This window comes from Bombella pollinis, assembly GCF_026385485.1.
Taxonomy (GTDB): domain Bacteria; phylum Pseudomonadota; class Alphaproteobacteria; order Acetobacterales; family Acetobacteraceae; genus Bombella; species Bombella pollinis.
In genome coordinates, this window is the sequence record NZ_JANIDX010000004.1 from 172,228 (window position 1) to 229,701 (window position 57,474).

At 52.4% G+C, this 57,474-nt stretch carries 53 protein-coding genes and 3 tRNA genes (1 of these 56 only partly in view); 40 read left to right on the forward strand and 16 right to left on the reverse strand.

Features of this window, described 5'->3' with window-relative positions; all coding sequences use genetic code 11:
* Positions 1–410: the 5' portion of an RlmE family RNA methyltransferase gene (locus NQF89_RS05375; protein WP_155573044.1), read on the reverse strand. 382 nt of this gene lie to the left of the window's left edge; the window shows 410 of its 792 coding nt (coding positions 1–410); it begins with the start codon at positions 408–410; the stop codon falls past the left edge of the window.
* Between the two features lie 137 nt (positions 411–547).
* Here NQF89_RS05375 and NQF89_RS05380 point away from each other — a divergent pair, with 137 nt between their 5' ends.
* The 8 genes from NQF89_RS05380 to NQF89_RS05415 all read left to right on the forward strand — a co-directional run bounded on the left by NQF89_RS05380 (position 548) and on the right by NQF89_RS05415 (position 9,153).
* A complete protein-coding gene (locus NQF89_RS05380; RefSeq protein ID WP_155573045.1) occupies positions 548–1,570 on the forward strand; it encodes a DUF475 domain-containing protein in 1,023 nt (340 codons plus the stop codon).
* Positions 1,571–1,654: 84 nt separating this feature from the next.
* Positions 1,655–1,728 (forward strand) — tRNA-Gln (locus NQF89_RS05385).
* Between the two features lie 54 nt (positions 1,729–1,782).
* Positions 1,783–1,856, forward strand: a tRNA-Gln gene (locus NQF89_RS05390).
* 115 nt (positions 1,857–1,971) lie between these two features.
* Positions 1,972–3,360, forward strand: a complete 1,389-nt coding sequence (hemN, locus tag NQF89_RS05395; RefSeq protein ID WP_266137698.1) for an oxygen-independent coproporphyrinogen III oxidase — start codon at positions 1,972–1,974, stop codon at positions 3,358–3,360.
* 145 nt (positions 3,361–3,505) lie between these two features.
* Positions 3,506–4,990, forward strand: coding sequence for an IMP dehydrogenase (guaB, locus tag NQF89_RS05400; RefSeq protein ID WP_099026001.1), 1,485 nt, complete (start codon positions 3,506–3,508; stop codon positions 4,988–4,990).
* 48 nt (positions 4,991–5,038) lie between these two features.
* Positions 5,039–6,352, forward strand: coding sequence for an RsmB/NOP family class I SAM-dependent RNA methyltransferase (locus NQF89_RS05405; RefSeq protein WP_155573048.1), 1,314 nt, complete (start codon positions 5,039–5,041; stop codon positions 6,350–6,352).
* A gap of 115 nt (positions 6,353–6,467) precedes the next feature.
* Positions 6,468–8,318 (forward strand): cation:proton antiporter, encoded by a 1,851-nt coding sequence (locus NQF89_RS05410; RefSeq protein WP_155579233.1) that lies wholly within the window; start codon positions 6,468–6,470, stop codon positions 8,316–8,318.
* A 133-nt stretch (positions 8,319–8,451) separates the two neighbouring features.
* Positions 8,452–9,153: a response regulator transcription factor gene (locus tag NQF89_RS05415; RefSeq protein ID WP_155573050.1), complete on the forward strand. Its 702-nt coding sequence runs from the start codon at positions 8,452–8,454 to the stop codon at positions 9,151–9,153.
* A gap of 67 nt (positions 9,154–9,220) precedes the next feature.
* Here NQF89_RS05415 and NQF89_RS05420 read toward each other — a convergent pair whose 3' ends face one another.
* Entirely contained in the window at positions 9,221–10,018 is a 798-nt protein-coding gene (locus NQF89_RS05420; RefSeq protein WP_155573051.1) for an exodeoxyribonuclease III, read from the reverse strand.
* Positions 10,019–10,119: 101 nt separating this feature from the next.
* Between NQF89_RS05420 and NQF89_RS05425 the strand changes: the two genes are divergently transcribed.
* From NQF89_RS05425 to rpmG, 5 genes are all read left to right on the forward strand, one after another.
* Positions 10,120–11,148 (forward strand): dipeptidase, encoded by a 1,029-nt coding sequence (locus NQF89_RS05425; RefSeq protein ID WP_266137699.1) that lies wholly within the window; start codon positions 10,120–10,122, stop codon positions 11,146–11,148.
* 293 nt (positions 11,149–11,441) lie between these two features.
* Complete coding sequence (gene uvrC, locus NQF89_RS05430) at positions 11,442–13,328, forward strand: excinuclease ABC subunit UvrC (protein WP_407652353.1); 1,887 nt, start codon at positions 11,442–11,444, stop codon at positions 13,326–13,328.
* A gap of 41 nt (positions 13,329–13,369) precedes the next feature.
* Positions 13,370–13,936 (forward strand): CDP-diacylglycerol--glycerol-3-phosphate 3-phosphatidyltransferase, encoded by a 567-nt coding sequence (pgsA, locus tag NQF89_RS05435; RefSeq protein ID WP_266137731.1) that lies wholly within the window; start codon positions 13,370–13,372, stop codon positions 13,934–13,936.
* 120 nt (positions 13,937–14,056) lie between these two features.
* Complete coding sequence (locus tag NQF89_RS05440; RefSeq protein WP_266137701.1) at positions 14,057–15,592, forward strand: hypothetical protein; 1,536 nt, start codon at positions 14,057–14,059, stop codon at positions 15,590–15,592.
* A 148-nt stretch (positions 15,593–15,740) separates the two neighbouring features.
* The gene (rpmG, locus tag NQF89_RS05445) at positions 15,741–15,908 is read left to right on the forward strand and encodes a 50S ribosomal protein L33 (RefSeq protein ID WP_043561310.1); all 168 of its coding nucleotides are present in this window, start codon (positions 15,741–15,743) and stop codon (positions 15,906–15,908) included.
* 81 nt (positions 15,909–15,989) lie between these two features.
* Here the strand turns inward: rpmG and NQF89_RS05450 are convergent, their stop codons facing one another.
* Both NQF89_RS05450 and eno read right to left on the reverse strand, forming a co-directional pair.
* Positions 15,990–16,316: an FtsB family cell division protein gene (locus NQF89_RS05450; RefSeq protein ID WP_266137702.1), complete on the reverse strand. Its 327-nt coding sequence runs from the start codon at positions 16,314–16,316 to the stop codon at positions 15,990–15,992.
* Between the two features lie 140 nt (positions 16,317–16,456).
* Positions 16,457–17,740 carry a phosphopyruvate hydratase gene (gene eno / locus NQF89_RS05455; RefSeq protein WP_155579237.1) on the reverse strand — a complete coding sequence of 428 codons (1,284 nt, stop codon included), beginning with the start codon at positions 17,738–17,740 and terminating at the stop codon, positions 16,457–16,459.
* A 113-nt stretch (positions 17,741–17,853) separates the two neighbouring features.
* Here eno and NQF89_RS05460 point away from each other — a divergent pair, with 113 nt between their 5' ends.
* Complete coding sequence (locus NQF89_RS05460; RefSeq protein ID WP_155579238.1) at positions 17,854–18,336, forward strand: DUF3429 domain-containing protein; 483 nt, start codon at positions 17,854–17,856, stop codon at positions 18,334–18,336.
* Here the strand turns inward: NQF89_RS05460 and kdsA are convergent.
* The 4 genes from kdsA to tpiA form a co-directional block, all read right to left on the reverse strand.
* Entirely contained in the window at positions 18,327–19,154 is an 828-nt protein-coding gene (kdsA, locus tag NQF89_RS05465; protein WP_266137703.1) for a 3-deoxy-8-phosphooctulonate synthase, read from the reverse strand. The two genes, NQF89_RS05460 and kdsA, sit on opposite strands and share 10 nt — an antisense overlap.
* A complete protein-coding gene (locus NQF89_RS05470; RefSeq protein WP_155573058.1) occupies positions 19,151–20,794 on the reverse strand; it encodes a CTP synthase in 1,644 nt (547 codons plus the stop codon). Before NQF89_RS05470 ends, kdsA begins: the two co-directional genes overlap by 4 nt.
* Before the next feature lie 80 nt (positions 20,795–20,874).
* The gene (gene secG / locus NQF89_RS05475; RefSeq protein WP_266137704.1) at positions 20,875–21,258 is read right to left on the reverse strand and encodes a preprotein translocase subunit SecG; all 384 of its coding nucleotides are present in this window, start codon (positions 21,256–21,258) and stop codon (positions 20,875–20,877) included.
* An 18-nt stretch (positions 21,259–21,276) separates the two neighbouring features.
* On the reverse strand, positions 21,277–22,071 hold the full coding sequence (gene tpiA / locus NQF89_RS05480; RefSeq protein ID WP_155579240.1) for a triose-phosphate isomerase: 795 nt from the start codon (positions 22,069–22,071) through the stop codon (positions 21,277–21,279).
* A gap of 164 nt (positions 22,072–22,235) precedes the next feature.
* Between tpiA and NQF89_RS05485 the strand changes: the two genes are divergently transcribed.
* The 12 genes from NQF89_RS05485 (at position 22,236) to NQF89_RS05540 (ending at position 35,444) form a co-directional block, all read left to right on the forward strand.
* Positions 22,236–24,200: a peptidylprolyl isomerase gene (locus tag NQF89_RS05485; protein ID WP_266137705.1), complete on the forward strand. Its 1,965-nt coding sequence runs from the start codon at positions 22,236–22,238 to the stop codon at positions 24,198–24,200.
* Positions 24,200–25,648, forward strand: a complete 1,449-nt coding sequence (locus tag NQF89_RS05490) for an anthranilate synthase component I family protein (RefSeq protein WP_266137706.1) — start codon at positions 24,200–24,202, stop codon at positions 25,646–25,648. Before NQF89_RS05485 ends, NQF89_RS05490 begins: the two co-directional genes overlap by 1 nt.
* Before the next feature lie 63 nt (positions 25,649–25,711).
* Positions 25,712–26,311, forward strand: coding sequence for an anthranilate synthase component II (locus NQF89_RS05495; protein WP_155579242.1), 600 nt, complete (start codon positions 25,712–25,714; stop codon positions 26,309–26,311).
* Positions 26,311–27,384, forward strand: a complete 1,074-nt coding sequence (gene trpD, locus NQF89_RS05500) for an anthranilate phosphoribosyltransferase (protein WP_155579243.1) — start codon at positions 26,311–26,313, stop codon at positions 27,382–27,384. The genes NQF89_RS05495 and trpD overlap by 1 nt, the downstream gene beginning before the upstream one ends.
* 50 nt (positions 27,385–27,434) lie before the next feature.
* Positions 27,435–28,397 (forward strand): indole-3-glycerol phosphate synthase TrpC, encoded by a 963-nt coding sequence (gene trpC / locus NQF89_RS05505; RefSeq protein WP_196424590.1) that lies wholly within the window; start codon positions 27,435–27,437, stop codon positions 28,395–28,397.
* 112 nt (positions 28,398–28,509) lie between these two features.
* A complete protein-coding gene (gene pdhA, locus NQF89_RS05510; protein WP_099025980.1) occupies positions 28,510–29,514 on the forward strand; it encodes a pyruvate dehydrogenase (acetyl-transferring) E1 component subunit alpha in 1,005 nt (334 codons plus the stop codon).
* Between the two features lie 3 nt (positions 29,515–29,517).
* The gene (locus tag NQF89_RS05515; RefSeq protein WP_099025979.1) at positions 29,518–30,894 is read left to right on the forward strand and encodes a pyruvate dehydrogenase complex E1 component subunit beta; all 1,377 of its coding nucleotides are present in this window, start codon (positions 29,518–29,520) and stop codon (positions 30,892–30,894) included.
* Between the two features lie 5 nt (positions 30,895–30,899).
* A complete protein-coding gene (locus NQF89_RS05520) occupies positions 30,900–32,147 on the forward strand; it encodes a pyruvate dehydrogenase complex dihydrolipoamide acetyltransferase (RefSeq protein ID WP_266137707.1) in 1,248 nt (415 codons plus the stop codon).
* 2 nt (positions 32,148–32,149) lie between these two features.
* Entirely contained in the window at positions 32,150–33,556 is a 1,407-nt protein-coding gene (gene lpdA, locus NQF89_RS05525; RefSeq protein WP_155573066.1) for a dihydrolipoyl dehydrogenase, read from the forward strand.
* A gap of 2 nt (positions 33,557–33,558) precedes the next feature.
* Positions 33,559–34,536, forward strand: coding sequence for a lipoyl synthase (gene lipA, locus NQF89_RS05530; RefSeq protein ID WP_266137708.1), 978 nt, complete (start codon positions 33,559–33,561; stop codon positions 34,534–34,536).
* Positions 34,536–35,000, forward strand: a complete 465-nt coding sequence (locus NQF89_RS05535; RefSeq protein WP_155573068.1) for a type II toxin-antitoxin system RatA family toxin — start codon at positions 34,536–34,538, stop codon at positions 34,998–35,000. Before lipA ends, NQF89_RS05535 begins: the two co-directional genes overlap by 1 nt.
* A 126-nt stretch (positions 35,001–35,126) precedes the next feature.
* Positions 35,127–35,444: a hypothetical protein gene (locus tag NQF89_RS05540; protein WP_155573069.1), complete on the forward strand. Its 318-nt coding sequence runs from the start codon at positions 35,127–35,129 to the stop codon at positions 35,442–35,444.
* A 66-nt stretch (positions 35,445–35,510) separates the two neighbouring features.
* Here the strand turns inward: NQF89_RS05540 and NQF89_RS05545 are convergent, their stop codons facing one another.
* The gene (locus NQF89_RS05545; protein ID WP_266137709.1) at positions 35,511–37,412 is read right to left on the reverse strand and encodes a lytic transglycosylase domain-containing protein; all 1,902 of its coding nucleotides are present in this window, start codon (positions 37,410–37,412) and stop codon (positions 35,511–35,513) included.
* Positions 37,375–38,022: a TerC family protein gene (locus tag NQF89_RS05550; protein WP_266137710.1), complete on the reverse strand. Its 648-nt coding sequence runs from the start codon at positions 38,020–38,022 to the stop codon at positions 37,375–37,377. Before NQF89_RS05550 ends, NQF89_RS05545 begins: the two co-directional genes overlap by 38 nt.
* Before the next feature lie 230 nt (positions 38,023–38,252).
* Between NQF89_RS05550 and purB the strand changes: the two genes are divergently transcribed.
* The 9 genes from purB to NQF89_RS05595 all read left to right on the forward strand — a co-directional run bounded on the left by purB (position 38,253) and on the right by NQF89_RS05595 (position 45,438).
* The gene (gene purB, locus NQF89_RS05555; protein ID WP_266137711.1) at positions 38,253–39,584 is read left to right on the forward strand and encodes an adenylosuccinate lyase; all 1,332 of its coding nucleotides are present in this window, start codon (positions 38,253–38,255) and stop codon (positions 39,582–39,584) included.
* A 114-nt stretch (positions 39,585–39,698) separates the two neighbouring features.
* Positions 39,699–40,463, forward strand: coding sequence for a phosphoribosylaminoimidazolesuccinocarboxamide synthase (gene purC, locus NQF89_RS05560; RefSeq protein WP_155573073.1), 765 nt, complete (start codon positions 39,699–39,701; stop codon positions 40,461–40,463).
* The gene (gene purS, locus NQF89_RS05565) at positions 40,460–40,702 is read left to right on the forward strand and encodes a phosphoribosylformylglycinamidine synthase subunit PurS (RefSeq protein ID WP_266137712.1); all 243 of its coding nucleotides are present in this window, start codon (positions 40,460–40,462) and stop codon (positions 40,700–40,702) included. Before purC ends, purS begins: the two co-directional genes overlap by 4 nt.
* Positions 40,699–41,436 carry a Rap1a/Tai family immunity protein gene (locus tag NQF89_RS05570; protein WP_155573074.1) on the forward strand — a complete coding sequence of 246 codons (738 nt, stop codon included), beginning with the start codon at positions 40,699–40,701 and terminating at the stop codon, positions 41,434–41,436. The genes purS and NQF89_RS05570 overlap by 4 nt, the downstream gene beginning before the upstream one ends.
* Complete coding sequence (gene purQ, locus NQF89_RS05575; RefSeq protein WP_266137713.1) at positions 41,433–42,131, forward strand: phosphoribosylformylglycinamidine synthase subunit PurQ; 699 nt, start codon at positions 41,433–41,435, stop codon at positions 42,129–42,131. The genes NQF89_RS05570 and purQ overlap by 4 nt, the downstream gene beginning before the upstream one ends.
* Complete coding sequence (gene purL, locus NQF89_RS05580) at positions 42,131–44,371, forward strand: phosphoribosylformylglycinamidine synthase subunit PurL (RefSeq protein ID WP_266137714.1); 2,241 nt, start codon at positions 42,131–42,133, stop codon at positions 44,369–44,371. Before purQ ends, purL begins: the two co-directional genes overlap by 1 nt.
* 31 nt (positions 44,372–44,402) lie before the next feature.
* Positions 44,403–44,630 (forward strand): BolA family protein, encoded by a 228-nt coding sequence (locus NQF89_RS05585; protein WP_266137732.1) that lies wholly within the window; start codon positions 44,403–44,405, stop codon positions 44,628–44,630.
* 18 nt (positions 44,631–44,648) lie between these two features.
* Positions 44,649–44,984, forward strand: coding sequence for a Grx4 family monothiol glutaredoxin (gene grxD, locus NQF89_RS05590; protein ID WP_155573077.1), 336 nt, complete (start codon positions 44,649–44,651; stop codon positions 44,982–44,984).
* A 151-nt stretch (positions 44,985–45,135) separates the two neighbouring features.
* A complete protein-coding gene (locus tag NQF89_RS05595) occupies positions 45,136–45,438 on the forward strand; it encodes a hypothetical protein (protein ID WP_155573078.1) in 303 nt (100 codons plus the stop codon).
* A gap of 68 nt (positions 45,439–45,506) precedes the next feature.
* Here NQF89_RS05595 and NQF89_RS05600 read toward each other — a convergent pair whose 3' ends face one another.
* From NQF89_RS05600 to NQF89_RS05620, 5 genes are all read right to left on the reverse strand, one after another.
* Positions 45,507–45,905: a YraN family protein gene (locus tag NQF89_RS05600; protein WP_266137715.1), complete on the reverse strand. Its 399-nt coding sequence runs from the start codon at positions 45,903–45,905 to the stop codon at positions 45,507–45,509.
* A complete protein-coding gene (hemB, locus tag NQF89_RS05605; protein ID WP_266137716.1) occupies positions 45,895–46,890 on the reverse strand; it encodes a porphobilinogen synthase in 996 nt (331 codons plus the stop codon). The genes NQF89_RS05600 and hemB overlap by 11 nt, the downstream gene beginning before the upstream one ends.
* Before the next feature lie 23 nt (positions 46,891–46,913).
* Complete coding sequence (locus NQF89_RS05610) at positions 46,914–48,359, reverse strand: amino acid permease (protein ID WP_155579252.1); 1,446 nt, start codon at positions 48,357–48,359, stop codon at positions 46,914–46,916.
* Positions 48,360–48,383: 24 nt separating this feature from the next.
* A complete protein-coding gene (locus NQF89_RS05615) occupies positions 48,384–49,847 on the reverse strand; it encodes an APC family permease (protein WP_155579253.1) in 1,464 nt (487 codons plus the stop codon).
* A 73-nt stretch (positions 49,848–49,920) separates the two neighbouring features.
* Positions 49,921–51,369, reverse strand: coding sequence for an APC family permease (locus tag NQF89_RS05620; RefSeq protein ID WP_266137717.1), 1,449 nt, complete (start codon positions 51,367–51,369; stop codon positions 49,921–49,923).
* A gap of 107 nt (positions 51,370–51,476) precedes the next feature.
* On the opposite strand from NQF89_RS05620, the gene glyA reads away from it, so the two are divergent.
* A complete protein-coding gene (glyA, locus tag NQF89_RS05625) occupies positions 51,477–52,772 on the forward strand; it encodes a serine hydroxymethyltransferase (protein WP_155579255.1) in 1,296 nt (431 codons plus the stop codon).
* A 63-nt stretch (positions 52,773–52,835) separates the two neighbouring features.
* On the opposite strand, the gene NQF89_RS05630 is transcribed toward glyA, so the two are convergent.
* Positions 52,836–53,993, reverse strand: coding sequence for a DEAD/DEAH box helicase (locus tag NQF89_RS05630; protein ID WP_266137718.1), 1,158 nt, complete (start codon positions 53,991–53,993; stop codon positions 52,836–52,838).
* Positions 53,994–54,057: 64 nt separating this feature from the next.
* Here NQF89_RS05630 and NQF89_RS05635 point away from each other — a divergent pair, with 64 nt between their 5' ends.
* From NQF89_RS05635 to NQF89_RS05650, 4 genes are all read left to right on the forward strand, one after another.
* Positions 54,058–55,008, forward strand: a complete 951-nt coding sequence (locus tag NQF89_RS05635; RefSeq protein WP_266137719.1) for a mitochondrial fission ELM1 family protein — start codon at positions 54,058–54,060, stop codon at positions 55,006–55,008.
* Positions 55,009–55,012: 4 nt separating this feature from the next.
* Positions 55,013–56,902 carry a hypothetical protein gene (locus NQF89_RS05640; RefSeq protein WP_155579258.1) on the forward strand — a complete coding sequence of 630 codons (1,890 nt, stop codon included), beginning with the start codon at positions 55,013–55,015 and terminating at the stop codon, positions 56,900–56,902.
* Positions 56,903–56,957: 55 nt separating this feature from the next.
* A tRNA-Val gene (locus NQF89_RS05645) sits at positions 56,958–57,032 on the forward strand.
* Between the two features lie 137 nt (positions 57,033–57,169).
* Positions 57,170–57,379, forward strand: a complete 210-nt coding sequence (locus tag NQF89_RS05650; protein ID WP_266137720.1) for a hypothetical protein — start codon at positions 57,170–57,172, stop codon at positions 57,377–57,379.
* Positions 57,380–57,474: the final 95 nt, after the last annotated feature.

Below are 57,474 nucleotides of genomic sequence, written 5' to 3' on the forward strand. Positions count from 1 at the left end.
AAGTCCACCCCAATGACCTTAGCCGCCCCGCGCTTAACGGCAATCTGCGCCCAGCCCCCCGGTGCGGCACCCAGGTCCACCACGCGGCTACCGGGTTTGATGAAGTGGAAGCGGTCATCCATCTCTAGCAATTTGAAGGCCGCGCGGGACCGCCAGCCTTGTTGGCGTGCCGCACTGACGTAGGGGTCATTTAATTGGCGATTGAGCCAGCGTTGCTGGGCAGGGGTGCGCCCACGGGCTTTGCGTAGTTTGACGGTCTGCGTCCGTAAGGTTTGGGAGGCAGAGGCATCATCGGCGGGGTCGCGTGTGCCGGGTGTGCGTGAGTGACGCAAGGGCTTGCCGGGAACACGTTTTGCGGCTCGCTCTTTAGCAGGGCGGCGGGATGAGGGAGGCGTATCTTTTGGGCTCATAATGCGAGAAGATAAGCCCTTCCATCCTATCTGCAAAGGCCGCTTCGTCTTTTTGTTGCTGCAAGAGGCTTTTTGCCTGTAAGGGGCTGGCAGAGACATTGTGTTAGCCGTTGCACTAGAGAAGATAAGGGCCTTTTGTGAGACAATTTTACGCCGCCTTTATGGTTGCAGCCTTCGCCTTATGTATAGGGGCAGGCTTAGGATATTGGCAGACAGCGAGCCTTACCGGGGTGCTTATGGGGGTAGAGGCTGTAGCGATTCTAGCCCTGATGGAAACTGCTGAATCCATGGATAATGCGATTGTCGATTACGGTATTCTCAAAACCATGTCTCCACAATGGCAACGCCGTTATATGAGCTGGGGGATGCCGATTTCAGTTTTAGGGATGCGGTTTCTTTTCCCCATTCTGCTTGTGGCTATTGTCGCAGGGCTTTCCCCGTGGCAAGCGGCGCGTTTGGCGATGATGGAGCCGCAGCGTTATGCCCATATCATGCTCGGTGCGCGGGATATGATCGCCTCTTTTGGTGGGGCATTCCTCCTCCTTATCGCGCTGAATTACTTTTTAGATGATGATAAAACCCATCATTGGGTCACATGGGTGGAAAAGCCAGTAGCACGGCTTGGTGGGGTCCCCGCCTTGCCTGTGGGGGTGACATTAGCGGTGCTGATGGGGGTAAGCCGTTTGATGGCCCCCGGGCATGACCCGTTAGCCTTTCTCTTTTGGGGCTGTGGGGGGATTGTTGCCTATATATTGGGCAAAGAAGTTCTCGTCTGGTTGATTGGTGAGCCCGGTGCAGCCCCCCTTATGATGAAGGGCGGTTTGCTCAGCTTCCTCTATCTAGAGTTTATTGATGCGAGCTTCTCTTTTGATGGTGTCATTTCGGCGTTTGCTATTACGACAGACCCTATCATAATCGCCCTTGGCCTTGGTGTGGGGGCCATGTTTGTACGGTCTATGACCCTCTCCATGCTGAAAACGAACGCTTTGGCAGAGTATGTTTATGTAGAGCATGGGGCGTTTTATACCATCCTTATTCTGTCTCTTTTGATGCTATGTGGCGTGTTGGTCTCTGTACCAGAATGGATAACGGGGCTGGTTGGGCTATTATTGATAGGCGGGGCCTTTTTGGCGAGTCTGGCGCATAAGCGTCAGGGGTGAGGGGGTAGAAACAAGGGAAAAACGCGCCTGCCCTCTTGCGCCGGAAAATGAATGACGTTAGAAACCCGACTGCATGCACCGCCTTGGGAGATAGTTTAGCGGTAGAACTACCGGCTCTGACCCGGTCAGCCCTGGTTCGAATCCAGGTCTCCCAGCCATTATGAGGGTGTTATGTTTAGCAGGCCGTCTTAGAGCGGTCTCACAGTGCCGCTTGGGAGATAGTTTAGCGGTAGAACTACCGGCTCTGACCCGGTCAGCCCTGGTTCGAATCCAGGTCTCCCAGCCAGTTATCTTAGCTTAAATGATGCACAAGTTCGCTTAACATACGCTTCAGATTTGCGTATCAGCGTATGCCGCTGTAAGGGAAGGCTCCCTTCTTTAAGGTTGGAGCATGGTACGATATGGCTGCAAAAATCTCATCTGATTTAATAGCGCGTTATGCGGGCAATCTGCCGCGTTATACCAGCTACCCAACTGCTGTTAGTTTTACTGATGCTATTGGTCCGCAAGATGTGGCAAGCTGGCTAAAGGCTTTGCCGGCTGAGCAATCGGTCTCGCTTTATTTTCATGTCCCTTTTTGTGATGAGCTATGCCGCTTTTGTGCCTGCAATACGGCTGTGATGCGGCAGGAGGAGGGACGTAAGGCATATGGGGCGTTATTGCTAGAGGAGATGCGCCGCGTTATCGCCCTGATAGGGCAAGGCCGCCTTGTACGGCATCTTCATTTTGGGGGAGGGACGCCGACAACCTTACCGCAGGATGTTTTGCGGGAGGTCATGGCCGCTGTGCGTAGGGCGTTCCAGATAGCTCCAGATGCAGAGTTGGCTATGGAGATGGACCCGCGTCATGTTCCAGAGGGGATGTTGCCACTCTTGGCGGAGTTGGGGTTTAATCGCATCAGCTTTGGGGTGCAGGACCTTAACCCACGCGTACAAGAGACATGCGGGCGCGTACAATCTTATGAGCAAACTCTCGCCTGTGTGCAGCAAGCCCATGCTGCCGGGGTGCATGGGGTGAATATCGACCTCATCTATGGTCTGCCTTATCAAACGGTGGAGAGTGTGAAGGACACCGCCCAACGCATTGTGGCCATGCGACCAGATAGATTAGCTGTTTTTGGTTATGCTCATGTCCCGTGGAAGCAGAAACGCCAGCAACTTATCCCTCAGGAGGCCTTACCCGGTACGGAGGAGAGGGTTGAGCAAGCGGCGATGATTGATCACGTCTTGGTAGAGGCGGGCTATAAGCCCATTGGGCTAGACCATTACGCCCATCCAGATGATGCAATGGCGCGCGCTTATGAGGCCGGGACACTGCATCGGAACTTCCAAGGCTATACGATTGATTCCTCACCTGTTTTGCTGGGGATGGGGGCCTCGTCTATCTCCATGACGCCAGAGGGATATTATCAGAATATCCCCTCCACAGCCGCTTATGGCCGTGCTTTGAAGGAGCAAGACGGCTTGCCCATCGCCCGTGGTGTCTTTCGCACACAAGATGATCGTTGGCGGGGGAAGGTGATTGAGACCATTATGTGCCTCTCTGCTGTGGACCTTACCCCTTATATTCCAGAAGGGCAGGCTCTAAGTCAGGCTTTTGCTGCGGAGCTAGAGGCTTTACGCTCTTTTGAGGAAGATGGGCTGATTCACTGGCAAGGGAATCACCTTAGCCTGACAGAAAAGGGCAAGCCCTTCCTCCGGCATGTGGCAGCGGTGTTTGATGCACGGCAGAAAGAGCTTGCCGCAAAGCAAACAGGCCAAGCGACGCCGCGTTTTTCGGCTTCATTGTGAGATAGAAGGGTCATAGTGGCGGATTTTCTTTGCCTCCCTTTGCAGAGTGCGTTATGAGACCCTGCCAACGGCTTAAAATCTATCAATAGGGTTAAGCTGACCGAGTTGTATCGACACAGGACGCACGAGCGAGGGCGTAGGCAGCATGACAAACTTCCCACAAGAGAGACTTTATAACCGAGTGCGTGATGCCTTGGCCTTTGATGATGTCCTTATTGAACCTGTTGAATCCTCTGTTCTGCCGGGGCAGGTTAGCACAAAGACACGTCTTACCCGTAAGCTTAGCCTGAATATTCCACTTCTTTCCTCCGCTATGGATACAGTGACGGAAGAAGAAATGGCTATTTGCATGGCCCAGCAAGGCGGTATGGGGGTTATCCATAAAAACCTAACGCTGGAGGAGCAGGCCGAGCAGGTCCGCCGTGTGAAGCGTTTTGAGGCCGGGATGGTGGTTAATCCCGTAACAGTTGGGCCGGACCAAACCCTGCGGGAAGTCCATGAGATTATGGCCCGCAATGGGATTTCTGGCCTCCCAGTTGTGGAGAAAAGCGGCAAGCTGGTTGGGATTTTGACCAATCGTGACATGCGCTTTACCGCTGATGAGACAACACTTGTCCGCGATATGATGACCCATGAAGGGTTGGTGACGGTTAAGCATGGGGCATCGCCTGAGCAAGCCCGCCAACTCCTGCATGACCATCGGATTGAGAAGCTCCTTGTTGTGGATGATGCAGAGCATTGCGTGGGGCTGATTACCGTTAAGGATATGGATAAAGCAACGACCCATCCTTTGGCGGTAAAGGATGCTGAGGGCCGGTTGCTCTGTGCGGCGGCTATCGGCGTAGGGGAAGATGGTCTCCGCCGTGGGGCTGCCCTTGTGGATGCGGGGGTGGATGTGCTGGTGGTTGATACCGCCCATGGCCATTCCCGCGGTGTGTTAGAGACTGTTGCGCAATTACGGGACCGTTATGCGGATGTGCAGCTCATTGCGGGGAATGTCGCGACACCAGAGGCTGCACAAGCTTTGATTCGCTCCGGTGCAGATTGTGTAAAGATTGGCATTGGCCCAGGGTCCATCTGCACAACGCGTGTGGTGGCGGGTGTGGGTGTGCCGCAATTCTCTGCGGTGTTGGAGACAGCGGCCGCCTGTCATGAGCTTGATGTCCCCGCTATTGCCGATGGGGGGATTCGGACCTCTGGCGATATCGTCAAAGCCATTGGGGCGGGTGCGGATGTTGTGATGGTTGGTTCCATGCTCGCAGGATGTGAGGAAAGCCCTGGTGAGAGCTTCCTTTATCAGGGGCGGACCTATAAAGCGTATCGTGGTATGGGCTCCATGGGGGCGATGGCCCGTGGCTCGGCGGATCGTTACTTCCAAGGGGAGGTACGCGATACGCTCAAGCTGGTTCCAGAGGGGATTGAGGGGCAAGTGCCTTATAAAGGCCCGATGGCAGCGGTGGTGCATCAGCTTGTTGGGGGGCTGCGGGCTGGTATGGGTTATACAGGCTCCGCTACCGTGGCAGATTTGCAAGTTCGGGCGAAGTTCCGCAAAATTACGAATGCTGGCCTGCGCGAAAGCCATGTGCATGATGTGACCATCACGCGGGAAGCACCGAACTATCGCCTGTAAGGTGATTTTTCCCTTTCCTGAAGGACGGAAACAGGGTAGGCGGGGGCCATGACCCCCGCTGCTCGTCTCTCTGGTGCGATTGATCTGCTTTGTGCGATTCAAAATGCGCCTCATCGTCCGGCTGATGCCGTGGCTAATAACTTCTTCCGCGAACGCCGCTATATTGGTGGCGGGGATCGCAGGGCTATCTCGACCTTAGCGTGGGATGTGCTGCGGGCGTGGCGGCGGCTGCATTGGCATTTACGGGCAGAGTTACGGTACCGGCATGAGGATATTTCCCCACGGCTTTTATGCGCGGCGATGCTGCATTTTGTGGGGCAGCCTTTATCCTCCATTCAGGCGTTATTTAGTGGGGAGCGTTACGCGCCAGCCCCATTGAGTGAGCGTGAATATGCGATGCTGGCGGCATTAGAGGGCCAATCCATCACAGATGAGAAACAATCCCTCCCTGTCAGGTTGGAATATCCTGATTGGTTGCATCCTTATTTAGAGCGTGATTTCGGTGAGCGATTGGAGGAGGAAATGCGTGCCCTCATGGGGGCTCCAACGCTCGACCTCCGCGTGAATCTGCTGAAAGGAACGCGTGAGGAAGCCTTGCGCCGCCTTAAGCGGGAAGGGTTTGATGGGCAGCCAACGCCTCTTTCCCCTTGGGGGATTCGTCTTGAGGGCCGCCAGCCCGTTACCGCTGCGGCACTTTTTCGGGATGGTCTGGTAGAGATTCAGGATGAAGGGAGCCAGCTCATCGCTGCGGCGGTGGATGCCCGCCCCGGCGAGCGGTTGCTTGATTATTGCGCTGGTGCGGCGGGAAAGACCTTAGCTATTGCCATGACGATGGAAAATAAGGGTCAAATTGTCGCATGTGATGTCTCCTCTATACGGTTGGAGGGGGCTGTAAAGCGGTTGCGCCGGGCGGGTGTGCATAATGTGACGCGCCATCTCCTCAAAGAGGGAGATAAATGGGCCAAACGGCGGGAAGGGCAGTTTGAGACGGTATTGGTCGATGCGCCTTGCTCTGGTACGGGAACATGGCGGCGTAACCCTGATGCACGGCTGCGGCTAAGTGAGACGGATGTACAAGAGCTTTGCGTAAAGCAAGCCGCTATTTTGGATATTGCCGCACGGCTTGTTCGCCCCGGTGGTAAATTGGTTTATGCCACATGCTCTCTCTTAGGGGTGGAGAATACCCAGCAGATAGAGGCCTTCCTTAAAAGAAGGGCTGATTATCAGCGCCTTCCTTCAGCGCGGCGGTCTTTATTCTTGCCAGAGAGCTTGCGCCAAGATTCTGCCTTTGCCCTTACCCCCTATAGCTATGGGACAGATGGCTTTTTTGTTGCGGTGATGGAGCGTAGCGCACAAAATTAAGCCTCTTACAGCCTTATTAGCGTGATGGCGGAGCTTTTCTGCCATGGAGCGTTTGTGTATTTATTGTGAGAATGGCTGATATTCGGCTACGCGCAATGGAGGAAATACGCTCCCTATGGCCTATGATGTTCTCTTTGGTGTGGTGCTAACATTTGGGGCTGGTATGCTGGCGCAATGGGTGGCGTGGCGTCTGCACTTGCCAGCAATTGTGTTGCTGTTTGCTATGGGGCTGCTTTTTGGCCCTGTGCTAGGCTGGTTAAACCCCTCCGAAACATTAGGCCATGCCTTCCGTCCGCTTGTCTCTATGCTGGTCGCCTTGATCGTTTTTGAAGGCGGCCTTGCGCTGGATCTTCGTCAGTTACGCGAGGCTGGGCAAGGGGTTGCACGTTTGACGATGGTGGCCTTGCCTATCAACTGGCTCTTAGGCTCCATAGCGGCGCATTATGTTGCACGGCTGGAGTGGGGGCCGTCTTTTCTCTTTGGGGCGATTATCGTGGTGACGGGGCCTACGGTCATTCTGCCTTTGCTACGCAGTGCCAAGTTACAACCGCGTGTTGCTGCCTTTTTACGGTGGGAAGCGATTGTGAATGACCCGCTAGGGGCTATTCTTGCTGCGGTGGTGATGCAGGTTATGTTGCTGCATCTCGACCTGCATAAACAGATGCTCTTTGTCCACACCTTGCCTGATATGGTTGTGGCGGGGGCTTTGTCTGTTGCTGCGGGGATATTGCCTGCTTATTTGCTCAGCTATCTCTTTACGCGGGACTTAATGCCGGAGCTGCTAAAGGTCCCTGTCATTCTAACACTAGCCCTGGTTATTTTTGAGGCCTGCACATTGGCGATGGAAGGTGCGGGGCTAATCGCCGTAACCGTTTTTGGCATGATGCTGACCAACTTACACCCGCCGGGGATGAATGATCTAAAACGCACAAAGGAATCCCTTGTTGTGCTGATGGTCTCGGTATTGTTCATCCTCCTCGCGGCGGATTTGCATCGTGGGGTTCTGGCACGGCTCTCGGTCCCGATTTTATTGCTGACCTTAGTGGTGTTGTTTGTGGTGCGGCCACTGGGGATTTTCCTCTCCACATTAGGCACAACGATGAGCTGGCAAGAGCGGCTTTTTGTTGGCTGGATTGCCCCGCGCGGTATTGTTGCAGCGGCTGTGGCTGGGGCTGCGGGGATTAAATTGGCAGAGGCGGGGTATCCTTCGGCAGAGTTGGTGATGCCTGCAGTGTTTGCAGTCATTGCTGTGACGATGATTTGCCATGGCTTTTCCCTCGGTCCCCTCGCACGGCGGCTGCATCTGACACTCTCTAACGAGCCAGCTTTGGTCATTCTAGGCGGTAATGCGTGGTCAACGGACCTCGCCGCATGTTTGAATGAGGAGAAAGTACCCGTCTTGCTTGTTGATACAACAGCGCAAGAGCTTATGCCTGCTGCACGGCTCGGGGTGCCTGTTTTAAAGACGGAACTCCTCTCCGCAGCCGGGCAAGAAGCTTTGGAGGAGCGGCCCGCCGATTATCTGATCGCGACAACAGGGGATGCGATTTATAATGGTATGGTTTGCGGGCATTTAGCCCCTCATATGGGGCGGGAGCGCGTTTATCAGGTTAGCCCCGGTGTGGCACGGCTGGACCTCTATCGTGGTCTTTCGCGTGATGCGCGTGGGAAAGTACTGGGAGAGCCGGGATGGAACTATACGTTTTTTGATACGTTATTTAGTCGTGGTTGGCGTTTTAAGAGCTATACCGTTACGGAAGTAATGGCTGATTTGTTGGAAAAAGAAGAAAACCGGATCGATCTGCTCATCGTACGCCGTGGGACGGGTATCTTTATACGCTCGGCAGAAGATAGGACTAAGACGAGTCCAGCTGCGGGGGATTTGGCTATTTCCATGTTCTCGCCAGAAGGGCAAGAGGCCTTTACCGGGGTAAAAGAGGAGGCAGAGCTACGTGAAGAGGCATAGCCTTCTGTTTTTAAACGGATTAGGGTAGTGTTGGTTGGTTAGTAGCAGTGCTATGCTTTTCAGGCTCTTTTTTGGGGGGATGTTGAGGGCAAGGCTGTAACTGAACTGTATTTATGAACAGGATTTTTGAGACATGAATACGCGGCACTCAATATTGATTGTTGACGATGATGATGGTTTAGGTTCCGTCTTAGCGGCTCAGTTGTCAGAAGGAGCGGCTTATCGGGTAGAGCGGGCAACCACGCTTGCTCTTGCAGAGGAAGTGTTGGGTCGTTCTGAGGGGCGGATTAATATTGTCTTGTTGGATGTGAATCTTCCTGATGGTGATGGCCGGGAATTTTGTGCGGCATTACGTAAAAAGGGGTTAGCAATCCCTATTATCATCATGACAGGATCTCATGATGAAGATGATGTCATTCGTGGTCTTGATGCAGGGGCGAATGATTATGTGGCTAAGCCTTTTCGCATTGGTGAGTTAAAGGCGCGTGTGAGAGCGCAGCTGCGTTTGTTTGAAAATAGCGAGGACGTTGTTTTTGATATTGGTCCTTATGTCTTTCGCCCCGCAAACAAGCAGCTTTTTGAGCCTAAAACAGGTCAGCGGATTCATTTAACAGAGAAAGAGACAGCTATCCTTAAATATCTCTATCGCGCAGGAGGGCAGCCGGTAGAGCGTGATGTGCTGTTGCATGAGGTCTGGGGGTATCACGCCTCTGTAACGACCCATACATTAGAGACCCATATTTATCGCCTTCGCCAAAAGATAGAGCCGGGGCAAGGCCGAGCTGGGATTTTGCTGACAGAGGGTGGGGGCTATTGCCTTAACCCTAATGTGTAAGACGTTCTCCAAAGCAGGCTGGTCCTATCATGTTAGGTCAGCCTGCACTCTTTATAGGGTGGTATTGTTAGAGGGTAATGTCCATCATGACCGGTGCATGGTCGGAGGGGGATTCCCAGTCGCGTAGCGCGCTGAGAACGGTGATTTTTTGCATATTGGGGAGAATATCTGGCGTGGCCCAAATATGGTCCAACCGGCGGCCACGGTTAGATTTCTTCCAATCTCGGTTGCGATATGACCACCATGTATAGAGTTTTTCTGGCTCTGGGATGGCAGTACGCATGGCATCTTCAAAGCCTGTGTGCATCCAGTCTAACAGGCCGGATGTCTCAATGGGTGTGTGGCTAACAATTTTGAGGAGCTGTTTATGGCTCCATACGTCATGCTCTAGCGGGGCGATGTTTAAATCCCCCACAAGGATGCTTCTTTTAGGAGGATGGGCTGTAAACCACTCTTTGGCTTCTTCTAAAAAAGCGAGCTTATGGGCGAATTTTTCGTTCTCGTCTGGGTCTGGTATGTCGCCACCAGCAGGGACGTAGAAATTATGAAGATTCACCGGGCCGGAGTCTGTATGAAGGCGCGCAGCAACATGGCGGCAATCCATCTTGCCGCACCAATCAGGTGCATGAGATAGGGCGGGCTCTAACGGTATGCGTGATAGAATCGTCACGCCGTTATAGCTTTTCATCCCGCGATAAAGCTGATGCGGATAGCCTAGGGCCGTTAACGCCTCTTGGGGGTAGAGCGGGTCGGGGACCTTTGTTTCCTGAAGGCAGATGACATCAGGGGCGTATTCTTCGCTTAGACGCGTTAAGAGGGGCAGCCGGAGGCGAAGTGAATTGATATTCCATGTAATAAGACGCATGGCTTTTGATCCCTCTTTAAGCGGAAAAATTCAAGTATGATCTTGCGATTATGGCTTATTACGCCACATTGAAGCGTATAGCGAAGGAAGGGGCCTTATAGATGTCTATTTTCATCATGGATACGCATATTGATATTCCGTGGGAGGAAAAAACGGCGGATGGCCTTCCCAGTTGGCACAAGCGTGACCAAGCTGATTGCGCCCAGCGAGATGTAGAGCGGCGGTTTACGGTCCCCAAAGCGAAAGCGGGCGGGTTAGGGGCGGCTTGTTTAGCAGCCTATACACCACAAGCAGGCCTTGATGAAGCTGGTCATGCGGCGGCATGGCGGCGGGCGCAAGCTATGTTAGAGGCAATAGAGGATATGGTTCCCCATTATCTTGAGGGGGAGGCGGCTCTATGTCACACAGCCGCGCATATACGGCAGGCGGCGCAAAATGGGGAGGTCGCGCTCATCCCGGTGATGGAGAATGGTTATCCGATAGGAGAGGATGATAGCCGTATTGGCTGGCTCGCTCAGCGTTATGGGGTGCGTTATATGACCCTTACCCATAATGGGCATAATCTCTTAGCGGATTCCGCAGTGGTACGAGAAGGCCCAGAGGAAGCACATGGCGGCTTATCCTCGTTGGGCCGCCGTGTGATTCAACAGATGAATCGTCATGGCATGTTGGTGGATGTCTCACATGCATCGCGCAAGACGATGATGCAGGCTGTGGAACTTTCCGAGGTACCGGTTTTTGCTAGTCATTCTTGCGTGCGGGCTTTGTGTGACCATCCGCGTAATCTGGATGATGGGCAACTAGATGTGTTGAAGGCGAGTGGCGGGCTTATCCAAATCACAGCCATGGGGGCGTTTTTAAAACGTGGCGGTGGTGGCACAGCGGCGGATTTTGCGAAGCATGTGCTGTACGTTATCCGCCGGATAGGTGTGGAGCATGTTGGTCTCTCCTCCGACTTTGATGGGGGGGGCGGCATAGAGGGCTGGCAGGATGCTGGTGAGACCCATCAACTCATCCAAACATTACAAGAGCATGGGCTGGATGATAGTGAGATTCGCGCTGTGGCGGGTGAGAATATGCTTACTCTTTTGGAGAAGGCAGAAGAAAGAATGACGAAGAGTCAAACATAATTTTCCTTTCTGGCGATGTTTTGGGTATTTTCTGTCCACTATTTTTTTCAGAAACGGGATTGACAGTTATATCGGGGGAAAAGGGGGGAACATCTATGTTACGGGTTAGAAAACCTTTTATAAATCGTTGTTTTTCAGATAGTTAGTGATGGTGACTAAAAAATAGGCAATCTCTCAAAAAGGAGAGAAACTCTGCGATGCGGCGTTTTACCCTTGGGGTATTCACAGCTTTTTCCACAGGAATAGTGGATGAGTTTGCTAAGCCTTATAAAATCAGGAAGAATTGGCGGTAAATGAGCATTATGGCTGAATCCCCTCACGGTGTGGCTGCGATTCGGAAGGCCCTGAAGACAATCCCCGACAGTCCGGGCGTCTACCGTATGGTCGGGGCGAAGGGGGAGGTGCTTTATGTTGGTAAGGCCCTAAACCTTAAGAAACGTGTAACCTCTTATACCCATCTCTCTCGCCTATCCGAACGTATTCGTCTGATGGTGACGCTTACTATGGGGATGGAGATTGTCGTCACCAGGACAGAGGCCGAAGCTTTGTTGCTAGAGGCCAATTACATCAAGCGGATGAAGCCACGCTTTAATATCCTCTTGCGGGACGATAAATCTTACCCGTGGTTGTTGCTAAGTGGGGACCACGCTTACCCTCGCCTAATGCGCCAAAGGGGGAAACCGATAAAAGGGGCGACTTATTGGGGGCCTTTTGCGTCATCTCGTGCGGTGGATCAGACGATTCAGGTGATTCAACGGGCTTTTATGCTGCGGACATGCACCGATAGCGTGTTTGAATCCCGCACTAGGCCTTGTTTGCTTTATCAAATTAAGCGTTGTTCTGCCCCCTGTGTGGAGCGGATTAGCGCGCAGGAATATCAAGCGTTAGTTGGACAAACGAAGGAGTTCCTCAGCGGTGGAGGGCGGGAGCTTCAACAACGGCTCACAAAAGAGATGGAAGATGCCGCGGAGGAGATGGCTTTTGAGCGTGCTGCGCTGATTCGGGACCGTATCCGCGGCTTTGCGAATCTTCGAGCCTCAGGTGCGATTAATCCCATTACTATTCGAGAAGCAGATGTTGTGGCTTTGTGGCAGCAAGCGGGACAGAGCTGCATACAGGTTTTCTTTATCCGAGGAGGACGAAATAATGGGAACCGCGCCTTCTATCCGCGTCATGCGAAGGATGAGCCAGCGGCAGATGTTCTTTCTGCTTTTTTATTGCAATTTTATGAGGATAAACAACCACCCGCTCAGATATTGACGAATCTTGCTCCGCAAGAGGATGCTTTGTTGATGGAGGCTCTGACACTACAGCGCGGGCATAAGGTGCAGATACTCCAACCACAAAGGGGGGAGAAAAAAGATGTGTTGGATCATGCCGTCCTCAATGCGCGCGAAGCGTTAGAACGCCGCTTAGCAGAGACAGCAGGACAGGCGGCTCTTTTGGAAAAGGTGGCGGATTTGTTTGGTCTTCCTGCGCCGCCAAAACGTATCGAAGTGTATGATAACTCTCATCTGATGGGCCAAGCCCCTTATGGGGCGATGATTGTTGGCGGGCCGGAGGGGTTTGTAAAACGGGCTTACCGTAAGTTTTCCATTCGTGGTCCTGTGGCACCGGGCGATGATTTTGGAATGATGAAGGAGGTTATGAGCCGCCGTTTTGCACAATTAAGTATGGAGGATGCAGGGAGTGAGGCATGGCCAGATCTGTTGTTGATTGATGGCGGCAAAGGCCAAGTACGAGTCGTAAAAGAGATGCTTGAGGAGAAGGGCCTGTCCTCCATTCCGATTGTGGGGATTGCGAAAGGGGTGGATCGCAATGCGGGGCGAGAGTGGTTTTTCGTCGAAGGGCGGGAGCCATTTCAATTACCTGTTAATGATGCTGTCTTATATTATCTACAACGCCTGCGTGATGAGGCGCATCGCTTCGTGATTACAACCCATAGGGCTGGTCGCTCTAAGGCGTTAACGCGCTCAGGGTTGGATGATGTGCCCGGCATTGGCCCAGCACGGAAGAAGGCATTGCTGACACGCTTTGGGTCTGTCCGGCAGGTGCGCCAAGCGGCAATAGAGGAGTTAGAACATGTACCGGGAATTAATCGTGAAATGGCGCAGGTCATTTATGGATATTTCCATCCAGAATGGGTAAGAGAGCAAAGTGACGTCTCCGAAAAACCCTAGCTAGATTCATAGTTAGGGCATGGCCTGCCGGATAGGGATACATAGTGCTTAATCTTCCCAATCTTCTGACTTTGTTCCGTATTCTTGTGATCCCGTTATTAATCGGGTGCCTCGCTGGTGGTGGCATCTGGGCAGATATTGCTTTTTGCTTATATGTTGGGGCATGTGTGACGGATTATCTGGACGGAGCCTTAGCACGCAGGCAAGGTTTAACGTCTGACTTAGGCCGGATGATGGACCCGATTGCAGATAAGCTCTTGGTGGGTAGTTTGCTTTTAGCCCTCGCCGGGCTAGGAGGCTTGCATTTTTGGTCCCTCTATGCAGCTATTTTGATTATGTTGCGAGAGATTTTAATTAGTGGGTTGCGGGAATATATGGCCTCTCAAAATCAGACAATCCCTTCAACTCGTTTGGCGAAATGGAAAACGGGGATACAAATGGTGGCCATAGGTTTGCTCATTCTTGGGCAAGGGGGTATTAGTTCTTTTCATGATGTGGCCCGGTATTTTGGGTTTATGGGGGCAGTATTGCTTTGGCTGTCTGTGATTCCTACCCTTTTGACAGGAACAGGTTATTTAAAAGCAACTATGGCACGGATGCGGGTATAAAAGGTGGGATATCAGTCAGATAAATCAAATAGCCATGCAGGGGCTTACCGCCTTCTTCTCTTGTCAGAGCCTGCTTATAAAACACGTATTATGCACCGGATGATGCCCAAGGGCGATGGGATGAGGCGGGCTAGTCTCGTTATTTTATCGTGTTTAACGGCAAGCTGTACGGGGTGGGATAGGCGTGCAGGGGAGATGTTTAACCCCATCGGCAACCCTAACTCTCCCGATGCACAGAGTGAAGTGGCACGCCGTGTGCGGGGCGAAGTTGCGAGTACAACCCCTATCCTTCCAGAGGAAGGCGATATTTGGCCCGGCCAGCCAGAGCCTGTGCCAAGCTTACAGGATGTAAGCCGCTCCAATAGTCAGTTCATTAATAAGTGGCATCAATTAAGGCCACAGCTTGAGGCGGACCTGAAGCATCAGTTGGCTGATGGGCAGGGTTTAGCGGTAGGCGAGGATGTTGGCAAACGCTATGGATCTGGCAAAGCGATTATGCCAGCAGAAACCCCTTTGCCATCGCATGTGCAGGATAATGCTGATGCTTATCTAGAGCCAGTGGATCAGAAAAAGGCGGAGCAATCTGCCAAGGCTTTGTTGGCCGAAAGCCATGTAGATTCTGTTCCCCTTCCCGATATAAAGCCTCAGCCTCAGCCTCAGCCTCAGCCTCAGCCTCAGGCTCAGGCGCAGGAGGTTGTGCAGAAGGAGGCTACATCTTCTCCAGCTCCGCAGGCGCATGTCGCTCCGCCGCCACCTGCTGCGCTTATTGTGGTGCCGCCTTTGCCTGCCACTCGGCAGGCCACCGCGCAGCCTGAACATAAGGAGACAATGGCTAAGCTGGAGAGAATGCCAGCTGCCCCTGTTGTGGCTCCTATCGCTTCGCAAAAAGCACCATCTTCCGTTGCGCCGGTTATTGTGCCGCCTGCACCGGTACACGCTCCCATCAAGGAGGAGGCGAAGAAGATGCCTCCTGTAACGGCACAAGCGTCTCGGTATAGTGAGGATGTTGCTGCAGTTTTCGCAGCTGGTGGTGGGGCATTGCCGCTACATGAATATGGTAGCAGGCATGAGAAGACTCCGGCCAAGACTACGCCATATAGCGCACCGATTGCCTCTGCCGTGCCAAATACTGTACCCCCTAAAACGGAACGTGTGGAAGCAAGCCCTCAGCAATGGAATGATTTTGGGGAGGAGGCAACCAAAGCTTCTACTGTCTCTAGGCGTCATGATAACGTAAAGGCTTCGGTTGTAGAGCCACTTGTACCGGGGGCGGTCTCTATTCCTAATGGGGATGGGACCTATACCTTTATCCGACCGGATGGGACAATTAAGGTCGTAAGCGAAATACGCGGTGGTGCCTTTAAGAAGGCCACAACGCACCACTCTGATAAGAGTTTAAGTCTTACGGAGGAGTATGCAAAACCGCATTATGTACGGCCTACTCAACAGCTAGAGAATAATCGATATGATTGGGAAGGCGATGTGATTAAGCTCTCTGAGCGGGTAGGAGAGGAAGATACGATGACAGTGAGGCGGAAGGGCGGTTACCATAAAGGGACATCCTACCGTGGACATAGTGTTGTAAAGCATGGTCATTCTCGCCATCATGCGTCTCGTCATCGCTATAATGATTTGGATGCTTTTGGCGATAGATAAAAGATAATTGCTTTTAGGGGGAATCTTCTGCCAAAAAGGCTTGACCTGAAAGGCACAAGGTATCATTCTCCCGTCCAAGTATTCGGGAATATGCTGCTTGGAATAATGGTGAAGCGGCATCCCATCACGGCAGCAGTCCGAGGGTAGTATGGCTAAGACAAATGTTATCATGATCCGTCTCGTTTCTTCCGCAGATACGGGTTATTTTTATGTGACGAAGAAGAACGCACGTACAGCAACAGGCAAGATGGAAGTGCGTAAGTATGACCCTGTTGTGCGTAAGCATGTGGTCTTTCGCGAAGCGAAGATTAAGTAAGGGTCTTCGTAGAAATCTTATAAAAAAGGCGGCTCACTCTGGGCCGCTTTTTTTGTATCTGGAGGTGATGGGAAGACGCGTTTAATAAAGCGGGTGTTTATCCCCATAAGGAATGACTAAATCGCCTTTGAGACTATCATTCAGCATAGCGCGGCTTCGCTCGTCCAACATATCAGAGTCGAGGGCATTTTCATTAAGGGCTAAAACGCGCCGCCGCCAGATATTTTGCTCCGCATGGGCATTAGCTAAGGCTAGCTGCGCCTCTGCCTGTAGGGTCTTTTGGTGCTGATAGGCCCTAATCCCTAACTCGCCATGAAGGGCGTTCCAGATGAAATAGGCCGCTAGGAGAAGAAAGAGGAGAGGGGCACAGATAGCTCTTACGCTGCGCCGTAAAAAGACGAACACCATATCCCCCTTAACGTCTCGTAAATAAAATCACGGAATCACCCTATAAAGGATTTTTGCAACAAGCAAGTTACGCAGAGGACATAAAAAAACCCCGCCTTGTGGGCGGGGTTTCTTTTAGACCAATGGCCTATGGCTGAAGATTACTTGCGTGTCTTCAGGATGTTGCGACCAGCATATTGTGCGCTATCACCAAGCTGCTGCTCAATGCGGATCAGCTGGTTGTATTTTGCCATACGGTCAGAGCGGGACATGGAACCTGTCTTGATCTGCCCTGTGTTCACAGCAACGGCGAGGTCAGCAATGGTGCAATCCTCTGTCTCACCAGAGCGATGGCTCATCACAGTCGTGTAGCCAGCGCGTTGAGCCATTTCCACAGCACGCAATGTCTCTGTCAGAGAGCCAATCTGGTTAACCTTGACGAGTAGGGAGTTAGCAACGCCCTTCTCAATGCCTTCAGCAAGACGCTCAGGGTTTGTTACGAACAAATCGTCACCAACGAGCTGAATCTTGTCGCCGAGACGCTTTGTAAGCTCCTGCCAACCTTCCCAGTCATCCTCAGCAAGACCATCCTCGATGGAAACAATCGGGAACTTCTTGGTCAGGCCTTCCAGATAATCGACCATCTCGCTGGAGGAGAAGCTCTTGCCTTCACCCTTCATCTCGTAACGGCCGTTCTTGTAGAACTCTGTGGAAGCGCAGTCCATAGCAAGGGTAATGTCTTTACCAAAGCTATAGCCAGCATCTTTAACGGCTTTCTCGATATAGCCGAGAGCATCTTCTGTGGAGTTTAGGTTAGGCGCAAACCCACCTTCGTCACCCACATTGGTGTTCAGGCCATTCTTGTGCAGCTCTTTCTTCAAACAAGCGAAGATTTCAGACCCCATACGGATAGCTTCTGCAACGGAGGAAGCACCGACTGGCTGGATCATGAACTCTTGGAAGTCGATAGCATTATCAGCATGCTCACCACCATTGATGATGTTCATCATCGGGACGGGCAGAACATGAGCAAATGTGCCACCGACATAGCGGTATAGCGGCAGGTCCAGCTCCTCAGCTGTAGCGCGGGCAACAGCGAGGGAAACACCGAGGATGGCGTTTGCACCCAAGCGGCCTTTATTTGGTGTGCCATCCAGCTCAATCATGGCTTTATCAATGGCAATCTGGTCTTCAGATTCCATGCCACGCAGCTTATCGGCAATCTCTGTGTTAACAGCGTTGACAGCCTTCAGGACGCCCTTACCGTGGAAGCGTTTTTTGTCGCCATCGCGCAGCTCCACAGCTTCGTGGGCACCGGTGGAGGCACCAGAGGGAACAGCAGCGCGGCCGGTCACACCGGAGGCTAGTTCAACATCTACCTCAACAGTCGGGTTACCACGGCTGTCCAGAATTTCGCGGGCAATAATATCAACAATTGCGCTCAAGGGACTTCTCCTGACTCTATGCGGCGGAGCCTGCACGGCCTATCATCAGGCGCGAAGCAACATCCGCTTACACCTTATTTTAGTCTCAAAAACCGGGCCTGAGGTCAATTAAGATGCGACAATTTCCTGTCACGGCAGCCATGCTTATTGTGCTTGGCGGTGTTTTGCCTTTGTTAATGGGCGGCTGGCTCTTTTTGGCGGGGATTGTCATGTCTCTGCCGCATTTAACACTCGTTTTGCTTACGTATGGGGGCTGTCTCTTACCCTTTTATGGGGCGATGAATTGGGGTTTCTTAGCCTGCAAGCCCACCATCATCCTCCCGAAAAGGGAAAGCCTGCGTGATAAGCGGGCGATTCTCTTGGGGTGTTTTGCGTTTTTATGGGGATGGTTAGCCATGGGTGTTGGGGCCTCTGGCTCTTTAAAAATAGGTTTTGCGCTGGAAATAGGGGGCTTTCTCAGCCTCATCTTATTAGAACGACTCGCAAACCGGCATGGTGACTTCCCGCCCGGTTATTTTCTGGTACGGGTGATTAGCAGCATTTTATGCGTGATTGGCTTCACGCTCGCGCTTCTTTCTCCGCAAGGTCAGTTCTGAGAGCCTTGCTTTACCAAACGGTCTATGCCGATGAGCGGCTCTAACAAAGCGCGCATATCGGCAAGGGGGATCATCGTAGGGCCATCACTAGGAGCGGTATCAGGGGTCTGGTGCGTCTCGATGAATAGCGCACTCACTCCCGTTGCAACAGCCGCACGGGCGAGGGGGGCGACAAACTCCCTCTGCCCACCAGTTGCATGGCCTAACCCACCGGGTTGCTGGACGGAATGAGTGGCGTCGAACACAACAGGATAGCCCGTCTGGGCCATAATCGGCAGGGCGCGCATATCGTTAATAAGCATCCCATAACCAAAACATGTCCCGCGTTCACAAAGGAGGATGCGGTGATTACCGGTGGATTCCAGCTTTTCAACGATATGTTTCATATCGTAGGGGGCGAGGAACTGCCCTTTTTTTACATTCACAACCTTGCCGGTTTTTCCCGCTGCGATGAGGAGGTCCGTTTGCCGACAGAGAAAAGCAGGAATCTGAAGGACATCCACAGCTTCTGCTACCGGGGCACATTGCTCAGGGGCGTGGACATCAGTGAGAACGGGGATTGAAAAATGAGCGCGAATATCGGCGAGGATTTTAAGCCCCTCTACTATTCCCACACCACGCGCAGCGCGGAGGGAGGTGCGGTTCGCTTTATCGAAGCTGCTTTTATAAATGAGGTCGATACCCAACTCACGGCAGAGCGTGCTTAACGCCTCCGCCATGAAGAAAGCGTGGTCACGCGATTCGATTTGGCACGGCCCAGCAATAAGGCGAAAGGGCTGATCCTGCCCTAGGCTGAATGTCCCTAAAGGAACATTCACGCCTTATCCTCCCGTGTTTGATGCTCTTTTTTGGCCGCCCCGATAAACCCGCTAAAGAGAGGGTGTGGGTCAAAGGGTTTAGAGAGCAATTCTGGGTGATATTGCACACCGATGAACCAGGGATGGTCAGGATATTCAACAACTTCAGGCAGAACACCATCAGGCGACATGCCAGAGAAGCGGAGAGAGGTTTTCTCCAGCACTTCACGATAATGAACGTTCACTTCCCAGCGATGGCGATGGCGTTCGCGGATGTCGGTTTTACCGTAAATGGCCGCCACGCGAGAGCCTTCGACCAGCTTAGCCGGGTAGGCCCCTACGCGCATAGTCCCGCCCAAATCGCCCCCTTCGCGGCGGCGGAGTAGCTCTGTCCCACGGGCCCATTCCGTCATTAGCCCGACTAACGGTTCTTCTGTAGGGCCGAACTCGGTAGAGGAGGCTTTTTTCAACCCGGCGAGGGAGCGGGCACATTCGATAACGGCCATTTGCATCCCAAAGCAGATGCCGAGGAAGGGGATACGGTTTTCCCGCGCATAACGCACGGCATTGATTTTCCCCTCCGAACCACGCTCGCCGAACCCACCGGGAACGAGGATGCCATCCATGCCGCGTAGCTGGTTCTCAAGTTGGGCGGGGTCTTCCAGATTTTCTGCATCAATCCAGTTCATATGGACGCGCACATCTTGGGCGATTCCACCATGGAGCAACGCTTCGGCAAGGGATTTGTAGCTATCGAGTAAGGCCGTGTATTTACCAACAATCCCGATGCGTACTTCCCCTTTAGGCTCACGCACACCACGGACAATCTTCTCCCAGCGGGAGAGGTCTGGTGCGGTATCATGTGGCAGGCCAAAATAACGGAGGACTTCGCGGTCCATCCCTTGTTCATGATACGCAATAGGGCAGGCATAGATTGTATCGACATCTAAAGCGGCAATGACAGCTTCAGGACGAACATTACAGAAGCTGGCAATTTTTTGCCGCTCTGTTTGCGGGATGGGTCTATCGGACCGGCAGAGGAGAATCTGTGGTTGTAAGCCAACATTTTGCAATTCTTTGACAGAATGTTGCGTTGGCTTGGTCTTTAATTCTCCCGCGGAGGGGATATAGGGCAGAAGGGTGAGATGCACGCACATCGTGTTCTCATGGCCCAAATCATTCCGTAATTGGCGAATCGCCTCTAGGAAGGGCAGGCTCTCAATATCGCCGACTGTCCCGCCAATCTCGACAAGGACGAAGTCATAGCCATCAGTATCGGAGACAACGGCCTCTTTAATCGCATCGGTAATATGCGGGATGACCTGAACTGTAGCCCCAAGATAATCGCCGCGCCTCTCGCGCGCGATGACGTTGGAGTAAATCCGCCCCGTTGTGGTGTTGTCGGAGCGGCGAGCATGCTCCCCGGTGAAACGCTCATAATGGCCGAGATCAAGGTCTGTCTCAGCACCATCATCGGTGATGAACACCTCCCCGTGCTGATAAGGGCTCATCGTGCCTGGATCAACATTGAGATAAGGGTCCAGCTTCCGAATGCGGACTTTATGCCCACGAGCTTGGAGGAGGGCAGCCAGAGCTGCCGAGGCGATACCTTTACCGAGGGAGGATACAACCCCACCCGTCACAAAAACAAAGCGCGTCATGGGAGGCCCTTATATAGCGAAGAGGCAGGGAAGGGGAAGTAGATTATGGCTTAACTTCCCCTAAAATTAGTGCCCTAAAATTAATGAGCAGGTGTTTGCTCATTTTGTGTCTGTCCCTGCGTCTGTGCGGGAGCAGTAGGAGCCTGCGGGGCCGCTGCTTGCGGTGCAGTTTGTGCAGCTGGTTGGGATACAGGCGGATGAGCGAGAATATCACGCCCATTGCTCGCACCAGAGGAGGCTCCGCGATTCAAGATGGCAAGGACTAAGCAGAGAATCATAAACAGGGCAGCTAGCACCGCCGTACTACGGGTGAGCAAAGTAGCCGTGCCACGCCCAGACATAAAAGAGCCAAGACCCTGACTATTGCCAACGCCAAGACCACCGCCTTCGCTACGCTGAATCAGGATAACGCCGATAAGGGCTAGGGCAACCAGAACAGTGAGGATAAGCAATAATGTGGTCATTCAATCAGGGTCCAAAAGTTACGAAGTCAGTTGAGGCGTCGTGGCCTCAGCCGCAGCGGTGATAATATCTAAGAAGCTCTGCGCCTCCAAACTAGCACTGCCAACAAGCACTCCATCTACGGCTTCGATAGACATAATGGAAGGGGCTTGTACAGATGTTACGGACCCGCCATACAGGACCGGGACGCGAATGTCATCTGTCATCAAGCGCATAGGCAATAAAGCACGAATGAGAGTTAGCTTCCTTTGGAGTTCCTCATGGGAAGGGGTAATCCCACTACCAATGGCCCAAACAGGCTCATAAGCAACGATTCCGCGGAAGCCTCTTGTAAGAGAGCCTTCAATTTGGCTGGCAAGGACACTTGCCGCACGGCCCTCATTACGTTCAGCAAGGTGCTCGCCAATACAGACAATCGGGGTCACGCCCGCAGCCGTAGCGGCTTTGACCTTCTGGCGAATCACGGCATCTGTTTCACCATGATTCTGGCGGCGTTCAGAATGGCCAAGGATGACATAGCTAGCCCCTAGAGCTTTGATCATCTGCGGGGAAATATCCCCCGTAAAAGGCCCTGATGCTGCTGGATAACAATCTTGCGCCCCTAAAGCGAGCTGCTCATTTGGTAGGCCAATTTCATCAAGCTCGCTATGAACCCCAGCTAGTTGAGTAAAGGGTGGGCATAGGATGGTGTGGAGGTGGCTAGGCGGAGGATTGTCCCTTAATCCTTGAGCAACTCCGCGTGCAAGCTCTAGGCCATATTCGTGGCGGGCCTGCATCTTCCAGTTCCCAATGACGAATTTGGGTACAGTGGTCATTCTGCTCTCCCCCGGTTTCGCTATGGCGTACTTCATCGCGTTATCATGCAAATGATAGCCATGGCGCGCTGGTCAATTTGTCTCAGCATCTCTATGCTAGGGTAGCTTAGCGGGTTTTTCCGCTTAACGCCATTCCACCATTAGATAAGTGATACGCGCTTTCGATGATTACTGCTCTGCGTCATTTCCTGGTTGACTCTTGGTTGGGTCGGGTCATTGCCTTGTTAGTCTTTGCCTCCTTTATTGTTTTGGGGGGTACTTTCTTCAGTATTGGTGGGGGAGGTATCGGCCTCAGTGGGGATGTTGTGGTGCAGATTGGCTCCCACAAAGTCACACCCATTGAGATGCAGCAGGCAATACAACGGCAAATCGCTTATGCCATTCAGCAGAATGGTGGCTCTCCAGAGATTCTTAAAGCTCCGCAAGCGCGGGGGGAGCTTGGTCATACAGCGTTGCGTAGCCTTATCTTGACGCAAGAAGGTGAGGTTGCTGGGCGGCGTAATGGCCTTAATCCTAGCGATGATACGATTCGCTCTGCAGTATTCTCGATGCCGATCTTTCAGGATCCAACAGGCAAGTTTGACCCGCAGAAGATGGAAGCTGTGCTGAAGGGCAATCAGCTCGACCATCAGAGTTTGGTAAATGAGACGCGGAGCATGCTTTATGCCGCCGCAACGATGTATAGTTTTGGTCAGGGGTTGGTCGCCCCGAATGCACAAGTTGATTGGATGGTGAATTTTTTCAGCCATGGGCGTGTGGTGGATATGATTCGCCTGCCTTTCTCCTTGGGAGAGGTTGCAACCCAGCCGACAGCTGAGCAATTAAAGCGGTATTATCAGAATCATCTCTGGCAATTTCGTGTGCCAGAATACAGGCATGCACGCCTAGTTGTGATAACAGCAGGCAGTGTGGCGAAGACCATTAGCGTTTCAGATGATGACTTGAAAGCTGCCTTTGCGCAGAAGATGACAGACCCTGCCCAAGCTGCGCGTTATAATACGCCAGAGCTACGAACGGTGGAGGTTCTCGCTGTAACAGACAAAGCTCTTGCTTTGCAAATTGCGACAGCGTGGAAGAAGGGAGCGACGTGGGATGCGTTGCAAAAACAGCATCCGAGTGCGATTCCTGCCTCCTTGAATGACGCTCGGATAGCAGACTTCCCAGACCCAACATTAGGTAAAGCCGTTTTTGCTACAGAGGCGGGGGCGGTTTCTGATCCTATTCAGACGGCAGCCGGATGGAGTGTAGTGCATGTTATCTCTGTAAAACCTGCACATCATGCCAATCTTGCTGATATGAAAGAAGGTTTAAGGGAGGATATCGCTAATGCCCGTGCCATTCCGCTGCTTCAAGAGCGTGTGCGGATCTTGGAGGAGGAAGTGGCAAAATCTGCCACATTAGAGCAGATTCCCGCAGATATTGGGGCATTTCCTTTGGCAGGCACAATGGATGAGAGAGGCAATATCCCTAGCGGGGAGCCGGCTCCTCTGCCGGGTGATGCTGCTTTGCGTGAGGCGTTGTTGCAACAGGTCTTTAGCCAAAAGAAAGATGAACCTCCTCATATTGTTACCCAGCCTGATGGGAGTGCTTTTGCGGTCTTGGTGGATAATATCGTACCAGCCCACCAAGGCAGCTATGAGGAAATGGGCGATAAGGTTAAAGAGGCATGGCTTGATGATGCGCGTAAACATGCGATGGAGCAACGCGCAACCAGCCTGTATCAGCATGCTAAAACTGATGGCTTGCGCCGTGCAGTGGATGGGCAAGGTGAGGCGTCCCTTCTGCAAAAGGATGAGCATTTCCCGCGTCTTCAGCAACGTCAGGATGTTCCTGCTCTTATTCTTCGTGCCGCTATGGAGCAGAAAGAGGGTGAGACCGTTATGCTCCAAGAGGGGGATGCCTATTGGTTGGTGAATGTGACGGGCAGCTATGAGGAATCGCCGAGTTTCACAACTACATTGCGCCAGAATATCACGAGCCAACTGGCGGAAGCATATCGGAGTGATGTGCGTGAGACATTAGGCATGTCTTATACGCGCTCCGCCCCGCCGCGGCACTTTAATGCCGCTTTGTTTGATGACATTAATAATCGGGTCTTCAGCAGTGTTTCAGGAAGGTTTGGGCAGTAGTGTGTAAGATTCTTCATAGGGTAGAAGCGGCAGACCTTCTTACTCCGCTCTCTGTATTCCTGCGTTTATCTCGCCTCGCTGATGATCCTTACCGTCTCTTTTTTGAGAGTGTAGAAGGTGGGGCCGCGCGGGGGCGTTATTCCATTATCGCTTTGCTGCCCGATACGGTTTGGCGGTGCCAAGATGGGCAGGCCTTTCGGGATGGCAAGCCGGAGGCAGTAGCCCCTCTGACCTCGCTTAAAGCTTTGTTGGATGAAAGCCGGATGCCCTTGCCAGAAGGCTTGCCGCCGATGATTGGCGGCGTCTTTGGGGTGTTGGGTTATGATATGGTTCGGCAGATGGAGGATTTACCTAATCCCCCGCCTAATGACCTGAGCCTCCCCGAAGGGGTGATGATTCGTCCGCGGCTTTTTGCTGTATTTGATACAGTGCGGGATGAGTTGATTTTAGCCACACCGCTGCGTGAGGGGACGACAGAGCAAGATGGCGAGGCTTTGCTAGCCAAAGCAGTGGGGGCCTTGCGTCAACCTGTAGCGGACCCTGCCGAATCCCTCCCTGAAGGGACGACACTGGCGGAGCCTGTCTCCAACATCACGCATGAAGCTTTTTTGCAGAATGTCAAAAAAGCGCAGGATTATATTGCGGCGGGTGATGCCTTCCAAATTGTGCCAAGCCAGCGTTTTACAACGCCCTTTCCCCTTTCCGGTTTGGCATTATATCGCAGCTTACGGCGGATTAACCCCGCACCATTCTTATTCTTGATGGACCTTGGGGGCTTTACGCTTGTTGGGTCCTCGCCAGAGATTTTGGTGCGGATGCGCCAAGGGGTCGTCACGGTGCGTCCTCTGGCAGGTACGCGCCCGCGTGGGCGGGACCGTGCGCATGACCTTGCTTTGGAGAAAGAACTTCTTGCCGATGGCAAGGAGCTTGCCGAGCATCTTATGTTGATTGACCTAGGGCGTAATGACGTTGGCCGCGTAGCACAGCTTGGCACGGTAGAGGTGCCAGAACGCTTCGTGGTGGAGCGTTATAGCCATGTCATGCATATTTCCTCCACCGTGACGGGGAAGGTAAAAGCGGAATGCGGTGCGTTGGAGGCCCTCTCGGCAGCTTTCCCAGCGGGGACGCTCACAGGGGCCCCAAAGATTCGCACTATGGAGATTATTGATGAGCTAGAGCCAACACGGCGTGGCCCCTATGCTGGGTGTGTTGGTTATTTTGGTGCGGATGGGGACATGGATACCTGCATCGGCTTGCGTATGGCCTTGCTGAAAGACGGGCATATGTATGTACAGGCCGGTTGTGGTGTCGTGGCTGAATCCAACCCCGAGGCGGAGTATCAAGAGACGAGAGCGAAGGCACGTGCGCTCTTTAGCGCAGCAGAAGCAGCGATTGAGCAAGCGGTGCATGTAGGGCAGCAAAAGCATTCTGCCCCGAGGGGGATGTAAAATGCCGCGCGACACCTCATCTGAGATAACAGCAAAATGTGCTGCGATTGAGGAGACAGCCAGATGATTTTGTTGATTGATAATTATGATAGCTTCACCTTTAATTTGGTCCATCATTTTGGGGCGTTAGGGGTGGAATGTGCGGTGAAGCGGAATGATGCCCTCACTGTAGAGCATGCTTTGGCGATGGAGCCTTCTGCGATTGTGCTATCCCCCGGTCCTTGCTCACCTGATGAAGCGGGGATTTGCTGCGCGTTGATCGAAAAAGCAGCGGGCAAGGTGCCTGTTTTGGGGGTTTGTCTTGGGCATCAGGCGATAGGGCAGGTCTTTGGGGCAGATGTTGTGCGGGCAGATGTGCCAATGCATGGCAAGATTAACGCCATTCATCATGATGGAAGTGGGGTTTTTGCAGGGTTGCCTAATCCGGTGGATATGGTGCGCTATCATAGCCTAACGCTAGACCCGGCGACTATTCCCGATTCGCTTATCGTTAATGCGCGGACAGAAGATGGTGTGGTGATGGGGGTGCGGCATCGGGATTATCCTATCCATGGCGTACAATTTCATCCAGAGAGTATTGCCTCTCATTCCGGGCGGGAATTGCTTGCGAATTTCTTGCGTCTTGCTCATGTCCTACCACCCCATAAAGGTGCAGTGAGTTAATGGCACGGCAGGGGACGCCTTTCACACCGTTTTTGAGTAAGGTTGTTTTAGGTCAAGCCTTGAGTGCTGAGGAGGCCGAAGCTGCCTTTACGCTCATTATGGGGGAGCATGTCTCGGAGATTGAGCTTTCTGCGTTCTTGACCGCTCTTTACATGCGCGGGGAGACGTCTGCCGAGCTTTCTGGTGCGGTACGCGCTGTGCGTCGTGCGATGCAAGCTTTAAAGGATGTTCCTGACGATACCGTAGATGTATGCGGGACGGGGGGCGATGGGCTGGGGACGTTGAATGTCTCCACCGCGACAGCCTTTGTTTTGGCGGGGCTTGGTGTGCCTGTGGCGAAACATGGGGGGCGTGCCTTATCCTCCCGTGCAGGGGCAACTGATGTGTTGGAAGCATTGGGCATCCCTGCTGAGGCTAGTCATGTTGTGCAGGAGACGCGTCTGCGGGAGGATGGCCTTGCATTCCTTGCAGCACCTTATCACCATCCGGCGATGCGGATTGCTACCCCAGTGCGGAAAGGTTTGGGGTTTAGGACGTTATTTAATTTGCTCGGCCCGCTTTGTAATCCTGCGCGGGTGCGGCGACAGTTGGTTGGCGTGTTTGATGAAACGTGGTGCCAGCCTGTTGCGCAGGTTTTGGGGGAGTTGGGCGGTACGTCTATTTGGGTGGTGCATGGCCATACGGATGAAGGTGGCATTGATGAGCTCACTTTAGCAGGTCCCACGCATAATGAGGTGTGGGAGGCTGGTCAGATATTCTCTTTTGATATCACGCCCGAGATGGCAGGCTTACCCTGTTATGAGATTGCTGCCCTAAAAGGCGGGGACGCACAGGCAAATGCGCAGGCGATGAAGCGTTTATTTGCCGGAGAAAAAGGCTGTTACCGGGACACCGTTTTGTTAAATGCCGCGATAGGCCTACATGTCGCAGGGCGTGGTAATTTGTTAGAGAATGGTGCGCTTTCCGTCCCCGCATTGCGGCGCAACATTGCTCAAGCGGCGCACTCTTTGGATGAAGGAGACGCACAGGAGGCTTTAATCCGCGCCCAAAGGGGTGTAAGGGCACAGAGTTGAACGTGTAAAACCGTTCGTGATTTGTTTTAAGGTAAAGATTCAGGACGATCATGATTTTCTTGCCACAGCGGTCGATGGCTGCTTTTGCTCCTGCTGATGATGCAGGACAATCGCCAATATCTGAGTCCCCAGCTGGGGGTGATGTAGCAGAGGCCGCTAAATCGGAAGATGCTACTCCACCCTCTGTAGACGGAGGGGATAGTGCCGCTGCGGATAACGGGGCCAGTGTGTTGGAACGTATTTGCGCGCGGACTCGCCTTGATGTCGAACAACGGATGCAGGTGTTGCCCCTCAAGGAGATTGCTGCGAAGGCAAAAGAGGTCTCCATGCCGACCCGTGGTTTTGGGCAGGCTTTGCAGCATATTACGGCAGATAAGCGCGTTGGGTTGATTGCTGAGGTGAAGCGGGCGTCCCCCTCTGCAGGTATTTTGCGGCCCGATTATGACCCTGCTCAAATTGCTTTATCGTATCAGCGGGCAGGGGCAAGCTGTATTTCTGTTCTGACGGAAGGGTCATGCTTCCATGGGAGTGTGGAAGATTTAAAAGCCGTCCGTGAAGCCTGTAGCCTACCGATTTTGCGGAAGGACTTCATTTTAGAGCCGTGGCAGGTGCATGAGAGCCGTTTGATTGGGGCAGATTGCATCCTTTTGATTATGGCTATTTTGAAGGAAGAACAAACAGCCGAGCTTATCGCTCTCGCGCGAGGGCTGGATATGGATGTATTGTTGGAGGTCCATAATGAGGAGGAGCTTAATAAGGCTCTTGCTTATGATAGCTTCCTCATTGGTATTAATAACCGTAACTTGAAGACATTAAAGACGGACATCCAAACAACATTAGACCTTGCCCCGCAAGTGCCGCCTGATCGTCTCGTTGTCTCAGAGAGTGGGATTGCGACATCGGAGGATTTGGCAAAGGTTGGTGAAGCTGGATGTAGTGCTGTTCTCGTAGGTGAATCATTATTGCGGGAGGAAGACCCCGGCCTCGCAGCGCGCCGACTATTAGGTTTCTAAAGAGTACTGTGTTGGTATAAAATGCCGCGTTAATGTGTGAAATGCTGGTATTTGGGGAGGAGTGTTGTTACAACTCCGCTCCATTGTAAAATTGCAATCCTGGGAGAGTGTCATGGGTTCTATGACGGATGCGCCGAACCGCCAGAATGGCCCGGTGCTATCGAAGGAGGAAATGGAACGTGCTTATAGGGAGATGCTCCTTGTACGCCGTTTTGAGGAGAAAGCCGGTCAATTATACGGTATGGGGCTGATTGGCGGGTTCTGCCATCTCTATATTGGTCAAGAGGCCGTTGTCGCAGGGATTGGCCTTGCGATGAAGAAGGGTGATCGTTCCATTACCTCTTATCGCGATCATGGGCAGATGCTCGTTGCTGGGATGACAGCGCGCGGCGTGATGGCCGAGCTTACGGGTCGTTCTGGTGGGTATTCCCACGGGAAGGGCGGCTCTATGCATATGTTCTCTAAGGAGCAAGAGTTCTATGGGGGGCACGGCATCGTTGGCGCGCAAGTGGCGTTAGGGACAGGCCTTGCCCTTACCAGCGCGTATAAAAAGGACGGGGCTATCTCCATTGTGTATTTTGGGGAGGGTGCCTCCAACCAAGGGCAGGTTTATGAGAGTTTCAACCTTGCCGCTCTGCATAAATTGCCGTGCCTTTATGTGATTGAGAATAACCGTTACGGCATGGGGACATCGATCGAGCGTGCCTCTGCCTCTAAGGACCTCTCAAAGAATGCTACCCCGTGGGGGATTCCATCACGCAAAGTAGATGGGATGGATGTCGCTGCTGTTTATCAAGCGGCAAAAGAGGCCATGGAGCATTGTCGCTCTGGCAAAGGGCCTTTCTTGTTAGAGATGGAAACATATCGTTACCGTGGGCACTCCATGTCTGACCCGGCGAAATATCGCCAGCGTTCGGAGGTGGATGAGATGCGCCAAACGCGTGACCCGATTGAATCGTTAAAGGCGGAGATGATTAAACAGGGAATTGATGAATCGTTCTTCAAAACTGTGGATCACGACGTGAAGGCCGTTGTAAAGGACGCAGCCGAATTTGCCGAAACAAGCCCAGAGCCGGATGCTTCCGAGCTGTGGACTGATGTTCTGGTGGGAGAATAAGCCATGGCCTCTCCAATTCTTATGCCCGCTCTTTCCCCTACAATGGAGGAAGGGACTCTGGCCCGTTGGGTTAAAAAAGAGGGTGATGCTGTTCGCTCTGGCGAGGTTATCGCAGAGATCGAGACTGACAAAGCCACGATGGAGATGGAAGCTGCCGAGGATGGCGTGCTAGGCCGTATTCTCATCGATGAAGGTACAGAGCATGTGGCGGTAAACACGCCTATTGCCGTTCTGTTGGAAGAAGGCGAGGATGCCTCCGCAGCGGACGGGCTGGACCTTGGTTCAAAAGCCAAACCCACACCCAAGGTAGAGAAGATTGTCCCCAACGCGGCGGCATCTGCTCCGCAAGGCCCTGCTCAACGCTCTACTGCTGAGCTTGTCGAGCCTGAATGGGGTGAGACAGCAGACATTACAGTGCGCGAGGCTTTGCGTGATGCGATGGCTGCGGAGATGCGCCGTGATGAGGATGTCTTTTTGCTAGGTGAGGAAGTCGCCCAATATCAAGGGGCTTACAAGGTTAGTCAGGGCTTGTTAGATGAGTTCGGTGAGAAGCGTGTTATGGACATGCCCATTACCGAGCATGGCTTTACCGGTATGGCTGTCGGGGCGGCTCTCTCTGGTGTGAAGCCGATTGTTGAGTTCATGACGATGAACTTTTCCCTCCAAGCGGTGGACCACATTATCAACTCCGCAGCGAAAACGCGTTATATGTCCGGTGGACAAATGTCGTGCCCGATTGTTTTTCGTGGGCCGAATGGGGCAGCGGCGCGTGTAGGGGCGCAACATTCCCAATGTTTTGGCAGTTGGTACGCGCATATTCCCGGCCTTAAAGTTGTCGCGCCATGGTCTGCGGCGGATGCGAAGGGGCTGCTTCGTGCTGCTATTCGGGACCCGAACCCTGTCGTGGTGCTGGAGAATGAGATTCTCTATGGCAAGAAGTTCCCTTGCCCGGTGGATGAGGATTTTGTTCTGCCCATCGGTAAGGCTAAAATCGAGCGCGAAGGGAAGGATGTCACCTTGGTGGCGTTCTCCATCATGGTGGGTGTTGCGCTAGAGGCCGCAGAGCAGCTTGCTGCACAAGGCATTGAGGCTGAGGTGATTAACCTCCGTTCGCTCCGTCCGCTTGATACGGAAACGATCATCAAGAGCGTGAAGAAAACCAACCGGATTGTCTCGGTTGAGGAAGGCTGGCCTGTAGCGGGTATTGGATCCGAGATTTGCACCATCGCGGTGGAGCAAGCATTTGATTGGCTAGACGCCCCGCCAGCGCGTGTATGCGGGTTGGATATTCCTTTGCCTTATGCTGCGAATTTAGAGAAACTGGCCCTGCCTAAGCCTGAGTGGATTGTTGAGGCTGTGCGTAAGCAGTTGGGAGACTAAAACCAATGGCAACCAATATCTTAATGCCTGCTCTGTCTCCGACTATGACAGAAGGGACGCTGGCCCGGTGGGTGAAAAAGGAAGGCGATGCCGTTCAGTCCGGTGATGTTATTGCCGAGATTGAGACTGATAAAGCCACGATGGAAGTCGAAGCTGTGGATGAGGGGATTCTTGGTAAAATCCTCATCCCAGAGGGGACGGAGCATGTGGCAGTAAAGACGCCCATCGCCATCCTTGTGGAGGAGGGAGAAGCTGTCCCTGAGGCTCCTGAAACCGCACCTACTGCGGCGAAGGCTGAAGCCCCTGCACAAGCTGAAAAGCCCGAGCCAGTGGTGATTTCTTCTTTTGACCCGGCTCAACAAACATCAACGCAGAAAGCGGATAAAGGGGAGCGGATTTTCATCTCCCCCTTGGCCCGCCGTATTGCGAAAGAAAATGGTGTTGATATTGCCAGCCTCACCGGGACAGGGCCGAATGGCCGTATTCTGCGCCGCGATGTGGAGAAAGCAAAAGGGCAGACATCTAGCACCACTGCACCATCTGCTACAGCGGCCCCAGCAGCGGGCTCTGTTGAGCGAGTAAAACATTCCGGTATGCGGAAGGTTATCGCCCGCCGCTTGACGGAATCTAAAACACAAGTGCCGCATTTTTACGTCTCGGTGGATATTGAGCTTGATGCGCTCTTGGCCCTACGCAGTCGCCTTAATAAAGCTCTTGAAGCTGAAGGCTGCAAAATCTCTGTCAATGACATGATGATTAAGGCCGTGGCTTTGGCGTTGAAGCAACAGCCGGGCCTGAACGTCCAGTTCACCGAAACCGAGATGCTGCATTTTGAGGATGTGGATATTTCTATGGCGGTTTCCGTGCCGGATGGATTGCTGACACCGGTTGTCCGCCAAGCTGATCGCAAGAGCTTGAAGGAGATTAGTCAAGAGGCCCGCAGCCTTGCGACCCGTGCGCGGGAGGGCAAACTTTCCCCAGAGGATTACCAAGGCGGGACATTCTCTATCTCCAATATGGGGATGTTCGGGGTGAAAGATTTCGCTGCGATTATCAATCCACCGCAGGCGGCTATCTTGGCTGTGGCATCGGGTGAGAAACGCGCTGTGATACGCGATGGTGAGCTTGCTGTTGCAACGGTGATGACGGCTACTCTCTCGGTGGATCATCGTGCGGTCGATGGTGCCCTTGGTGCGCAATGGCTTAATAAATTGCGTGACCTTATTCAAAACCCTTATTCACTGGTGCTGTGATCATGTCTGACCTTTTTGATCTTATTGTGGTCGGCGGCGGTCCGGGTGGCTATGTGGCGGCTTTGCGGGCTAGTCAGCTTGGGATGAATGTCGCTTTGGTGGAAAGTACCCATATGGGGGGCGTCTGCCTTAATTGGGGGTGCATCCCTACCAAAGCTCTGTTGCGCTCTGCGGAGGTTTACCACAGCCTAGGGCACTTGAAGAAATATGGGCTTTCGGCCAGTAATCCTTCCTTCGACCTAGAGGCGATTGTAAAACGCTCTCGCTCAGTAGCGGAGGGAATGGGCAAAGGTGTGGCTCATCTCTTAAAGAAGGCGAAAGTTAAAACCTTTGATGGCCACGCTAAATTAGCAGGCCGTGAGGGTGAGGCGCATAAAGTCTCTATTACAAAAAATGGTAAAGAGACTGGCCAGATTCGTGCCCCGCATGTCATTTTGGCAACTGGTGCGCGGGGGCGGCAGCTACCGGGGTTGGAGACAGACGGAAAGCTCATTTGGGGGGCGCGTGAGGCGATGACGCCGGATAGTCTGCCAAAGCGTCTCTTGGTTATTGGCTCTGGGGCGATTGGGATTGAGTTTGCGTCCTTCTATCGGGATTTGGGCTGTGAGGTCACGATTGCCGAGGTCGCAGAGCGTATCCTCATGACCGAAGATGCCGAGATTAGCGCACAAGCGCATAAAGCGTTTGAGAAGCGGGGTATGACCATCCATACAGGGGCAAAGGTTGGCCCGCTGAAGAAGGGTGCTAATGAGGTCTCCACCACTATTGAGACAGCGAAAGGCAAGCTGGACCTTACGGTGGACCGTGTAATCTGCGCGGTCGGTATCGTGGGAAATGTGGAGGAGCTTGGCCTTGAAGGCACCAAGGTGAAGGTTGATCGCTCCCATATTCAAACAGATGAGTTTTGCCGCACGGCAGAGCCGGGCATTTATGCCATTGGTGATGTGGCGGCTCCACCGTGGCTTGCTCATAAAGCAAGCCATGAAGGGGTGATTTGCGTGGAGAAAATCAGCGGTCGCTCCCCAGAGCCGCTCCATATTCGCAACATCCCCGGTTGTATTTATGCACGCCCGCAGGTGGCTTCTGTGGGGCTTAGCGAGGAGAAGGCAAAAGCCGAAGGTTATAAGGTCCGCGTGGGGCGGTTCCCCTTCTTAGCGAATGGGAAAGCCGTTGCTATGGGTGAGCCTGACGGCATGACCAAAACGGTTTTTGATGCTGAAACGGGCGAATTGCTAGGGGCCCATATGATTGGGGCTGAGGTCACGGAGATGATTCAAGGCTATGTCATCGCCCGAACGGGTGAGTTGACTGATGCCGAGTTGATGGAGACGGTGTTCCCCCATCCAACCATCTCTGAGACAATGCATGAGGCTGTCCTCGCCGCTTATGAGGGTGCGCTGCATATTTAGGAATGGCTCAGCGCATCGTCATTAATCATCAAAAAGACCGGATGGCCGCTTTGCGTCATCCAGAGAAGGCGCACCGGCCCGATAACCCTATCCAGAAGAAACCTTCATGGATTCGGGTGCGGGCTCCGGGGAGCAATCCGGTCTATGATGAGACGCGCGGCCTCATGCGAAAACATGGCCTGACGACAGTATGTGAGGAGGCTGCATGCCCCAATATTGGGGAATGTTGGTCCCAACGCCATGCGACTATGATGATTATGGGGGAGATTTGCACGCGCGCTTGTGCGTTTTGCAATGTTACGACAGGTCTCCCGCATAAATTGGACCCAGACGAGCCGGCTCATGTCGCGGAAGCCGTAGCGAAGTTGGCGCTCAAGCATGTCGTTATTACATCGGTGGATCGTGATGATTTGCCCGATGGGGGGGCGCAACATTTTGCGGATGTCATCCAAGCGATTCGTGCCCTTGCACCAGAAACAACGATTGAGATTTTAACGCCGGATTTTCTGCGTAAACCGGGTGCGTTAGAGGTGGTTGTTGCTGCACGGCCGGATGTGTTTAACCATAATATTGAGACCGTCCCGCGTTTATACCCGGGGATTCGACCGGGGGCGCGTTATTATCAATCTATTCGCTTATTGGATGATGCTAAGCGGCTTGATCCATCTCTTTTTACGAAATCCGGCATGATGTTGGGTTTGGGGGAGGAGAAGATGGAAGTCGCGCAAGTGATGGATGATTTTCGTATTGCGGATGTCGATTTCCTAACATTAGGGCAATATTTGCAACCTACGGTTAAACATGCCGCGGTTAAAGATTTTATCACGCCAGAGCAATTCGCTGACTATGGGGCCATGGCGCGGGCGAAGGGGTTTTTGCAGGTTAGTGCATCCCCCCTCACGCGCTCCTCTTATCATGCGGATCGTGATTTTGCAGAGCTACGCGAAGCCCGTGCGCGCCGTTTAAAAGGGGAGAGCTAATGCCAACACATGCCGAGCAAAGGTTAATTCCTTACTCTAGCGAGCAGCTCTTTGACCTTGTGGCGGATATAGAGAGATATCCTGAGTTCCTCCCTTGGTGTGTGCGGGCTGCTGTGCGCTCTCGGTCGGAGAAGGAATTATTAGCTGATTTGACCATTGGCTTTGGCCCTTTCCGGGAGACTTATACAAGCCGTGTTCAGCTAGACCGCCCTCATCAGATTACAGTAGGGTATGAACGCGGGCCTTTTAAGCATCTCAAAAATATATGGCGTTTCACCCCTGAGGGAGAGCATTGCCGTGTTGATTTCTTTGTCGATTTTGAGTTCCGCTCCCTTTTGCTGCGCAATGCGATAGGAATGGTTTTTAATGAAGGCGTGCGCCTTATGGTGAAGGCCTTTATCACACGCGCTAGTAAGGTTTATGGCCCACCGCACACTATAGTATCGGGGGCTCATCTCTCATAAGGCTTCGCTTATAGGATAAATAATTTTATGTAATAATTCTTTTAGATAAGAATGATTGTCCTAAAGGCTTATCCATTCTAGGATAGCTCCCGTCATCACAAGAAAAGGATGATTGAGGAGGATTTTATGAAGAAACTATCTCTTTCCGCTATTGCTCTGCTCGGCCTGACGGCTGCTGCTGCTCCGGCTTTCGCTGCTGATGAGGCTGCTGCTCCGGCACCGGCTCACCATGCTCATCACGCTGGTCACCATCATCATGGCAAGAAATGCGGCATGAAGCATGGCCAGAAGAAGGATGAGGGCAAGGCTCCGCAAGCCACTGATGACCTGAACAGCACATCTCTGGATAAGGCACGGCCTGCTGCTCCTGCTGCTTCCGCACCAGAGGCTGCTCCGGCTCCTGCTGCTAACACAGGCGTTTCGGATGCGAACTCCAAGCACTAATAATGAGTGTTAAGCACACATTATAGTGGAAGAAGCGGCCCAATCGGGCCGCTTTTTTTATGGGTGTTATTGTGGGGCTAAAGCATAAAGAGACATATCGGCTTCAATATGTTCGATATACAGGCGCGTTTCTTTATAAGGGAGTAACAACACCCAACGGAGCAATATATCTTCATCACCAACGCTTGGGGTTATAGGGCTTTCCATCTCGTCTTGCCAGCGTTTGGCTCGTGTTGGGCCAGCATTATAGGCGGCTAATGTGTAAGGCAGTACATTATTAAAACGTGACAGCATATCTTCTAGGTAAAGACTGCCGATTGTGAGGTTAGTCTCCGGGTCTTGGAGGTCATGTGCCGAGGTTAGTTTATAAGAGAGATGATGTTGTCGGATAATCTGCTGGGCCGTGGGGAGGAGAAGTTGGGTTAGGCCAATGGCGTGACGCGGGCTTATGGCAGCTTCATCCATGCTGCTTTCTTGCCGGACCAAGGCCGGGAGTAAGCCATTAGGCAAAGCCGGGGAGGATGCGAGAGGGAGTGAGGGATAGCCACCGGGGTAAAAGGCTACCCCAAGCCGCGCAAGTTGCCGTGTCGCGAGGATGGCGATTTTTGGTAGTGGGAGGGATAAAGCAAGGCGGGCAATGGCGAGTTGTTCTGCTTTATCATCGGCTTCATGGACTTGAAGATACGCTAAAATCAGCATAGCGTTAAAAGCATCGCCTTCATGCCATAAGTCTATGCTTGCTTGTAGCAAATCCTCACGTGCGGGATTATGTCCCGCTGGGGTAGGAGGGAGCGTGCGGAGCTGCCTTTGTAAGGCTTCATAAAAATCCGCATTGCGGAGTGAGCTGGATAAAAAAGGCGCGTGCGTTATATGGGCTAAAGCAAGTTGGCCGTAAAAGGTGGTGGGATAATTGCTCGCCTTTTTATAAGTCTCTAATGCCGTATGTGGATGCAGGCTCTCCTCTGTACGGGCAAGCCAATAAAGCCCTTCAGCATGTTTATTAAGGTCATTTTCTTCGGCCAGAGCTTTAAAATAAGGATGCGCTTGGGGTGGATTATGTAAAAAGGTAAAGGCGATATAGCCCATAAGGGAGCGTGTTTCTGGTGTTTGTTGATGAGGCGGTATGGCTTGCATAATGGTAAAGCCAGTAGAGGCAGCCTCTACGCGCCCTGTACGCAGCAAGGCCCGAACGAAATTAGCCCGTTCAGTTTGCCAATCTGCTGGGCTTGGGGGAAGGAGAGGGCTGCTTGCCGTGCCGGGCTTCTTCGTAAGCCAAAGTGATGTGGCTTCATCAAGCCGATCATGAAGGCGTAAATATTTCAGGCGATAATAAAGAAGGGAAGGGTCAGAGCTGGCAGCATTGGCTTGATAAAGCGCATCAGCATCGGAAGTGGAAAAACGGTTTGTCAGACGGGCATAAAAGAGGGCGTGCCATAGCTCCGGGGTACGTTCTATTTGCTGTTTGGCGGTATTTATAGGCCCCGTATGCTCTAAGAGTTCGTAACGGGCGATTTCATCTTCAGGGGTAAGATATGGAGTAAATTGTCGCAGGAATAACGCCATTTGCTCCCCATCCATGGGCTGCTCCCGCCATAAACGCCGCGCCTGTTGGGCAAGGTTAGGGAGAAAAGGCGCGCAGGTAGCGAGGAGGTCCGCACGTTGAATAGGGCGCGAAGGGCAAAGAGTTTGTCGTACCGTTGGGTCTGGCTCTGCAAGAAGGGCGCGTTCATAACGGCTTTCGATTCGTTTTTGCAGGGGCCAATCTGGTTTTTGTGCTAGAAAAGCCGCATATCGTGTGGGAGGGTAGTTGGTACCGTCTGAGGCGATTAGAGCGCGCCATTCTTCAAAACGGGAGGGGGTTTGCCCCCATGCTGTTGTAACAATGCTGCCGAGATAAAGTAGGGTTAGCCCTCTTAAAAAAGGACCTGATTTACGAGAAAAGAGGAAGCGGAACATCGCGAATGCCATGAATCAAAAGATGGATGCTTAGAACAAGCATGATGACTAAGCCTACCCATTCTAACCGGCGCAAACGGAGCAACTGCGCGGGAGCCATCATAACGCCAATCGTGATTGCTAGAATAGATATTACAAGGCCGCTGATGAGAATGATGTGGTGATGAATGGAAACGCAAGCAACGGCTAAGATATTATCCAATCCCAAAGCGAGGTCAGCCATAATGATTTTGGGAATCGCCTCTATTAAGTTGGCTGAGTGAGAGCTTTCGGTTTCTGGATCAGGCGAGGTAAGGGTACGGAATAAGATCCAACTGGTCCATAAAAGGAGAATAGCGGCGATAATCTTCGTATAAGAGAAGACGAGCATATCGCTTAGGATGAGTGTTAGGCCAATTCGTAGAAATGCCGCCAAAGCGGAGCCGAAGATAAGAGCTGTACGGCGGTATGAGCGGAGGTGTTTTTGGGCTAAATTGGGGTGCGTTTGGCGTGCTATATCCAGCCGAGGCGGCCTGATATGCTCGACAATATTTTGCAGAATCACCACATTATAGCCACTCAATGCTAGATTCAGAATAATGGTGAGGCACACCATCATGATGAAATAGAGAGGAGACACCATGGTCATATGTTCACTTGAGCTCTAGGGTAGGCTGTTAATCTTCTATCTATAAACAAAAAATCTTTTTAATGTGAGAGTGGATGAGCGGTTAAGCCGTGCTGTGTGTGTTTTTCTGCCATGGTTTTTGTGAATTAAGGATTCATTGTTAGATAGCGGGTTTTCGGCTCTGGGCAAAAGGGGCAGTTTTAGGCTAATCAGGGGATAATTGCCCTTCTAGCAGGAGTTATAACATGGTCCCCCGCTATTCGCGCCCACAGATGACAGCCATTTGGTCCCCTATAAACCGGTATCGCATCTGGTTTGAGATTGAGGCCTTGGCGTGTGAGGCTTTGGCGCGCCGGGGGGAGATTCCGGCAGAGGCAGCTAAAGTTATTCGCACAAAAGGCGATGCCGCGATGGCCGCTTTTAGTGAGGCTGATGTAGCGCGGATTGATGAGATTGAGGCAGAAACACGCCATGATGTGATTGCCTTCCTCACATGGTTGGCGGAGAAGGTTGGGCCGGAGAGCCGTTTTGTCCATATGGGGATGACATCTTCGGATGTGTTGGACACATGTTTGGCGGTGCAACTAACACAAGCAGCGGATATTTTGTTGGAGGATATGGATATTCTCCTTGCCGCCCTGAAGAAGCGCGCTTTTGAGCATAAACACACCGTTACGATTGGTCGTAGCCACGGTATCCATGCCGAGCCGATGAGCTTTGGGCAAAAATTGGCGGGCCATTATGCTGAGTTCGCCCGTAATCGTCGCCGTCTCGAAGTTGCGCGGGAGGAGATTGCCGTATGTGCTATCTCTGGTGCGGTAGGCACATATGCGCATATCGACCCAGAGGTGGAAGAATATGTCGCCTCTCATCTGGGGCTAAAGGCTGAGTTTGTATCCACACAGGTGATTCCACGGGACCGCCACGCCGCTTTTTTCTGCGCTTTGGGTGTGATTGCTAGCGGGATTGAGCGGCTTGCTACAGAGGTACGTCATCTTCAACGCTCCGAAGTGCGAGAAGCGGAGGAGTTCTTCCATGCTGGGCAGAAAGGCAGCTCTGCCATGCCGCATAAGCGTAACCCTGTTTTGTCCGAGAATCTCACGGGCCTAGCACGGTTGGTGCGCTCTTACGTCATCCCAGCACTGGAGGATGTGGCTCTGTGGCATGAGCGCGACATTAGCCATTCTTCTGTAGAGCGGAATATCTGCCCCGATGGGACGATTGTGTTGGATTTCGCCCTTGCGCGCCTCTCTGGCATGATGGAAAAATTGGTCGTCTATCCAGAACAAATGCTGGCTAATGTTGAGAGTTTGGGCGGGGTTGTTCATTCTGGTGAAGTCCTGTTGGTACTGGCGCGTGCTGGTATCTCGCGTGAGGATGCGTATCGGATTGTTCAACGTGCTGCTATGGCGACTTGGACAAAATTAGGCACATCGGAGGGTCGTACCTTCCGTGAAAACCTAGAGGCAGACCCAGAAGTTGCAAAACATGTTGAGCCTGCTGTGTTGGATGATGCGCTAGACCCGGCGCGCCATTTGCGTGCGGTGGACCATATTTTTAAGCGCGTATTTGGTTAAAGGGACCTTATGAGGCAGAGCCACAATTTGTGGCTTAGGCTCGTATAAGGGTATCTCTTGTGATATAGGGGCCGAAAAGGCTTTGATAGGCCCACTAGTTAAGGATGAAATGGCATGGCTCGCCGGCGTCAGATTTATGAAGGAAAAGCCAAGATTATCTTTGAAGGGCCTGAGCCGGGAACGGTGGTTCAGTATTTCAAAGATGATGCAACGGCAGGTAATGGGGCAAAGAGTGGCGTCATTACCGGTAAAGGCGTCCTGAATAATCGCATTAGCGAATATTTGATGCTGCGTCTTGGTGAGATGGGTATTCCTACGCATTTCATCCGTAGCTTAAATATGCGGGAGCAGCTTGTGCGGGAGGTTGAGATTATCCCGTTGGAAGTTGTGGTACGTAATGTAGTGGCTGGTTCGCTTTCCAAGCGGTTTGGCTTGCCGGAGGGGGAGCGTCTGCCTCGCACTTTGGTGGAATATTATTATAAGAATGATGCGCTGAATGACCCTCTCATCTCGGAGGAGCATATTGTTACCTTTGGGTGGGCTCATCCGCAGGAGCTGGAGGAGATTCAAAGTTTAGCGTTGCGGGTGAATGATTTTCTCTGCGGATTGTTTACCGGGGTTGGCATTACGCTGGTGGATTTTAAGCTGGAGTTTGGGCGTCTTTGGCAAGATGACGAGATGCGCATTGTACTGGCTGATGAGATTTCGCCAGATAATTGTCGTCTTTGGGATAGCCAAACACAGGAAAAAATGGATAAAGACCGTTTCCGCCGGGATATGGGCGGTGTTGGTGAAGCTTATCAAGAGGTGGCACGCCGCCTTGGCATCTTGCCAGAAAATGGGCAAGTCGAGACTGTATCTACGGAGGGTATGCGGTGAAAGTCAGAGTTTTTGTATATCTGAAAAATGGCGTGTTAGACCCACAGGGTAAAGCGGTTGAGCATGCTCTGCATTCTCTCGGTTTTGAGGAAGCCTCCGATGTGCGCATTAGCCGTGTGGTTGATTTGCACGTTAAGGCTAATGATGCCGCTGCGGCAAAAGAGCAAGGCGAGAAAATGGCGCGTGCTTTGTTAGCTAATGAGGTTATTGAGGATTTTCATGTGGAGGTAAGTGCGTGAGAGCTATCCGTAACATAGGGTTTGCATTGGCCCTTGGCCTTGCCTCTTTGTGTGTGGGGCATGCCGCTCATGCTCAGCGTGTCTCTACCGTATCGGGGGAGGAGCTAGCGCGGAGCTGTGATAAGCAGTCTCGTTTTGCTGCGTGTAGTGCCTATCTTGCGGGCATTACGGATGGGGCTTCTTGGTCTCAAAGCTTTGGGCTTTTGCTTGGCTCTGCGCCGTCTCCTGCGTTTTGTATCCCGGCGCAAGTTAAGGGGGTGCAGATTCGGTCTCTCGTTGTAGGGTGGCTTGCTGGTCATAGCACAGCTCTGGGGCAGCCAGCAGGGCGGGGTGTTTTCCAAGCCTTGCATGATAACTATACATGCCCCTCTGGCGTAGCGAGTTTATATGCGGAGCGGCGGGCGCAAGCACAGCGTATTTCATCTCTGCCGGGTAAGGGGTTGGTGGCTCTGTGCAGTCATAATGCTGGCTTGCCAGCCTGTAATGGCTATCTCGCAGGGACAATGGATAGTGAGATTTGGTCACGCAATTTCTCCACTATTGAGGGAGCGCATAACCCGATGGCATTTTGTGTCCCTAAAGAGATGAGAATGTCTCAGCTGCGCGCCTTGATTGTCGGTTGGTATGCTGGTCATGAAGATGCGTTGAACGAGCCAGCAGGACGCGGTGTTTATCGGGCATTGCATGATAACTACCCTTGCTATGCGGGTACGCCGTCAGGGGATAACAGATGAAAATAGGCATTGTCGTTTTCCCCGGCACGAATCGCGAGCGGGATATGGCACAAGCATTTCAGGTGGCTTCTGGTAAAGCTCCTCAAATGTTGTGGCATCAGCAGGATAATGTTGATGGGTTCGATTTAATTATCCTGCCGGGCGGCTTTAGCTTTGGCGATTATCTGCGTAGTGGGGCTATGGCAGCACATTCACCTATTATGCGGGCTGTTCGTCAGTTTGCAGAGAAAGGGGGATATGTTCTGGGGGTCTGTAATGGCTTCCAGCTCCTTACGGAGGCGCAGATGCTCCCCGGGGCGTTATTGCGTAATGCGGGCATGCGCTTTTTGTCGCAGGATTGTCACCTTAAGGTAGAAGGGCGCGATAGCATCTTTACCGCTGGTTGGGAGCGTGGGGCCGTATTTCGCGCGCCTTTAGCCCATGGGGATGGGAATTATACTGCCGCCCCAGAGGTCTTGGACCAGTTGGAGGGTGAGGGGCGTGTGGCGTTCCGTTATTGTGATGCGGCAGGTCAGGTGAAGCACCATGATGCACATGTTAATATGAATGGCAGTGCCCGATCGATCGCGGGTGTGTTGAGTGAGAATCGCCGTGTTTGTGGGCTTATGCCTCACCCTGAAAATCTAACAGAAGACATATTGGGCGGCACAGATGGTTTGCCCCTCTTTAATGGGATTTTGGAGGGATTAGGCTAATGGTAACCGCTGTTGTTAATCTCGAATTAGCGCGTTCTTTTGGCCTTAAAGATGATGAGTATGAGAAGGTACTCACCATTATGGGGCGCACGCCGAGTCTGACAGAGCTTGGTATTTTCTCGGTGATGTGGTCGGAGCATTGTTCCTATAAATCATCGCGTCTGCATCTGAAGACTTTGCCTACAAAGGCCCCCTGGGTGATTCATGGCCCCGGTGAAAATGCTGGGGTGATTGATATTGGGGATGGCTTGGCCGCTGTTTTTAAGATGGAGAGCCATAACCACCCCTCTTTCATCGAGCCATATCAAGGGGCAGCGACAGGTGTTGGGGGCATCCTGCGTGATGTTTTCACAATGGGTGCGCGCCCTATTGCGAATTTAAATGCCCTACGCTTTGGCGACCCGTCTCATAAAGATACAAAACGCGTTGTTGATGGTGTTGTGCGCGGTATTGGCGGTTATGGTAACTGCATGGGAGTACCAACCGTTGGGGGCGAGGTAAACTTCCATCATTCCTATAATTGCAACCCGCTTGTTAATGCCATGACCGTTGGCTTAGCACGGCAGGATCGTATCTTCCTTTCTGCTGCGGCGGGAGTGGGGAATCCGGTTGTTTATGTAGGGTCTAAAACAGGACGTGATGGCATCCATGGGGCGACGATGTCCTCCGCGGAGTTCGATTCCGAATCGAGCTCAAAAAGGCCGACTGTTCAAGTTGGGGACCCGTTCACAGAGAAATTATTGCTCGAAGCTTGTTTAGAACTCATGGCAACGGATGCTGTGATTTCCATTCAGGATATGGGTGCCGCAGGGCTGACATCATCTGCTGTGGAGATGGCTAGCAAAGGTGGTGTCGGGATTGACCTAGATCTAGACCATGTGCCGCAGCGCGAAACCCATATGCAGGCTTACGAGATGATGCTCTCTGAAAGTCAGGAACGCATGCTCATGGTGCTGCGTCCCGACCGGACAGAAGTGGCCCGTAAGATTTTTGAGAAATGGGAGTTGGATTTTGCAATTGTCGGCACGCTGACAGATAGCGGACGTATTACGGTACGTCATAAAGGTACTGTAGAAGCCGATATTCCCTTGGGCCCATTGGCTGATGAAGCTCCAATTTACGATCGCCCGACAGTTCCGTATGAGCGTCAACCTGCCCTTACCCCTCCAGCGGCTCCTTGTGGGGTAGAGGCTGCTTTAGTCCGTTTGCTTTCCAGCGGGAATGGGGCCTCGCGCGCTTGGATTTGGAATCAATATGATAGCGGCGTGGGTGGCCAGACAGTAAAACGCCCCGGTGGGGCTGATGCTGCGATTGTACGGGTCGAGGGTACGAATCGTGGCCTCGCAATGACAACCGATTGTACCCCGCGTTACGGGCAGGCGGACCCTTATATTGGCGGTGCGCAAGCTGTTGTAGAGGTCTGGCGGAATATAACCGCGACAGGCGCGCGGCCTTTGGCGATGACGGATAATCTAAACTTCGCTAGCCCAGAAAATCCACGCATCATGGCGCAGTTTGTCGAGGCTGTAAAAGGCATTGGCGATGCTGGGCGCGCGTTGGACTTCCCTGTCGTTAGTGGGAATGTCTCTCTTTATAACGAGACGCGTGGTGATGATGGGAGCGTTACAGCCATCCAACCTGCCCCTGTGATTGGTGGCGTTGGTGTGCTGGAGGATGTACATAAAGCCGTTGGTCTTGCCTTCCCTGACGCAGGGGAGATTCTCCTCATTGGGGAGACGATTGGCACACTCGGGCAGTCTTTATGGTTGAAGGAAATCCTCAACCGTGAGGAGGGCGCACCTCCTGCGATTAATTTTGAAGCTGAGCGGCGGAATGGTGATTTCGTGCGTGGATTGATTCAAGATGAGCTGGTCACGGCCTGTCACGATGTTTCAGATGGTGGGCTTTTGCTCGCTGTGGCTGAGATGGCTATAGCAGGTGGGATCGGTTGCAGCCTTGCGGATGCTCCTGCGGATATGCCTGCTCATGCTTATTGGTTTGGGGAAGACCAAGCGCGTTATGTTGTGGTGACGCAGCAGGCCGATTCTGTGATAAAGGCAGCGCAGGGAAAAGGTGTTCCCGTGCAGCGTCTGGGCCATGTAGGCGGTGATACGCTGAAAATTGGCACAGAGGGGGCTCTTACGGTTGGGAAGATGCAGGCACTGCATGCGTCCTTCTTCCCCCGTTTTATGGGGCAGGAAGATGCACCGCTTGTGCATCTGGATGAACAGCTATCCTGAAGAATGTGGCTATAGAGGGAGAGTAAGCATGATGACGGTAAATGAGATTGAAAAAGCCCTTCGTGCGGCTTTCCCTAATGCGGAAATTGTGGTTGAAGACCTTGCAGGCGATGGTAATCATTTCGCCTGTGAAGTTGTGAGTGACGTATTCCGTGGGTTACCACGGGTGAAACAGCATAAGCTGGTTTATGACGCTTTCGGGGACCGTGTGGGGACGGAGCTACATGCTTTGGCCGTTAAGACGCGGGCTCCTGAGTGAGTGGAAAGGACAGATAAGATGAATGATGCTGTTTTTCAGACAATTCAGGCATTAGTTGATAAAAACCCCGTTATGCTTTTCATGAAGGGGGATAAGCAGTTTCCGCAATGTGGTTTCTCTGCGCGTGTTGTGCAGATTCTGAGCCATATTGGCGTTGAGTTTGAGACGGAAAATGTTTTGGAAAATCCTGCAATCCGTCAGGGAATCAAAGATTTTTCGCAATGGCCGACCATCCCTCAGCTTTATGTAAAAGGTGAGTTTATCGGTGGGTGCGATATTGTGACCGATATGTATCAGAGTGGTGAGTTGGAATCACTGCTTGTGGAGAAAGGGTTGCTTAAAAACGCTGAGTGATAAGCGTGAGAGAGGATGAGAGTCTCTAAAGAATTGTTTAAGGAGAGGCAATTTTTATTGCTTTCTTTTTCTTAACATGATTAGAGTTTTCATTATTTGTGAGAGATGCGTTATCCCCTCTAGGTGGGTGGGGTGTGAGAAGGGGCGATAGATGAAAATATCCCGTACAAAGGGGGCTATTTTTGGCCTTCTGGGCTTAGCTGGTGTAACGATGGCTCCAGCTCATGCTGAGCGTGTTTTAACAGAGCATGAAGCGGGTAAATTAACATTTGATGCCCTCATTGCGCCTCCTTCAGCATTCCAGCATGTTGCTCGTCATTCATGGCGGGGGCATGTTTTGGGGAGCCGCGTTGCAGCCACCCATCGTCATCATGCTGTAGCAGTGCGGAATGTGTCCTATTATAGTCATACTGCTGCAAGGCACGGGCGGGTAACTCATCGTCACCGTGGGTGATGCTTCTCTTGCCTTTCATCTACTATCAAAAGCTTCATCATGTGCGTGATGAGGCTTTTTTTGATGCTTTAAGTAAGTCGTAACGCATCTCGGATGTGGTCAATCTCACCAGCTATATCAATGATGATGACATCAAAGCGCGTATTTTCCCGTTGCCACTCTGGATGGGTCTCAATTACGAGTTGAAACGCCCGCAATAACCTCTGGCTTTGACGTGTGGACACGGCGTAACGGGCTTCGCCTAGGGTTGTACGTTGTTTGACTTCAATGGCGAGTAAGTAATCATCATCGGCTGCAAGCAGGTCAATCTCACCATAAGCTGTGCGATAGCGGCGGGCTAAGATTGTAAAGCCTTGGTGATGGATATAGTCTTCAGCTAATTTTTCCGCCTCAAGGCCTGCCTTATGGGCAAGGCTCCCCCGTCTCCTACGGAGAGGAGAGGGGGAAAAGCGTGGCTTAACGACCACGCAGCAGACGCGCCGCTTCAACAGCAAGATAGGTCAGGATGCCATGGCAGCCAGCCCGGCGGAACGCGATGAGGCTTTCCAGAATGGTTTTCTCGCGTTCTAGCCAGCCATTCTCAATAGCGGCCATAATCATGGAATATTCGCCAGAGACTTGATAGGCAAATGTCGGCACGGAGAATGTGTCACGTACCCGGCGGATGATATCAAGATAGGGCATCCCGGGTTTGACCATTACCATATCCGCCCCTTCGGCTAAATCCATAGCGACTTCCCGGAGGGCTTCATCGCTATTAGCGGGGTCCATCTGATAGCTCTTTTTATCACCATTCAGCAGAGCGTTGGAGCCCAGAGCATCTCGGAAGGGGCCATAAAAGGCAGAGGCATATTTGGCCGCATAGGCCATGATACGCGTTGTGTGAAAGTCATGTTCATCTAAAATGCTGCGGATGGCTTTAACGCGGCCATCCATCATGTCGGATGGGGCAATAATATCAATGCCAGCCTTTGCTTGGTTCAAGGCCTGATGGCGCAGAACATCTACCGATTCATCATTGAGGATGTGACCATCCTTAATTAAGCCATCATGACCGTGGGATGTGTAGGGGTCCAAAGCCACGTCCCCTACTAAAGCCAGGTGAGGGTAAGCCGTCTTTAAGACGCGCGCGGCTCGGCACATCAGATTATCAGGGTTAAGGGCTTCCTCACCAGTTTCGCTACGTTTTTCCAACGGGGTAACGGGGAAGAGGGCGACAGCGGGGATGCCAAGCTCCACAGCGGGACGCACATGCTCCACTAATAGGTCTAAACTGACCCGTTCCACCCCTGGCATGGCCTTTACTTTTTGGCGTTGTTGCTCGCCTTCACAGATGAAAATGGGCCAGATGAGATTATCAACATGCAGATGTGTCTCGCTTACCAAGCGGCGTGTGGCATCGTCAAAACGATTACGACGCAAACGTGTATGGGGGAAAGAGCTTCTTACCATAATATGTTTGTACCTTTATCTTCCTAATGGTGTGAATGACGAATATGGCTACGATGCAATCCGTAGCAAAGATAGACGCCCATACCAATTAGCAACCATACGACAAGCCTGATCCATGTCATGAGGTCCATAGCGAGCATAACGGCACCGCAGGAGATAATCCCTAAAATGGGAATGAGGAACGGCCCGCCGGGGGTGCGAAAACGCCGCACAGCGTCAGGCTGGCGGATGCGTAGAATCATCACGCCCAGGCAAACGATGATGAACGCCAATAACGTGCCGATGGAGGTCATCTTCCCGAGAATATCAATAGGAAGGCACGCGGCGAGAAGGCTTGCCACAATAGCGGTGATGATGTGAGAGCTCCACGGTGTACGGCTACGCTCATTAAGTTTTGAGAAGAGAGGGGGGAGGAGGCCATCTTTTGCCATGGAGAGGCAAATACGGCTCTGCCCCATGAGCAAACCATAAATAACGGAGATATATCCAAAGGCAATACCCAGTGTAATGATACTAGAGAACCATGACATATGAAGACTATCAAGGACGGTCGATACAGGGTTCGGGTCATGCAGCATGGCGCGGTAATCAACAACGCCGACAATAACAAATGAGAATATCATATAAATGATAGCAGAGATGATAAGGCTACCAAGAATACTTAACGGAATATTGCGTTGCGGGTTTTTACTATCCTGCGCTGCGGTAGAGACGATGTCAAACCCAATATAGGCAAAGAAGATAAGCCCCGCTGCGCGCATAACCCCACTAACACCAAAATTGCCGAATTGCCCGGTATTGGGGGGAATGAAAGGATGGAGGTGAGTGCCTCTAATATAAGGCAAGCATACGGCTGTAACACTGCCAATGATAACGAGTTTGAGAATAACAATAGAGAGGTTAATTTTGCTCGAGATTTGTGTCCCGTACATGAGCAACGCTGTCACGGCCCAGATGATGAAGACGGCTGGTGCATTAAACCAAGCATGTACAAAATGACCATCGGGCGTCATAACAGCCGCCCCCGTTGGGGCGAGGAAGCGAGGGTCCAGATGGATGCCTAGCCCGTGGAGGAGAGCGGCAAAATAGCCCGACCAGCTGGCGGCAACGGTGGAGGCGTTAACGGTATATTCGAGGATTAAATCCCAGCCGATAATCCAGGCAATGCCTTCGCCCATGCCCGTATAAGCGTAAGTATAGGCGGAGCCTCCTTCTGGAATCATTCCAGCGAGTTCCGCATAGCAAAGGCCAGCGAAGGCGCAGGCGATGGCCGCGATGAGGAAGGAGAGCGTGACAGCGGGGCCAGCATATTGCCCCGCCGCAACACCTGTCATCGAGAACAGACCGGCCCCTACAGTCACACCCACACCAAGGGCAATTAACTGCCATAAGCCTAAGACACGGCGTAACCCTGTTTTGGTGGTAAGGGTTTGGGCGATTGGTTTGGTGCGCCAGAAGGGCCTGTTCATGAGGCTTGCTCCACGTTGTTACGGTCAGTCAGGACGAGAGGACGTAGGGTGATGCTTCGTCCTTAGGTGGCTATGTTTTATGCTATAGGCGAAATAAATCACGGCACCAATGGCTAACCAGATAATAAGCCGCATCCATGTGACAAGACTCATGGAGAGCATGACACTACCACATGAGAGGATGCCGAGGCCGGGGATAAGCCATGGCCCACCCGGCAAGCGGAAGGTACGCGGGGCGTGGGGTGCCCTAAAGCGCAGCGCAATAACGCCCGCGCATACGATGATGAAGGCCGCTAACGTACCGATAGAGGCCATATCGGCAAGGATATTGATGGGTAAGCAGCAAGCGAGTGCCCCGCTAACGAGGAAGCTCAGCATATGGCTGGGTACAGGGGTATGGCTCTTGGGGTTAAGACGGCGGAAGAAGGCGGGTAATAAACCATCTTGTGCCATAGCGAGGAGGATACGGCTCTGGCCCATTAACAACCCATAAAGGACAGATAAGTAACCGAGACAAATCCCTCCCTTAATGAGCAAACCCAACCAAGGAAGGTTGATGACATCCATAACCGTGGCAACGGGACTAGGGTCGTTTGCAAAGCGGTGATAATCCACCACACCAACCAACACAGCCGAGAAAGCCACATAGATAATCGTGCAAATAATCAAGCTGCCCAAAATCGCAAAGGGCATGGATTTTTGTGGGTTTTTGGTATCTTGCGCGGCGGTCGAGACGATGTCGAAGCCGATATAAGCGAGGAAGGCCATCCCTGCGGCACGCATAACGCCGCTAAAGCCAAAAATGCCAAACTGGCCTGTATTAGGGGCAATAAAGGGATGAAAATGCGCCATATTGATGTGAGGCAGCGCGGCAATAATCATCCCAACAAGCACACAGAACTTGATAGCCACGACAAGGCCGTTCATCCGTGCTGATTCTTTCACTCCACGGGTGAGCATAAAGGTAACGAGCCAGAGGATGAACAAACAAGGGGCGTTAAACCATGCATGCGCTGTTTGCCCATCGGGGAGGGTAACAAGCGTCATGGGCGGGTGGAGAAGGCGAGGATCTATGACGATTCCCCAGCCCTTGAGGAAGGAGACAATATAGCCCGACCAGCTAGAGGCAACAGCCGCTGTGCTGACGGTATATTCCAAGATTAAATCCCAGCCGATAACCCATGCCACAACCTCCCCCAAGGCGGCATAAGCGTAGGAGTAGGCGGAGCCACCAGAAGGGATCATGCCAGAGAGTTCGGCATAACATAAACCTGCAAAACTGGCGGCAATACCAGCGATGAGGAAGGAGAGCGGTATAGCCGAGCCAGCATAAAGGCCGGAGGCTACGCCTGTAAGAGAGAAAAGCCCCGCACCAATAGTGACGCCTACCCCGATGGCAATAAGCTGCCATGTATCAAAAACCCGCTTTAGGCCGCTAGGCTCAACAGGGGCGGTAATGGTCTTTTTACGCCATAGGGATGACTTCATGATGGGGATACTTTCATCGTCTCTTTAGTGCATCGCTCACCTTATTATGGAAGATTATTATAATTTTCCACCCCTAATGAGAAGACTTATTGCGTAATTTGCTCTTACGGATGCCATAAGCGAAATAAATGACAAACCCAATGGCCAACCAAATGAGCAACCGTGCCCAAGTAAGTGGGCTCATGGAGGCAATGACAATCCCACAGGTGATGATTCCTGAAAAGGGAATGAGTACTGGCCCACCCGGTACGCGGAAGCTACGCGGGGCATTAGGAGCGCGGAAGCGTAGGGCGGTGACGCCTGCACAGACAATCACAAAGGCAAGCAATGTACCGATGGAGGTCATCTCGCCCAAGGTGGCAATAGGGACGCACCCGGCGAGTAGGGCGGCTGCACAGGCGGTGATGATATGGGCTGTCCAAGGGGTGCGTGTACCCTTATGAACACGCCCTAAAAAGCTGGGGAGGAGGCCATCTTCTGCCATATTCATAGCAATACGGCTTTGGCCGATGAGGAGGCCGAAAAGGACGGAAATAAAGCCGAAGGTAATGCCGATTTTTACCAATACAGCCATCCATGGCAGATGGATTTTATCCATAGCCGTGGCAACAGGGCTGGGGTCATGGGCGAGGAGATGGTAATCTACGACACCTACGAGAATGGTTGAGAACACAACATAGATAATCGCGCAAAGCAGCAGGCTACCTAAAATCCCAATGGGCATATTGCGTTGAGGGTTGCTGGTATCTTGTGCGGCGGTCGAGACAATATCAATGCCGATATAGGCAAAGAAAGCCATACCCGCAGCGCGCATAATGCCGCTGACACCAAAATGGCCAAAGCTTCCCGTATTTTGGGGGATAAAGGGGTGGAAATGGCTGACATCGACAAAGGGTGTGCAGACAATAATCAGCCCAACAATGACCAAGAGCTTAATGAAGACGACCAGCGCATTCAGGCGGGCAGAAAAATTAGTTCCCCGCATAAGTAAAAGTGTGATGACGAAAAGAATGAGCATTGCCGGTAGGTTGCACCACGCATGAGCGGTTTGGCCATTGGGCAAGGTGAGGGTTGTAAGAGGTGGATTAAGGAGGCGCGGGTCTATGAGGATGTTCCACCCTTTAAGGAGGGAGGCAATATAGCCCGAAGCACTGGAGGCCACCGCCCCAGCCCCGACAGTATATTCCAAAATCAAATCCCAGCCGATAATCCATGCGATGATCTCACCAAGGCCAGCATAAGCGTAGGCATAAGCCGACCCACCGGCGGGGAGCATCCCGGCAAGTTCGGCGTAGCATAGTCCGGCAAAACTTGCGGCGATAGCGGCGATGAGGAAGGAGATAACCACCGCAGGGCCAGCATTTTGCCCAGCGGCCACACCGGTGAGGGAGAAAAGCCCAGCCCCAACTGTGACACCAACGCCCATCATGATAAGCCGCCACGGGCCAAAGACACGCTTCAACCCATTAGGATGATTGGTGGGGGGGGCGACTGGTTTTCTCTGCAAAAGGGGCGTGGTCATGATGGCTCTCACAGTATTTTTAAAGGTAATTATCCCGCAACGATAGACGCGCTTAGCTCTCATGCTTATAAAAAGGAAGAGTTTTTTTGCAGAGAGATGCGTAGCGAATGTCCGACAACATCAAAAAATCTACCCTTCATGCTTTCTATCATGCTCCTTTAAAGGAGCGTGACGCCGAGGTTAGTGCGATTCTGAATGCCGAGTTGGAGCGTCAACAAGATGGTATTGAGTTAATTGCCTCGGAGAATATGGCATCTTTTGCTGTGATGGAGGCTCAAGGCTCTGTTCTGACCAATAAATATGCGGAAGGTCTGCCCGGTCGCCGTTATTATGGTGGCTGTGTTGATGTTGATAAGGTTGAGAATCTTGCCATTGAGCGTTTGAAGAAGATTTTCGGCGCGGAGTTTGTCAATGTGCAACCTCACTCTGGGGCTAATGCGAATCAGGCCGCCTTTATGGCATTGGCTAAGCCCGGTGATACCATCCTCGGTATGAGCCTCGCAGCGGGGGGGCATCTCACCCATGGTGCCGCGCCGAATTATTCCGGCAAATGGTTCAATGCGGTGCAATATGGTGTGCGCGGGGAGGATGGTCTGCTCGATTATGAGGAGATGGAGCGTCTGGCTCGCGAGCATAAGCCGCGCATCATCGTAGCGGGCAGCTCTGCGTATCCGCGTGTGATTGACTTCCCTCGTTTCCGCAAGATTGCTGATGAGGTCGGGGCTTATTTGATGGTCGATATGGCCCATTTTGCTGGGCTTGTAGCGGCTGGCCTTTACCCAAGCCCGGTTCCGCATGCAGATATTACGACCTCCACAACGCATAAAACATTACGCGGCCCGCGCGGTGGTATTATCATGACGAATGATGCAGACATCGCGAAGAAAATTAACTCGGCGGTGTTCCCGGGCCTTCAGGGTGGCCCTTTGATGCATGTGATTGCAGGTAAGGCTGTGGCTTTTGGTGAGGCTCTGCAAGAGGAGTTCAAACATTATCAGCAGCGTGTGCAGGCTAATGCGCGGGCTCTGGCTGATGAGCTGTTGAAATGTGGCTTCGACATCGTAACAGGTGGGACCGATACGCATCTCGTGCTGGTGGACCTGCGTCCTAAGAAGGTGACTGGCAAGAAGGCGGAAGCTCTCATGGAGCGTGCTGGTATTACCGCGAACAAGAACGCCGTACCATTCGACCCAGAAAAGCCTTTCGTGACCTCCGGCGTGCGTTTGGGTAGCCCGGCAGCAACAGCGCGTGGTTTTGGTGAGGCGGAGTTCCGCCAAGTGGCGCGTATGATTGATGCGGTGCTGAGTGCCGATGAGGAGGATGAAGCAACATTCGCCCGCGTGCGCAAAGAGGTGAAGGAGCTATGCGCTCGCTTCCCAATTTATGATCGTGCCTCTGCTTAAAAGGGCTGGTAGCCTGCTCCCCTATGGTCGTGATGGTCGCCATTCGGCCATAGGGGGATGGGTTTAGAGCGTCTCGGTCGTGATGATGCGGATGCGGTAGTTGATATGTTTTTCAATATCGCGTAGGCGGGCGCGTTCATCAAATGTCGCGAAGGTTACGGCACGGCCTTGCTTCCCTGCCCGGGCTGTGCGGCCAATGCGATGAATATAAAGCTCTGGCGTTTGAGGCAGGTCCATATTGATGACGAGTTGAATATCATCAATATCTAGCCCACGGGCTGCTATATCGGTTGTTACGAGGATGGCTCCAGCCTGCTCTTGGTAACGCTCTAACGTCTTTTTCCGTTCGCCTTGGGTTTGTCCACCATGCAGGGCGATGGCTTTATATCGTGCCTTCCTCAACAATTTGGCAACAGAATCAGCCCGTTGTTTCGTTTTAGTAAAAATAATGGTGCGGCCTGTTTTCCCGTCTTTTAGGTGAGGGGTAGTTTCCAGTAGTTTTTGTAGGAGTGGCTCTTTTTGGTCATCTGTGATGAAGAGGGCTTGCTGGCGAATACGTCGCGGCGTGACTTCTTCTTCTCCCGGTTCGACCCGGATAGGGTCTTTTGTTACGCGTTTGGCAAGAGCCATGACAGGCGCAGGCAGGGTGGCTGAGCAAAAGACCGTTTGGGGACGGTCAGCAATATAGGGGACAAGGGCCGTCATACTGGCTGAGAACTCCTCATCTAAAAGGCGGTCTGCTTCATCCAGCACAAGATAGAGAATATGCTCTAACGATAGGTCGCCTTTCTCCACAAAATCGAGCAAACGGCCATGAGTGGCAACGATAATATCGGCCCCTTGCGCTAAGGAGAGAGCTTGTTGCTCGCGTGGGACACCCCCGCAAATCACACGCGTTTTGAGCGGAAGTTGACGGCCCAACTGGCGGCAAACTGCTGCGGTCTGCATGGCTAAATCGCGTGTTGGCTCTAAGATGAGGATGCGCGGGATAGAGGGGGTAGAGCCATCCTCTTTAAGATGAGCAAGTTTTTGGAGGGCAGGGAGAACAAAAGCGGCGGTTTTGCCGGTCCCTGTTTGGCCGGGTAACAGAACATCTCGCCCTGCCAGCAGGGGCGGAATAGCGTGTTGTTGAATCGCTGTCGGTTTCATCATGCCCGCTTTTTGTGCAGCATGCGTAAGAGCATCGGAGAGGCCAAGGGTTGTAAAATCACTATGGGTCATGGAGGATAGTCTTGCTAGAGAGGAGGAATGATGATGGCTTAATACCCTAGGGAGCCTTTTCACGATGCATGCGACGATTATTGCCGAGGATTATGCCGGGATGCGTTCACAAGGGCGAGGCTTGGCAGAAAGGGCGGGTTTCTCTTGGGATTTTCAGCCTATTATAACACAAAAAGATTCATGGGTCCTTCGCTTACCCGTTCGGTTTTGGCCGCGTTCTTTGGGTCTTTTTGCACCATTTCATCTATCCTCTGCAACCCGTCTTATTATCAGCCTCGGGGGGAAGGGCGGGGTCGCAGGGGCGGCTCTGGGAACACATTATGGTCTTCCTGTCGTACAGATTCAGCACCCTAGAGCGCGCCTTTCTCCCTATGCGTTAGTGATTGCTAATGAGCATGATAAGCTTAGCGGGCCGAATGTATTATCTATTCGCACGGCGTTGCATGATGTCACCCCCGCCCGTTTAGTAGAGGCTGCACGGTGTTGGCATAGCCCCATTCGTGCAGGGGCGGAGAGGGTTCTAGGGGTTCTTCTTGGCGGGTCTAATGGGCGGTATCGTTTTGAGGAGAGTGAAGCCGCAGCTCTTGCTGCACAAATTGCCGGCTTTATACGCAAAACGTCAGTTCGATGTGTTATCACGCCATCGCGCCGCACATCCCCTAAGGCCCTTGCCTTTATGCGTGCTCATCTTCAGCCTCTAGGGGCTGTGGTGATGGATGGTGAGGGGAAGGAGAACCCTTATATGGGCTTACTCGCCTGTGCTGATATTTTAGCCGTTACCCAAGATAGTGTCTCGATGATTTCAGAGGCGGTGGCAACAGATAAACCCGTATGTATTTTGCCGCTAAAGGGTAGGTCTTCACGGATAGATTCTTTTGTAAAGACCTTACAAAAAGCGGGACGTATTCAGTCTTCTTTAGACGTAGCCTCATTTATTCCTTGTTATCATCTTGACGATACTTGGCTAGCAGCGGAAGAAGTAAGACGGCGTATTCAGTTTGAGCAGAAAGGGTGATTCCATGTTGGACATTAAAACTTTTGGACCGCAGGGCGGTAATGTCCTCTATAAGGCTCTCTCTCACCCGCTGATTGTTGAGGAGATGAAAACGCTGGAGGCGGCGTTAAAAGGCAAGAGAGTTGCTTTTTATGACCCTGATGAGTACGCCCCTACGTTATGTGGGCTTTATCCCGCTATTCAACCGGCTTTGATTTTAACGCATGATAGTGAGCAAGTTGGTCAGGCTGATGGCCTAGGCGGGCAGAAGTGCGCCATTGTTCACGCGGCTAATTGTGATGTGGATGCCATCCTCGCTTTGTCGTTTGAGGATGCTAAAATGCGTTCCCGCCTTGGGGCATTTATAGGGGCTATACCGCTTTATACATTGGGTATAGCGCGCCTGCCAGATATGTTCTTCCCCTATAAGCGGCCTTATTTAGATAAATGTAATTTCGCAACTAATTTTGCCTTCTTTCGCGAGACAGAACATTTCAGCACCCGCTTAGTCACGGCGAATTATTGGTCTAATTACGGGGCAGAGTCTTTACGCTATTGGCTCCGTCTTTACGATGAGCAGGGCCTTATTCTGGCAGAATGGCATCATGATGTAGAGAACCCCGCCGCCGGTGTGGTGATTGATAGTCAAGAGGTAAGGGAACGCTTCAATCTCCCGCATTTTACAGGGCAGCTTTTCATCCATGTAATTGGGGCAAAAGGGCATGATGTCGTAAAATACGCTCTTGATAGTTTTGGTCGCAAAGGTGACCCGAGCCTTTCTGTGACGCATGACGCTAATGCGTGGCCCTCCATGCGCTTTGCGACCCTTCCCGCGCCTGATGATGATGAGACCGTATATCTCTGGCTGCAAAATAGCCACGGCACAACCATTCCCGCAGGGGCTATAACCCTCAACCCTATGGGGGAGGATGAGCATTACCCCATCGCTCAGCCTATCGGCCCTTATGAGACGGTTGCGCTGGATGTCGGCGCGTTATTGCCTAAATGGCGGTGGCCTGCCCAGTTGGAGTTACGCTCTGGCCAACATCTGGTTCGCCCACGGTACGAAATTGTACAGCGGGGGCGCACACGCATTGCCCATATGAATGTCGAGCGCGCCAATTTACAACCCGACCCCGCACTTCGCACTATGTCGCCCCTCTTAGGGCGCGGGTTTGTACTGCCTTTCCCCATCCCTAATCCCGCTTTGTATGAAAGTTTCGTCCAGCCCAACCCGATGTCGGAAGCACTAACACATATGCCGCTGCGGTTGGATGTGTTTGATGAAGCCGGTCAGGAATGTGGCCAGCATTTCCTTGGCAATTTACCGCGTAATTATCAAGGGGCGATAGCCCTGCATGAGCTTCTTCAAAAACCCGGCCATGCGGAGCTTGTATATGACTTCCGCGATGGTGGGGAGGCTGACGGCTGGCCTCATGCTTTAATGCGTTATCGCCATCGCAAAACGGACCATGCGGCCGAGACGAGCTTTGGCGGGCATATCTTCAACACTATGATGACATGGCGTAACGAGCCGCAATCTTATGCTGGTCCCCCGCCGGGACTGACAACTCGGCTCTTTTTAAAGCTTGGTCAAACTCTTGATAGCACAATGCTACGGAGTTTTTGTTACTTGATTTACCCGACCTCCCTGCGTGAAGGCCGCGCCCCATCCCAAACGCGCTTGCATCTTCATGCTGCTGATGGGGCGGAGCTGGCTCAGGCTGATATTACCATCCAGCCTTCTGGCTCTTACCTTCTTCAACCGCATAAGCTGTTTGATGCTTCATTGTTAGACCAAGCAGGGGAGGGCGGTTATGTCTTAATTCGTGACTTAACATGCCGTCTTTTTGGGTATCACGGTTTAGATAATGAGGCTGGTGGTTTTTCATTAGACCATATGTTTGGTTTTTAAAGCAGCCCTCTTGCATGGGGAGAGAACAGGTGCTAGAAGCCACTCACCCCATTAAGGATGCGTAGCTCAGCGGTAGAGCACTGCCTTCACACGGCAGGGGTCACAGGTTCAATCCCTGTCGCATCCACCATAAATCCCCCTGAAACATAAGTGTTTTTAGATATTGGGTGACGCCCAACATGCTGTCCACCGTCATTTGCGCATGACCGTGAAAATGTGCGAGCGTTCAAGAGTCTTGCCCATTCATTTTCAGGGATTTCTCCCTCAGTGAGTGCCCCTTTCTTTAAGGGCATGATTCAGGGTGACCATATGGAGGCAGCGGCTTCATCTGTAATGGGAGATGCACTGACGATAGAGGGGCGGCCATATCCTCATTATTGCGCCCATAGAACGCGTTACCGTCATGCTAACGATATACAATTATTTATGGAGCGCAGCATAAGCCTTGTTGGTACGTTTGCAGCGTGCGAATTGTAGAAGGTAGTTAGGCTCTATTGCGTATTGGGGGTTGTGATGCGGGGCATTGTTGCGGGGATTTTGAGTTTTGTGGCGTTTGTTTTGGTGTCTGGTGA

What these genes read in the sequence shown, in the direction of transcription:
- lipA (WP_266137708.1), top strand. Translation starts at nt 33,559, where the DNA reads ATGGCTCAGCGCATCGTCATTAATCATCAAAAAGACCGGATGGCCGCT.
- NQF89_RS05550 (WP_266137710.1), bottom strand. Translation starts at nt 38,022, where the DNA reads ATGGTGTCTCCTCTCTATTTCATCATGATGGTGTGCCTCACCATTATT.
- trpD (WP_155579243.1), top strand. Translation starts at nt 26,311, where the DNA reads ATGGCACGGCAGGGGACGCCTTTCACACCGTTTTTGAGTAAGGTTGTT.
- NQF89_RS05470 (WP_155573058.1), bottom strand. Translation starts at nt 20,794, where the DNA reads ATGACGCGCTTTGTTTTTGTGACGGGTGGGGTTGTATCCTCCCTCGGT.
- grxD (WP_155573077.1), top strand. Translation starts at nt 44,649, where the DNA reads ATGAATGATGCTGTTTTTCAGACAATTCAGGCATTAGTTGATAAAAAC.
- rpmG (WP_043561310.1), top strand. Translation starts at nt 15,741, where the DNA reads ATGGCTAAGACAAATGTTATCATGATCCGTCTCGTTTCTTCCGCAGAT.
- tpiA (WP_155579240.1), bottom strand. Translation starts at nt 22,071, where the DNA reads ATGACCACTGTACCCAAATTCGTCATTGGGAACTGGAAGATGCAGGCC.
- secG (WP_266137704.1), bottom strand. Translation starts at nt 21,258, where the DNA reads ATGACCACATTATTGCTTATCCTCACTGTTCTGGTTGCCCTAGCCCTT.
- NQF89_RS05615 (WP_155579253.1), bottom strand. Translation starts at nt 49,847, where the DNA reads ATGAAGTCATCCCTATGGCGTAAAAAGACCATTACCGCCCCTGTTGAG.
- NQF89_RS05595 (WP_155573078.1), top strand. Translation starts at nt 45,136, where the DNA reads ATGAAAATATCCCGTACAAAGGGGGCTATTTTTGGCCTTCTGGGCTTA.
- NQF89_RS05415 (WP_155573050.1), top strand. Translation starts at nt 8,452, where the DNA reads ATGAATACGCGGCACTCAATATTGATTGTTGACGATGATGATGGTTTA.
- NQF89_RS05535 (WP_155573068.1), top strand. Translation starts at nt 34,536, where the DNA reads ATGCCAACACATGCCGAGCAAAGGTTAATTCCTTACTCTAGCGAGCAG.
- NQF89_RS05450 (WP_266137702.1), bottom strand. Translation starts at nt 16,316, where the DNA reads ATGGTGTTCGTCTTTTTACGGCGCAGCGTAAGAGCTATCTGTGCCCCT.
- purC (WP_155573073.1), top strand. Translation starts at nt 39,699, where the DNA reads ATGGCTCGCCGGCGTCAGATTTATGAAGGAAAAGCCAAGATTATCTTT.
- NQF89_RS05460 (WP_155579238.1), top strand. Translation starts at nt 17,854, where the DNA reads ATGCGACAATTTCCTGTCACGGCAGCCATGCTTATTGTGCTTGGCGGT.
- NQF89_RS05420 (WP_155573051.1), bottom strand. Translation starts at nt 10,018, where the DNA reads ATGCGTCTTATTACATGGAATATCAATTCACTTCGCCTCCGGCTGCCC.
- lpdA (WP_155573066.1), top strand. Translation starts at nt 32,150, where the DNA reads ATGTCTGACCTTTTTGATCTTATTGTGGTCGGCGGCGGTCCGGGTGGC.
- NQF89_RS05440 (WP_266137701.1), top strand. Translation starts at nt 14,057, where the DNA reads ATGAGGCGGGCTAGTCTCGTTATTTTATCGTGTTTAACGGCAAGCTGT.
- NQF89_RS05640 (WP_155579258.1), top strand. Translation starts at nt 55,013, where the DNA reads ATGTTGGACATTAAAACTTTTGGACCGCAGGGCGGTAATGTCCTCTAT.
- hemN (WP_266137698.1), top strand. Translation starts at nt 1,972, where the DNA reads ATGGCTGCAAAAATCTCATCTGATTTAATAGCGCGTTATGCGGGCAAT.
- trpC (WP_196424590.1), top strand. Translation starts at nt 27,435, where the DNA reads ATGATTTTCTTGCCACAGCGGTCGATGGCTGCTTTTGCTCCTGCTGAT.
- purL (WP_266137714.1), top strand. Translation starts at nt 42,131, where the DNA reads ATGGTAACCGCTGTTGTTAATCTCGAATTAGCGCGTTCTTTTGGCCTT.
- purQ (WP_266137713.1), top strand. Translation starts at nt 41,433, where the DNA reads ATGAAAATAGGCATTGTCGTTTTCCCCGGCACGAATCGCGAGCGGGAT.
- uvrC (WP_407652353.1), top strand. Translation starts at nt 11,442, where the DNA reads ATGAGCATTATGGCTGAATCCCCTCACGGTGTGGCTGCGATTCGGAAG.
- NQF89_RS05515 (WP_099025979.1), top strand. Translation starts at nt 29,518, where the DNA reads ATGGCCTCTCCAATTCTTATGCCCGCTCTTTCCCCTACAATGGAGGAA.
- NQF89_RS05405 (WP_155573048.1), top strand. Translation starts at nt 5,039, where the DNA reads ATGACCCCCGCTGCTCGTCTCTCTGGTGCGATTGATCTGCTTTGTGCG.
- purB (WP_266137711.1), top strand. Translation starts at nt 38,253, where the DNA reads ATGGTCCCCCGCTATTCGCGCCCACAGATGACAGCCATTTGGTCCCCT.
- pdhA (WP_099025980.1), top strand. Translation starts at nt 28,510, where the DNA reads ATGGGTTCTATGACGGATGCGCCGAACCGCCAGAATGGCCCGGTGCTA.
- NQF89_RS05425 (WP_266137699.1), top strand. Translation starts at nt 10,120, where the DNA reads ATGTCTATTTTCATCATGGATACGCATATTGATATTCCGTGGGAGGAA.
- NQF89_RS05635 (WP_266137719.1), top strand. Translation starts at nt 54,058, where the DNA reads ATGCATGCGACGATTATTGCCGAGGATTATGCCGGGATGCGTTCACAA.
- NQF89_RS05620 (WP_266137717.1), bottom strand. Translation starts at nt 51,369, where the DNA reads ATGACCACGCCCCTTTTGCAGAGAAAACCAGTCGCCCCCCCCACCAAT.
- NQF89_RS05545 (WP_266137709.1), bottom strand. Translation starts at nt 37,412, where the DNA reads ATGGCATTCGCGATGTTCCGCTTCCTCTTTTCTCGTAAATCAGGTCCT.
- NQF89_RS05410 (WP_155579233.1), top strand. Translation starts at nt 6,468, where the DNA reads ATGGCCTATGATGTTCTCTTTGGTGTGGTGCTAACATTTGGGGCTGGT.
- NQF89_RS05585 (WP_266137732.1), top strand. Translation starts at nt 44,403, where the DNA reads ATGACGGTAAATGAGATTGAAAAAGCCCTTCGTGCGGCTTTCCCTAAT.
- guaB (WP_099026001.1), top strand. Translation starts at nt 3,506, where the DNA reads ATGACAAACTTCCCACAAGAGAGACTTTATAACCGAGTGCGTGATGCC.
- NQF89_RS05520 (WP_266137707.1), top strand. Translation starts at nt 30,900, where the DNA reads ATGGCAACCAATATCTTAATGCCTGCTCTGTCTCCGACTATGACAGAA.
- NQF89_RS05485 (WP_266137705.1), top strand. Translation starts at nt 22,236, where the DNA reads ATGATTACTGCTCTGCGTCATTTCCTGGTTGACTCTTGGTTGGGTCGG.
- glyA (WP_155579255.1), top strand. Translation starts at nt 51,477, where the DNA reads ATGTCCGACAACATCAAAAAATCTACCCTTCATGCTTTCTATCATGCT.
- NQF89_RS05495 (WP_155579242.1), top strand. Translation starts at nt 25,712, where the DNA reads ATGATTTTGTTGATTGATAATTATGATAGCTTCACCTTTAATTTGGTC.
- hemB (WP_266137716.1), bottom strand. Translation starts at nt 46,890, where the DNA reads ATGGTAAGAAGCTCTTTCCCCCATACACGTTTGCGTCGTAATCGTTTT.
- NQF89_RS05610 (WP_155579252.1), bottom strand. Translation starts at nt 48,359, where the DNA reads ATGAACAGGCCCTTCTGGCGCACCAAACCAATCGCCCAAACCCTTACC.
- NQF89_RS05630 (WP_266137718.1), bottom strand. Translation starts at nt 53,993, where the DNA reads ATGACCCATAGTGATTTTACAACCCTTGGCCTCTCCGATGCTCTTACG.
- NQF89_RS05540 (WP_155573069.1), top strand. Translation starts at nt 35,127, where the DNA reads ATGAAGAAACTATCTCTTTCCGCTATTGCTCTGCTCGGCCTGACGGCT.